General features: G+C 63.2%; 54 protein-coding genes and 2 tRNA genes (1 of these 56 running past the window's edge). 34 read left to right on the forward strand and 22 right to left on the reverse strand.

Annotation, left to right across the window (positions count from 1 at the left end; translation table 11 throughout):
- Window positions 1–346: 346 nt before the first annotated feature.
- Together ACVKN3_RS09485 and dinB are read right to left on the reverse strand one after the other, a co-directional pair.
- Window positions 347–676, reverse strand: a complete 330-nt coding sequence (locus ACVKN3_RS09485; protein ID WP_285402041.1) for a PilZ domain-containing protein — start codon at window positions 674–676, stop codon at window positions 347–349.
- A gap of 155 nt (window positions 677–831) precedes the next feature.
- Window positions 832–2019: a DNA polymerase IV gene (gene dinB, locus ACVKN3_RS09490; protein WP_354514942.1), complete on the reverse strand. Its 1188-nt coding sequence runs from the start codon at window positions 2017–2019 to the stop codon at window positions 832–834.
- 392 nt (window positions 2020–2411) lie between these two features.
- Here dinB and ACVKN3_RS09495 point away from each other — a divergent pair, with 392 nt between their 5' ends.
- The 3 genes from ACVKN3_RS09495 to ACVKN3_RS09505 are packed head-to-tail and all read left to right on the forward strand — an operon-like array spanning window position 2412 to window position 5757.
- A complete protein-coding gene (locus ACVKN3_RS09495; RefSeq protein ID WP_285402144.1) occupies window positions 2412–3218 on the forward strand; it encodes a segregation and condensation protein A in 807 nt (268 codons plus the stop codon).
- Window positions 3219–3241: 23 nt separating this feature from the next.
- The gene (gene scpB / locus ACVKN3_RS09500; protein WP_285402038.1) at window positions 3242–4093 is read left to right on the forward strand and encodes an SMC-Scp complex subunit ScpB; all 852 of its coding nucleotides are present in this window, start codon (window positions 3242–3244) and stop codon (window positions 4091–4093) included.
- A complete protein-coding gene (locus ACVKN3_RS09505) occupies window positions 4090–5757 on the forward strand; it encodes a pseudouridine synthase (RefSeq protein WP_354514944.1) in 1668 nt (555 codons plus the stop codon). Before scpB ends, ACVKN3_RS09505 begins: the two co-directional genes overlap by 4 nt.
- 144 nt (window positions 5758–5901) lie before the next feature.
- Here the strand turns inward: ACVKN3_RS09505 and hisIE are convergent, their stop codons facing one another.
- The 9 genes from hisIE to ACVKN3_RS09550 are packed head-to-tail and all read right to left on the reverse strand — an operon-like array spanning window position 5902 to window position 13273.
- Complete coding sequence (hisIE, locus tag ACVKN3_RS09510) at window positions 5902–6507, reverse strand: bifunctional phosphoribosyl-AMP cyclohydrolase/phosphoribosyl-ATP diphosphatase HisIE (RefSeq protein ID WP_456991637.1); 606 nt, start codon at window positions 6505–6507, stop codon at window positions 5902–5904.
- 35 nt (window positions 6508–6542) lie between these two features.
- The gene (gene hisF / locus ACVKN3_RS09515) at window positions 6543–7313 is read right to left on the reverse strand and encodes an imidazole glycerol phosphate synthase subunit HisF (protein ID WP_354514948.1); all 771 of its coding nucleotides are present in this window, start codon (window positions 7311–7313) and stop codon (window positions 6543–6545) included.
- The gene (gene hisA / locus ACVKN3_RS09520) at window positions 7307–8059 is read right to left on the reverse strand and encodes a 1-(5-phosphoribosyl)-5-[(5-phosphoribosylamino)methylideneamino]imidazole-4-carboxamide isomerase (protein ID WP_354514950.1); all 753 of its coding nucleotides are present in this window, start codon (window positions 8057–8059) and stop codon (window positions 7307–7309) included. The genes hisF and hisA overlap by 7 nt, the downstream gene beginning before the upstream one ends.
- A complete protein-coding gene (hisH, locus tag ACVKN3_RS09525; protein ID WP_354514952.1) occupies window positions 8056–8646 on the reverse strand; it encodes an imidazole glycerol phosphate synthase subunit HisH in 591 nt (196 codons plus the stop codon). The genes hisA and hisH overlap by 4 nt, the downstream gene beginning before the upstream one ends.
- Window positions 8646–9710: a bifunctional histidinol-phosphatase/imidazoleglycerol-phosphate dehydratase HisB gene (gene hisB, locus ACVKN3_RS09530; RefSeq protein ID WP_285402029.1), complete on the reverse strand. Its 1065-nt coding sequence runs from the start codon at window positions 9708–9710 to the stop codon at window positions 8646–8648. The genes hisH and hisB overlap by 1 nt, the downstream gene beginning before the upstream one ends.
- Window positions 9707–10765 (reverse strand): histidinol-phosphate transaminase, encoded by a 1059-nt coding sequence (hisC, locus tag ACVKN3_RS09535; RefSeq protein WP_354514954.1) that lies wholly within the window; start codon window positions 10763–10765, stop codon window positions 9707–9709. The genes hisB and hisC overlap by 4 nt, the downstream gene beginning before the upstream one ends.
- On the reverse strand, window positions 10762–12069 hold the full coding sequence (gene hisD, locus ACVKN3_RS09540) for a histidinol dehydrogenase (protein WP_354514956.1): 1308 nt from the start codon (window positions 12067–12069) through the stop codon (window positions 10762–10764). Before hisD ends, hisC begins: the two co-directional genes overlap by 4 nt.
- Window positions 12066–12959 (reverse strand): ATP phosphoribosyltransferase, encoded by an 894-nt coding sequence (gene hisG / locus ACVKN3_RS09545; RefSeq protein WP_285402023.1) that lies wholly within the window; start codon window positions 12957–12959, stop codon window positions 12066–12068. The genes hisD and hisG overlap by 4 nt, the downstream gene beginning before the upstream one ends.
- The gene (locus ACVKN3_RS09550; RefSeq protein WP_036140576.1) at window positions 12956–13273 is read right to left on the reverse strand and encodes a YerC/YecD family TrpR-related protein; all 318 of its coding nucleotides are present in this window, start codon (window positions 13271–13273) and stop codon (window positions 12956–12958) included. Before ACVKN3_RS09550 ends, hisG begins: the two co-directional genes overlap by 4 nt.
- Before the next feature lie 146 nt (window positions 13274–13419).
- On the opposite strand from ACVKN3_RS09550, the gene ACVKN3_RS09555 reads away from it, so the two are divergent.
- Entirely contained in the window at window positions 13420–14118 is a 699-nt protein-coding gene (locus tag ACVKN3_RS09555; RefSeq protein ID WP_051938681.1) for a response regulator, read from the forward strand.
- Here ACVKN3_RS09555 and ACVKN3_RS09560 read toward each other — a convergent pair whose 3' ends face one another.
- Together ACVKN3_RS09560 and hisS are read right to left on the reverse strand one after the other, a co-directional pair.
- A complete protein-coding gene (locus ACVKN3_RS09560) occupies window positions 14119–16014 on the reverse strand; it encodes an HAL/PAL/TAL family ammonia-lyase (RefSeq protein ID WP_354514959.1) in 1896 nt (631 codons plus the stop codon).
- Window positions 16015–16044: 30 nt separating this feature from the next.
- Window positions 16045–17436: a histidine--tRNA ligase gene (gene hisS, locus ACVKN3_RS09565; RefSeq protein ID WP_285402021.1), complete on the reverse strand. Its 1392-nt coding sequence runs from the start codon at window positions 17434–17436 to the stop codon at window positions 16045–16047.
- Window positions 17437–17593: 157 nt separating this feature from the next.
- Between hisS and ACVKN3_RS09570 the strand changes: the two genes are divergently transcribed.
- Window positions 17594–17670: transfer RNA gene (locus ACVKN3_RS09570), tRNA-Pro, on the forward strand.
- Between the two features lie 61 nt (window positions 17671–17731).
- On the opposite strand, the gene ACVKN3_RS09575 is transcribed toward ACVKN3_RS09570, so the two are convergent.
- Both ACVKN3_RS09575 and ACVKN3_RS09580 read right to left on the reverse strand, forming a co-directional pair.
- Window positions 17732–19171, reverse strand: a complete 1440-nt coding sequence (locus ACVKN3_RS09575; protein ID WP_354514962.1) for a sensor histidine kinase — start codon at window positions 19169–19171, stop codon at window positions 17732–17734.
- A gap of 274 nt (window positions 19172–19445) precedes the next feature.
- Window positions 19446–20597 (reverse strand): hypothetical protein, encoded by a 1152-nt coding sequence (locus ACVKN3_RS09580; RefSeq protein ID WP_354514964.1) that lies wholly within the window; start codon window positions 20595–20597, stop codon window positions 19446–19448.
- Window positions 20598–20916: 319 nt separating this feature from the next.
- Here ACVKN3_RS09580 and ACVKN3_RS09585 point away from each other — a divergent pair, with 319 nt between their 5' ends.
- Window positions 20917–22044 carry a serine hydrolase domain-containing protein gene (locus ACVKN3_RS09585; RefSeq protein ID WP_354514966.1) on the forward strand — a complete coding sequence of 376 codons (1128 nt, stop codon included), beginning with the start codon at window positions 20917–20919 and terminating at the stop codon, window positions 22042–22044.
- Window positions 22045–22125: 81 nt separating this feature from the next.
- On the opposite strand, the gene ACVKN3_RS09590 is transcribed toward ACVKN3_RS09585, so the two are convergent.
- From ACVKN3_RS09590 to ACVKN3_RS09615, 6 genes are all read right to left on the reverse strand, one after another.
- Window positions 22126–22218 (reverse strand) — tRNA-Ser (locus ACVKN3_RS09590).
- A 76-nt stretch (window positions 22219–22294) separates the two neighbouring features.
- On the reverse strand, window positions 22295–22504 hold the full coding sequence (gene csrA / locus ACVKN3_RS09595) for a carbon storage regulator CsrA (protein WP_354514968.1): 210 nt from the start codon (window positions 22502–22504) through the stop codon (window positions 22295–22297).
- 303 nt (window positions 22505–22807) lie between these two features.
- The gene (alaS, locus tag ACVKN3_RS09600; RefSeq protein ID WP_354514969.1) at window positions 22808–25441 is read right to left on the reverse strand and encodes an alanine--tRNA ligase; all 2634 of its coding nucleotides are present in this window, start codon (window positions 25439–25441) and stop codon (window positions 22808–22810) included.
- 70 nt (window positions 25442–25511) lie between these two features.
- A complete protein-coding gene (locus ACVKN3_RS09605) occupies window positions 25512–26018 on the reverse strand; it encodes a regulatory protein RecX (protein WP_354514971.1) in 507 nt (168 codons plus the stop codon).
- Window positions 26005–27045 carry a recombinase RecA gene (gene recA, locus ACVKN3_RS09610; protein WP_036140566.1) on the reverse strand — a complete coding sequence of 347 codons (1041 nt, stop codon included), beginning with the start codon at window positions 27043–27045 and terminating at the stop codon, window positions 26005–26007. The genes ACVKN3_RS09605 and recA overlap by 14 nt, the downstream gene beginning before the upstream one ends.
- Window positions 27046–27142: 97 nt before the next feature.
- The gene (locus ACVKN3_RS09615) at window positions 27143–27652 is read right to left on the reverse strand and encodes a CinA family protein (RefSeq protein ID WP_285402006.1); all 510 of its coding nucleotides are present in this window, start codon (window positions 27650–27652) and stop codon (window positions 27143–27145) included.
- Window positions 27653–27944: 292 nt separating this feature from the next.
- Here ACVKN3_RS09615 and ACVKN3_RS09620 point away from each other — a divergent pair, with 292 nt between their 5' ends.
- The 28 genes from ACVKN3_RS09620 to ACVKN3_RS09755 all read left to right on the forward strand — a co-directional run bounded on the left by ACVKN3_RS09620 (window position 27945) and on the right by ACVKN3_RS09755 (window position 56254).
- Window positions 27945–28661, forward strand: coding sequence for a hypothetical protein (locus ACVKN3_RS09620; RefSeq protein WP_354514973.1), 717 nt, complete (start codon window positions 27945–27947; stop codon window positions 28659–28661).
- Window positions 28662–28668: 7 nt separating this feature from the next.
- Window positions 28669–29868: a peptidoglycan-binding protein gene (locus tag ACVKN3_RS09625; RefSeq protein ID WP_354514975.1), complete on the forward strand. Its 1200-nt coding sequence runs from the start codon at window positions 28669–28671 to the stop codon at window positions 29866–29868.
- A gap of 20 nt (window positions 29869–29888) precedes the next feature.
- The gene (locus ACVKN3_RS09630) at window positions 29889–30431 is read left to right on the forward strand and encodes a hypothetical protein (protein WP_354514977.1); all 543 of its coding nucleotides are present in this window, start codon (window positions 29889–29891) and stop codon (window positions 30429–30431) included.
- A 779-nt stretch (window positions 30432–31210) separates the two neighbouring features.
- Window positions 31211–31669: a hypothetical protein gene (locus ACVKN3_RS09635; protein WP_354514979.1), complete on the forward strand. Its 459-nt coding sequence runs from the start codon at window positions 31211–31213 to the stop codon at window positions 31667–31669.
- A gap of 27 nt (window positions 31670–31696) precedes the next feature.
- A complete protein-coding gene (locus ACVKN3_RS09640; RefSeq protein WP_354514981.1) occupies window positions 31697–32662 on the forward strand; it encodes a virB8 family protein in 966 nt (321 codons plus the stop codon).
- Window positions 32662–33432, forward strand: coding sequence for a TrbG/VirB9 family P-type conjugative transfer protein (locus ACVKN3_RS09645; RefSeq protein WP_354514983.1), 771 nt, complete (start codon window positions 32662–32664; stop codon window positions 33430–33432). Before ACVKN3_RS09640 ends, ACVKN3_RS09645 begins: the two co-directional genes overlap by 1 nt.
- Window positions 33429–34694 (forward strand): TrbI/VirB10 family protein, encoded by a 1266-nt coding sequence (locus ACVKN3_RS09650; RefSeq protein WP_354514985.1) that lies wholly within the window; start codon window positions 33429–33431, stop codon window positions 34692–34694. The genes ACVKN3_RS09645 and ACVKN3_RS09650 overlap by 4 nt, the downstream gene beginning before the upstream one ends.
- Window positions 34695–34711: 17 nt before the next feature.
- Window positions 34712–35752, forward strand: coding sequence for a P-type DNA transfer ATPase VirB11 (virB11, locus tag ACVKN3_RS09655; RefSeq protein WP_354514987.1), 1041 nt, complete (start codon window positions 34712–34714; stop codon window positions 35750–35752).
- Window positions 35753–35848: 96 nt separating this feature from the next.
- On the forward strand, window positions 35849–36919 hold the full coding sequence (locus ACVKN3_RS09660; RefSeq protein ID WP_456991648.1) for a lytic transglycosylase domain-containing protein: 1071 nt from the start codon (window positions 35849–35851) through the stop codon (window positions 36917–36919).
- 121 nt (window positions 36920–37040) lie between these two features.
- Window positions 37041–37469: a TrbC/VirB2 family protein gene (locus tag ACVKN3_RS09665; RefSeq protein ID WP_354514988.1), complete on the forward strand. Its 429-nt coding sequence runs from the start codon at window positions 37041–37043 to the stop codon at window positions 37467–37469.
- Entirely contained in the window at window positions 37462–37770 is a 309-nt protein-coding gene (locus tag ACVKN3_RS09670) for a type IV secretion system protein VirB3 (RefSeq protein WP_354514989.1), read from the forward strand. The genes ACVKN3_RS09665 and ACVKN3_RS09670 overlap by 8 nt, the downstream gene beginning before the upstream one ends.
- Window positions 37771–37834: 64 nt before the next feature.
- A complete protein-coding gene (locus ACVKN3_RS09675) occupies window positions 37835–40303 on the forward strand; it encodes a VirB4 family type IV secretion/conjugal transfer ATPase (protein ID WP_354514991.1) in 2469 nt (822 codons plus the stop codon).
- A 32-nt stretch (window positions 40304–40335) separates the two neighbouring features.
- Window positions 40336–41229: a hypothetical protein gene (locus tag ACVKN3_RS09680; protein WP_354514993.1), complete on the forward strand. Its 894-nt coding sequence runs from the start codon at window positions 40336–40338 to the stop codon at window positions 41227–41229.
- A gap of 105 nt (window positions 41230–41334) precedes the next feature.
- Window positions 41335–42459: a type IV secretion system protein gene (locus ACVKN3_RS09685; RefSeq protein WP_354514995.1), complete on the forward strand. Its 1125-nt coding sequence runs from the start codon at window positions 41335–41337 to the stop codon at window positions 42457–42459.
- Between the two features lie 136 nt (window positions 42460–42595).
- On the forward strand, window positions 42596–42967 hold the full coding sequence (locus ACVKN3_RS09690) for a DUF4189 domain-containing protein (protein ID WP_354515243.1): 372 nt from the start codon (window positions 42596–42598) through the stop codon (window positions 42965–42967).
- Between the two features lie 993 nt (window positions 42968–43960).
- Complete coding sequence (locus ACVKN3_RS09695; protein ID WP_354514997.1) at window positions 43961–44470, forward strand: hypothetical protein; 510 nt, start codon at window positions 43961–43963, stop codon at window positions 44468–44470.
- 324 nt (window positions 44471–44794) lie between these two features.
- A complete protein-coding gene (locus ACVKN3_RS09700) occupies window positions 44795–46102 on the forward strand; it encodes an XVIPCD domain-containing protein (protein WP_354514999.1) in 1308 nt (435 codons plus the stop codon).
- Window positions 46103–46106: 4 nt separating this feature from the next.
- Entirely contained in the window at window positions 46107–47381 is a 1275-nt protein-coding gene (locus ACVKN3_RS09705) for an XVIPCD domain-containing protein (protein WP_285401971.1), read from the forward strand.
- Entirely contained in the window at window positions 47378–47965 is a 588-nt protein-coding gene (locus ACVKN3_RS09710) for a hypothetical protein (RefSeq protein ID WP_354515001.1), read from the forward strand. The genes ACVKN3_RS09705 and ACVKN3_RS09710 overlap by 4 nt, the downstream gene beginning before the upstream one ends.
- Window positions 47966–48063: 98 nt before the next feature.
- Window positions 48064–48636, forward strand: a complete 573-nt coding sequence (locus tag ACVKN3_RS09715) for a hypothetical protein (RefSeq protein ID WP_354515003.1) — start codon at window positions 48064–48066, stop codon at window positions 48634–48636.
- Window positions 48633–48815, forward strand: coding sequence for a hypothetical protein (locus ACVKN3_RS09720; protein WP_285401964.1), 183 nt, complete (start codon window positions 48633–48635; stop codon window positions 48813–48815). Before ACVKN3_RS09715 ends, ACVKN3_RS09720 begins: the two co-directional genes overlap by 4 nt.
- A gap of 98 nt (window positions 48816–48913) precedes the next feature.
- Window positions 48914–49486, forward strand: coding sequence for a hypothetical protein (locus ACVKN3_RS09725; RefSeq protein ID WP_285401962.1), 573 nt, complete (start codon window positions 48914–48916; stop codon window positions 49484–49486).
- Window positions 49483–50973: an XVIPCD domain-containing protein gene (locus ACVKN3_RS09730; RefSeq protein ID WP_354515006.1), complete on the forward strand. Its 1491-nt coding sequence runs from the start codon at window positions 49483–49485 to the stop codon at window positions 50971–50973. The genes ACVKN3_RS09725 and ACVKN3_RS09730 overlap by 4 nt, the downstream gene beginning before the upstream one ends.
- A 15-nt stretch (window positions 50974–50988) precedes the next feature.
- On the forward strand, window positions 50989–51579 hold the full coding sequence (locus ACVKN3_RS09735) for a hypothetical protein (protein ID WP_285401958.1): 591 nt from the start codon (window positions 50989–50991) through the stop codon (window positions 51577–51579).
- Window positions 51576–53054 carry an XVIPCD domain-containing protein gene (locus ACVKN3_RS09740; protein ID WP_285401957.1) on the forward strand — a complete coding sequence of 493 codons (1479 nt, stop codon included), beginning with the start codon at window positions 51576–51578 and terminating at the stop codon, window positions 53052–53054. The genes ACVKN3_RS09735 and ACVKN3_RS09740 overlap by 4 nt, the downstream gene beginning before the upstream one ends.
- A 164-nt stretch (window positions 53055–53218) precedes the next feature.
- Window positions 53219–53791 carry a hypothetical protein gene (locus tag ACVKN3_RS09745; RefSeq protein ID WP_285401955.1) on the forward strand — a complete coding sequence of 191 codons (573 nt, stop codon included), beginning with the start codon at window positions 53219–53221 and terminating at the stop codon, window positions 53789–53791.
- A gap of 185 nt (window positions 53792–53976) precedes the next feature.
- Entirely contained in the window at window positions 53977–55659 is a 1683-nt protein-coding gene (locus ACVKN3_RS09750; protein WP_354515008.1) for a type IV secretory system conjugative DNA transfer family protein, read from the forward strand.
- Between the two features lie 52 nt (window positions 55660–55711).
- Window positions 55712–56254, forward strand: coding sequence for a hypothetical protein (locus ACVKN3_RS09755; RefSeq protein WP_354515010.1), 543 nt, complete (start codon window positions 55712–55714; stop codon window positions 56252–56254).
- A gap of 175 nt (window positions 56255–56429) precedes the next feature.
- Here the strand turns inward: ACVKN3_RS09755 and ACVKN3_RS09760 are convergent, their stop codons facing one another.
- On the reverse strand, window positions 56430–57671 hold the 3' portion of the coding sequence (locus tag ACVKN3_RS09760; protein ID WP_354515012.1) for a peptidoglycan-binding domain-containing protein. Its footprint extends 639 nt past the window's final position; 1242 of the gene's 1881 nt are visible here — the last part of the coding sequence; its start codon lies beyond the right edge, outside the window; its stop codon occupies window positions 56430–56432.

Genomic DNA, 57671 nt, shown 5'->3' on the forward strand with positions numbered 1-57671 from the left:
GGCTCCTACACGTGCTCAAGGCACCGCGCACAATCGGCCTGCCACACTCCGCTCTCGACTTCGAATCTACCCCATCGAAAAGACACAAGCGCACGCACGTGCGCGAACCCTAAACATCGCTATGGCCAATGAGGCGGTGCACGGCATCCGTGCGAGCGTTTCCGGGCGTCGGAAGAAATGATGGTGCGCCAGAAGAGCGAAGGCCGGGTTCACGGAAGCGCTCGCCTGTTTGGGGCGGAGGGCTTCATTCGCGTCGGTGGAGGCTGAGGGGTCGCGCACATCGTGCGCTCCTACACCTCTGTTTTGGCGGGCGCGTGCGTTTCGAGGGGGGGGGGCTTGTGACGTATTACGAGTCCTGCCAGGCCTCGAGGGTATCGGCATAGCCACCCAGCAGTTCCCATAGCGCGGCTTGCTTGTCTTCGGGAATCAGGGTGTATTCCAGGCCGATCTGGCGGGCGGACACGCGCGCGACGCTGGCTTCCATGTGGATGTGCAGGTCGTGGCCGAAGATCATGTCCAGGACCCAGGTCTGGCCGGGCTCGCCGCGCCAGCCGAGCGGGCGGCGCAGCAAGGCGCCCGTGGCGGAGATATCCACGAGGTCGGTGGGGTGCGCTTCGCCGCCACGGCTCATCAGCACGGCACTGTGCACTTTCATGCGCGCGTGGCGGTAACGCATTCCTTCCTTGTCAGACGACATCTGCCTTTGGGTCCATACCGGTTCAACGTTCGTGCTTGTGGCGATTTGCATGGTCACACCTCGACCGACTTACCTTTCGTGTCACAAACGGACACATTAGCGCAGTCGGAGGTTCCGCTCCTTAACGTAAGCGTTCATTCGCTGCCACGCGTTTTAAGCACACCCGCACGTACCAGCGCCCCGGCGCCGAAGCGCCCGTTGATCAGATCCTGCACGCCATCGGACGGTTTTTTCGTTGCGGGCGCCGCGAACATGTCCTGCTGCTCGTCGCCGCGCCGCGCGTCAAAACCCGAAAGCGTCACCCCCAGCAGCCGCAATCGCGGTCGCGGATGCTGGTTCCACCAGACATGAAGCAAGCGACGTGCCACTTCGAAGATATCGGGCGTAGCGTTGCCGGGAACGGGCAACTGGGCCTGGCGGCTATGGGTCAGGAAGGGTGGTTCGCGGAGCTTGACCGATACCGTACGCGCCTCCACGGCACGGCTGCGTGCACGCGCGCCGACCCGCTCGCACTGGCGCAGCAGCCAGGCCTCGGCGATGCCCAGGTCCTCCACGTCGTACTCGAAGGTCCACTCCGCGCCGATCGACACCTCAGGCGCGTCGGTAACCACCGGGCGGCGATCCTCGCCCCGGCAAAGCTGGCGCAGCTGGGCGGCATGGCGCTCCCCCACGGCCTTGTTCAGGCGCCAGGCATCCGCGTGCACCAGGTCGCCGATGGTGCGGATGCCGACCCGCTGCAAGGCCTCCTCGGCCACCTTGCCGACCGTCCACATGCGCCCGATGGGGAGCGGATCGAGATAACCACGCACCTGGTCCGGCGGGATAACCAGGAACCCGTCGGGCTTGGACAGCTCGCTGGCCAGCTTGGCCAGCAGCTTGTTGTGGGCCATGCCCACCGAAGCATTGAGGCCGGTGCGGGCCCGGATCGCCTCCTTGACCCGGCGCCCGATCGCCTCGATGGAGGCGAAAAGCCTCAGGCTGGCGGTCACGTCGAGGAAGGCCTCGTCCAGCGACAGGCCCTCGATCATCGGGGTGACCTCGGCGAACACCCCGAACACGATCCGGGATATCTCCGTGTAGCGCGCATGGCGCGGGTAGATGTAGATCCCATGCGGGCAGCGGCGGCGCGCCTCGGCCGTGGCCATGGCCGAGCGCACGCCGTAGGTACGCGCCTGGTAGTTGGCCGTGGATACCACGCCGCGCCGCCCGAGACCGGCCACGATGACCGGCTTGCCCACGAGGCTGGGGTCGTCCAGCTCCTCGACGGACGCGTAGAAGGCGTCCATGTCGACGTGGATGATCGCGCGGTCGGCGGGTTGCATTCGCCCATTGTGCCAAAACCGCGGAGTGCCCGGCGCATGGCCCCGCTGGACTTGCGCGGACACAGGCGATACCCTGTGTCCATTCGGGTGAACTTATTCGGGCGTCATGCCCTCCCCGGTCCGTCTTCTGGACCGGCAGCAGACAGCTTCCGACGATTCTTCACAGGCGGTGACCCTCCTGGGGTGTCCAGCGGCAAGGCCTTTCGCTCGTCGGCGACGATGCGTGGCATGCCGGACGAGGCGGCGGTATGGCCGCCGGACGGCATCGATTGTTGCGTTCCCGGTCGCACTCGCGACCCTTCTGACGTGTGCCGATGACTAACGAGACAATCGACGTCCAGGTGGTCGAAAACATGCCGGGTGCCTTCGCGGGCATTCCGCAGCAACAGGAAATGCCCCTTGCGCTGGTGCGCGGGCAACCCGTGCTGCACATGCCCCAGGACCTGTACATCCCACCGGACGCGCTCGAGGTCATCCTCGAATCGTTCGAAGGTCCGCTGGACCTGCTGCTTTACCTGATCCGCCGGCAGAACCTGGACATCCTCGACATCCCCGTCGCCGAAATCACCCGGCAGTACATGGATTACATCGAGATGATGCGCGAGGTGATGCGCCTGGAGCTGGCGGCGGAATACCTGCTGATGGCCGCCATCCTCGCGGAGATCAAATCCCGGCTGCTGCTGCCGAGACCTCCGGCGGAAGAAGGCCTGGAAGACGATCCCCGTGCCGAACTGGTACGGCGGTTGCAGGAGTACGAACGCTTCAAGAGGGCCGCGGCGGATATCGACGAGCTGCCCCGGCTGGAACGCGACACGGCGGTGGTCCACGCCTTCGTCGGCGAGCACACCGTGGTCCGGGTGCCGCCGCCGCTGGACCTGAAGGAGATGCTGCTGGCGCTCAAGGACGTGCTGGGACGCGCCGACCTGTTCACGCACCATGCGATCCAGCGCGAGCCGCTCAGCGTCCGCCAGCGCATGGGCGACCTGCTCGGCACGCTGAGCGAAGGTGGCGGTTTCCGCCGGTTCGAAACGCTGTTCGACGTCAGCGAAGGCCGGCTCGGCGTGGTGGTCACCTTCCTGGCCATGCTCGAGCTCGCCAAGGAAATGCTCATCGAGATCGTTCAGGAGGAGGCCCTCGGGCCGATCTACCTGAAGACGAAGGTACAGACGGAGGCCGCGCGCGAAGAAGCGCTCGCCTGACCCAAGCAAGCACCCGAAGGCCTATGCAACCCGAACAACTCAAACCCATCGTGGAAGCGGCGCTACTCGCGTCGACCCAGCCGATGACGGTCGCGCAGTTGAAGGCGATCTTCGCCGAAGAGGATGAAGTCACCGACGACGACCTGGTCGTCGCCCTGGCCTCCCTGACGCACGATACCGACGGTCGCGGTGTGGAACTGAAGGAAGTCGCCACCGGCTGGCGCTACCAGGTCCGCCGTGATGTGCATCCCTGGGTCTCGCGGATGTGGGCCGAAAAGCCCAGCCGCTACTCGCGCGCCCTGCTCGAGACCCTGGCGCTGATCGCCTACCGCCAGCCCATCACCCGTCCGGAGATCGAACAGATCCGTGGCGTGGTGGTGTCCTCGAATATCATCAAGACCCTGGAAGAACGCGAGTGGATCCGTGTCGTCGGCCACCGCGACGTACCCGGCAAGCCCGCCCTGTTCGGCACCACCCGGCTGTTCCTCGATTACTTCAACCTGAAATCGCTGGACGCCCTGCCCCCGCTTTCCGAGATCCGCGACCTGGAGGAGCTCAACCCGCAGCTTCGCCTGGGCGACGCGGACGGCGTTCCCGCCAAGGCGTCCCTGCCGACCGATCTTCCGGTCGACGTGGACGACGAAGACCCGACGCCCGCCCCACCTGCCGATGATGTCGAGGCCGAGGCCCCGACGATCGAAGACACCGCCACGGAGACCGCGCCCGACGAGGGCGACGACATCGACGTGGCGAACCACCTGCCTGCCGGCGACGATGACGTCGCCGCGGCTTCCCCCACTGCCGACGAGGCAGAGAACCCCGAAGGCGACGTCGTCGACGACGCCCGCAAAGATACCGAGGAGTCACGCGCATGAATGCGCCGCAACGTTCCGTACTCAGTTTGAAGCGCGGTGAGAACCGCACCGAAGAAGGCCCGCAGCTCGAAGAGCGCCTGCACAAGGTCCTGGCCAACGCCGGCCTCGGCTCCCGCCGCATGCTCGAGCAGCGCATCCAGGCCGGTGAGGTCGAGGTCAACGGCACCGTCGCCACCATCGGCGCCAGCGTGCATGCCGGCGATCGCGTGACGATCGACGGCAAGCAGTTCGTCGTCGCCACCGACAACCGCAACGACGCCGAAGTGCTGGTCTACCACAAGCCGGAAGGCGTGGTGACCACGCGCGACGACACCGAAGGTCGCCCCACCGTGTTCGAACAGCTGCCGCGCCTGAAGGGTGCGCGCTGGGTGGCCGTGGGTCGCCTGGACATCAACACGACCGGCCTGCTGCTGCTCACCACGGATGGCGAACTGGCCAACGCGCTGATGCATCCCAAGAGCGGGCTCGAGCGCGAATACCTCTGCCGCGTGCATGGCGAAGTGCCCGACGAGACCATCGAGCGCCTGAAGGCCGGCGTCGAACTCGAAGACGGCCCCGCCCGCTTCGACGAGATCGCCACGATCAGCCGCGGTGGCAGCCATAGCTGGTTCCGCGTGACCATCCGCGAAGGCCGCAATCGCGAAGTCCGCCGCCTGTGGGATTTCGCCGGCTTCCTCGTCAGCCGCTTGAAGCGCATCCGCTATGGCACCGTCGAGCTGCCGCGCGCGCTGCGCCGCGGCGACTGCGAATCGCTGGACGAAACCGCCATCAAGGAACTGCGCGAGCGGTCCGGCCTGGGCGCTCCCGCGCCGGTGCTGACGCTGAGCGCCGTGGTGCACCAGCGCCGCGCGCCGCGCCATGTCACCGAATACAAGCCGAACGCCGGTGGCGCCAGCGCCTGGAGCTCGGGCCGTCACGACGAAGCCCGTGAGCTGACCGCGTTCGATCGCCTGCGCGACGACAACCCGCGCGGCGGCCGTGGTGGTCGTGCGGGCGGCGGCGGCGCTGGCGGCCGTGGCGGTCAGGGCGGCGCCCCGCGTCGCGAGGTCAACGGCAACGTGGCGCGTCCGGAACGCGGTGGCAATGCCGCCGGCGGCGCGCAGCGCAAGCGTCGTGTCGCACCGGGCCAGGAACTGCCGGGCGTGCGCACCTGGTTCGCGGGCGACTCGCGTACCGGCGGCGGCAATGCAGGCAATGCAACGGGCAACGGCGCGGGCAACCGTGGTCCGCGTCCGGCCGGCCGCAGCGGTGGCAACACCGGTAACGCGGGCGCTGGTGGCGGCTACGGCAATACCGGCAGCGGTGGCGGGTATGGCAACCGCGCTGCAGGCAGCGGTGGCAACCGCGCCGCCGGTCCGGGCGGCAATCGTGCTGCGGGCCCGGGTGGCAATCGTGCCGCCGGTCCGGCACGCGACGGCAACCGTGCCGCCCCGGGTGGCGGCGGTGGCGCGCGCTTCGAAGGCGGCGGCAATCGCGGCGGTCGTCCCGGTGGCGGTGGCAACGCCGGTAACCGTGCAGGCGGCGGTGGCGGTGGCAATCGCGCCGGTGGCGGTCCGCGTGCGGGCGGCGGTGGCGGCGGCAACCGTGGCCCGCGTCCGGGCGGCGGCGGCGGTGGCAATCGCGGCGGCGGTGCCGGTGGCGGCAACCGCAGCGGTAACCGGTAACCAACGAAACCGGCGTCTACGAACGAACCTGTGTAGGAGCGCACGATGTGCGCGAAAAGCCAACGAAGCGGCGATGAGGCACCCTCCATAACGGAGGCACCCCCATCGCGCACATCGTGCGCTCCTACACGGTCGTGGTGACGGTCAGCGGTGGCGGGCGGCCAGCCTGGCGGCTACCGCATCGAAGCCGATGCCCCGGGCACGCAGCACCACCATCAGGTGGAAGACCAGATCGGCGGCTTCGCCGATCAATGCGTCGTCATCTTCGGCGACCGCCGCGAGGGCCGTCTCGACGCCCTCCTCGCCCACTTTCTGCGCCATCCGGCGGATGCCGCCTTCGAACAGCGTCGTCGTGTAGCTGCCTTCCGGCCGCTCCGCGTGGCGTGAGGCGACCAGGGCATCCAGTTCGCCGAGAAACCCCAGCGACGGCGCCACATCGTTACCGAAGCAGCTGGTCGTGCCGGTGTGACAGGTCGGACCGGCCGGGATCGCCTGCACCAACAAGGTGTCGGCGTCGCAATCGATCCGGAGATCGACCAGCGTCAACGTGTCGCCGGAGGTTTCGCCCTTGGTCCACAGGCGCTGCTTGCTGCGGCTGAAGAACGTGACCAGGCCGAGCTCGCGTGTCTTCGCCAGCGCGGCTTCGTCCATGTAGCCCAGCATCAATACCTCGCCCGTGCGCGCATGCTGCACGATGGCCGGCAGCAAACCGTTGCCCTTGGCGAAATCGGGTGTCGTCATCTCGCTCATCGTCCCACCTCGACACTTATCGTCTGACGCGACGCTCATAGTCTTACCTCGATGCCCTGCGCACGCAGTTCGCGTTTCAGGGCGGGAATGCCGATGTCGCCACTGTGGAACACGCTGGCGGCCAGCGCCGCGTCCACGTCCGCCACACGGAACACCTCGGTGAAATGTGCTGGCGTACCGGCACCGCCGGACGCGACCAGCGGCACGCGGCTGAGGGCACGCGCGGCGCTGAGCTGTTCGATGTCGTAACCACGGCGCACGCCATCGGTGCCCATACAGTTGAGCACGATCTCACCCGCACCCAGCGCCTGCACTTCATCGATCCACTCCAGCGTGCGCTTGCGCAGCGCCTTCGTGCGCGACGGATCGCCGGTGTACTGGCGCACGCGCCATTCGCCATCGTCGTCGCGCAGGCTATCGACGCCTACCACCACGCACTGCACGCCGAACGCATCGGCAATCTCGGCGACGAGAGCCGGGCGCTCCAGCGCAGGCGAGTTGATCGAGATCTTGTCGGCACCTGCGTGCAATACCTCGCGCGCATCGTCGACGCTGCGGATGCCACCGGCGACGCAGAACGGGATGTCGATCTCGCGCGCCACGCGCTCGACCCAGTCGCGATCGACACGGCGACCCTCGGGACTGGCCGTGATGTCGTAGAACACCAGTTCGTCGGCGCCTTCGTCGCGGTAGCGCAAGGCCAGCTCGACGATCTCGCCGACCACCACGTGGTCGCGAAAGCGCACGCCCTTCACCACCTGGCCGTCGCGCACGTCCAGGCATGGAACGATGCGGCGGCTCAGCATGACGCGCTCGCCTTGTCGGCCACGGCGAAGGCGTCGGGAAGCGCGAAGGCGCCCTCGAGCAACGCGCGACCGAGGATCACCCCGGCTACGCCCTGCAACGCCAGCGTGGCGATATCGTCCAGCGAGCGCACGCCGCCGGACGCCTGCACGTCGAGGCCCGGCGCCAGCGTGGCCAGGTGACGATAGAGGGCGAGGTTCGGACCGGTCATGGTGCCGTCGCGGTCGATGTCGGTGCAGAGCAGATGACGCGCGCCTGCCGTCTGGTACCACGGCACCAGGTCGTCCAGGGTGCGCTCTTCGTCGGCGGTCCAGCCCGCGCTGGGCAGTTTCCAGAGACCGTCACGGAAACGCGTGTCGAGGGCGAGCACGATGCGATCGGCACCGTAGCGACCGATCCACGCGGCCACGGTCTCCGGGTCGCGCATCGCCACGCTGCCGACCACCACGCGCTGCACGCCGGCGTCCAGCAGGCGACGCACACCGTCCTCATCGCGCACGCCGCCGCCGGCCTGCACTTTCAATCGTCCGCTGGAAGCAATGCCCGCGAGTGTGGGAAGGTTTTCGAAGCGACCGGTACGCGCACCGTCGAGGTCGACGACGTGCAGCCAACCGGCCCCCTCGTCGGCATACCGTGCAGCCAGCGCCTCGGGTTCGAACGCGAAGGTGGTCTGCTGCGCGTAATCGCCTTTGTACAGGCGCACGACCTTGCCTTCGCGCAGGTCGATCGCGGGAATGGGTAACGTCATAGCGAGAGAAAATTCCGCAGGAGTTGAGCGCCGACACCCGCCGAACGCTCGGGGTGGAACTGCATGCCCATGAAGTTGCCGGACGCGACGACGGCGGAGAACGGCAGGCCGTGCTCGCTGGACGCCAGCGTGTAGTCACCCGTGGGGACAGCGTAGCTGTGGACGAAATAAGCGGCGTCGCCTTCGCGCAGGCCATCGGTGAGGCGGTGGCCGCGGGTCGCGCGCAGGGTGTTCCACCCCATGTGCGGCACGCGCAGGCCCGGCTGCTCGTCGAAGCGCCGCACCGTGGCCGGGATTACGCCCAGGCATTCGGTATCGCCCTCTTCCGAACGCGCGCACAGCAACTGCATGCCGAGGCAGACGCCGAGCACCGGCTGGGTCAGGCCGCGCATCACCTCGACCAGACCGGCCTCGCGCAACCTGCGCATGCCGGGCGCGGCGGCACCCACACCGGGCAGGATCACATGCGTGGCGGCGCGAATGCGGTCGGCGTCCGAGGTCAGCGTCGCGTCCGTGCCCAGGCGCTGCAGCGCGTAACGCACCGAGCCGATATTCGTGCCGCCCGCATCGACCAGGACCACGCGCATCACAGGCTTCCTTTCGTGCTGGGCAGTTCCGACCCCTCGCGGCGGATGGCCTGGCGCAGTGTACGGGCGACGACCTTGAAGCAGCCTTCGACCATGTGGTGCGCATTGTCGCCGTGCACCGTGAGGTGCAGGTTGGCGCCCAGCGTCTCGCACAGCGAACGGAAGAAATGCGGCACCAGTTCGGTCGGTATGTCGCCGACACGCTCACGCGGGAACTGGCCGTCGAAGACGAAATACGGACGACCCGAAAGATCCAGTTCCGCACGCGCCGCGCTCTCGTCCATCGGCAACGCGAAACCGTAGCGGCCGATGCCACGCTTGTCGCCGAGCGCCTGTTTCAGGGCCTGGCCCAGCGCCAGCGCGGAGTCCTCGATGGTGTGGTGCTCGTCGATGTGCGTATCGCCGTCGCAGCGCAGTTGCAGGGCGAAGCCGCCATGCTTGCCGATCTGCTCGAGCATGTGGTCGAAGAAGCCCAGGCCGGTGTGCACGACGGGATCGGCGACGCGGTCGAGATCGACGGCGACGGTGATGGACGTCTCCTTCGTCTTGCGTACCACCTCGGCGGTGCGCGGGGCATCGAGCAAGGCATGGACCAGTTCGGCCCAGGTGATGCCTTCCGGCCCGACGCGGAAGCCACGCACCCCCATGTTTGCGGCAAAGGCCAGGTCGGTCTCGCGGTCGCCGACCATGGCCGACTGCGCCCGGCTCCAGCCGTCGTCGGCGAGCCAGTGGCGCGCGAGGCCGACGCCCGGCTTGCGCGTGTCGCAGTGCTCGTGCGGAAAGCTGCGGTCGATCAGCTGTTCGCGGAAGGTGATGCCCTGCGAGGCGAGGATACGCAGCAGCAAGGCATGCGGGCCGTCGAAGGTTTCCTGCGGGAACGACGGCGTGCCCAGGCCATCCTGGTTGGTGACCATGACCAGCTCGTAGCCGGCGGCCACGCAACGCTGCAACGCGGCGATCACGCCCGGCAGCAATGCCAGCTTCTCGTAGCTGTCGATCTGCTGGTCGGCCGGCTCCTCGATCAGGCAGCCGTCGCGGTCGACGAAAAGGATCTTGCGGCTCATGCCCCTGCCCTCAGCACCGCGAGCACGCGGTCGTTCTCGTTGCCCGTGCCTACCGTGATACGCAAGGCATCGCCCAGGCCGGGATACTTCGTGATGTCACGCACCACCACGCCGGCGGCGAGCAGGCGGCGATAGGTGCCGGCCGCATCGTCGAAACGGACGGCCAGGAAATTGGCGTGCGAAGGCAGCACCGCGCGAACGCCCGGCTGCTTCGCCAGCTCGACCACCATGCGCGCGCGCTCGTTGAGCACCTCGTGCACGTGATGCCGCTGCAGGCGGCGGCCTTCGTAGGACACCGCACCCAGCGCGGCGTCCACGCACGGCGACGGCAGCGGGTACGGCGGGATGATCCGGCGCAGCAGCGCGATCACCTCTTCCCGCGCGACCAGCGTACCGATGCGTGCACCAGCCAGCGACCAGGCCTTGGACAGCGTACGCAGGACGGCGACATGGTCGTACGCGTCGATCAGGCCCACCGCGCTTCGCGTGCCGCTGAATTCGAGATACGCCTCGTCGACCACGAGCACCGCCCTGCCCTGCAACGCGCGCGCGATGCGCTCGATGGTGGGCAGATCCACCAGGTTGCCGGTGGGGTTGTTCGGTGAGCACACGTAGACGAGCTTCGTGGCGTCGGTGACGGCGGCGAGCAGCGTGTCGGCATCCAGCGCGCCATCGACCGGCAAGGGCGATTCGATGACGGTCGCCCCCTGGATACGCGCGCACACGGCATACATGCCGAACGTGGGCGGCGACACCAGGACGGCGTCCTGCCCGGCGCGGCAGAACGCGCGGGTGAGCAGGTCGATGGCTTCGTCGCTGCCGCGGGTCACCAGCACGCGCTCGCTCACGCTGCCATACAACTCGGCCAGCGTGTCGACGAGGCCGCGCGGCTGCGGATCGGGATAGCGGTTGAGGCCTTCGCCGCCGGGGATGTTCGGCGAACGCGAGGATTCGTTGGCGTTGAGCAGCACCGTACCGCCCTGCGCTTCCATGCGTGCGCTGGAGTAAGGCGCGAGGGCGCGGATATCCGCGCGGGCAAGATCGAGCACGCTCATGCGGCGGCCTCCATGGCGGCGAGGCGCAGGGTGACCGCACGGCGGTGTGCTTCCAGTTGCTCGGCTTCCGCCAGCGTCGCCGCGCACGGACCGATGGCACGCAGGCCCTCGGCGGTGGCTTCCTGCACGGTCACCTGCTTCTGGAAGCTGGCCACCGACACGCCGCTGTAGCTGCGCGCGTAGCCATAGGTCGGCAGGACATGGTTGCTGCCGCTGCAATAGTCGCCCAGGGATTCGGGCGTCCATTCGCCGAGGAATACCGAGCCGGCCGATTCCACATCGGCGAGCAACGCGCGCGGGTCGGCCGTCTGGATGATGAGATGCTCCGGCGCGTAGCGGTTGCTGACCTCGATCGCCTCGGCCAGGTCGGCAACGAGGACGAGTCGGCTCTCCGACAACGCCACGGCGGCGACCTCGGCACGCGGCAGTTCGCGGCGCTGGCGCTCCACTTCCACTTCGACCCGATCGAGCAGGTCGGCCGACGGGCTGACCAGCAGCACCTGGGAATCCGGCCCGTGCTCGGCCTGCGAGAGCAGGTCGGCGGCGATGAAAGACGGATTGGCCTCGGCGTCGGCGACCACCAGCACTTCCGACGGACCGGCCGGCATGTCGATGGCGGCGCCGGCGGGATCGCCGGCCACCTGCAGCTTGGCTTCGGTAACCCAGGCGTTGCCTGGCCCGAACAGCTTGTCGCAACGCGGCACCGAGGCGGTGCCGTAGGCCATCGCGGCGATCGCCTGCGCGCCGCCCAGCTTGAACACACGATGCACGCCCGTCGCACGCGCCGCGAACAGCACCGCATCGTCGCAGCGTCCGTTCGCCTGCACCGGAGTACACAGCACCACCTCGCGGCAACCGGCGATGGCCGCGGGCACGCCCAGCATGATCGCCGTGGAGGGCAGCGGTGCACCACCGGCCGGCACGTACAGACCCACGCGACGGATGGGCCGGAGCACGCGCTCCACGCGGACACCCGGTGCGGTATCGACCGCGACCTCGGTAGGCGCGGCGGCGCGATGGAAGCGCTCGACACGGCCGGCCGCCTCGCGCACGGCGGCTTTCAGCGCCGGTGCAAGGCGCGCCTCGGCGGCGTCGAATTCCGCGTCGGTGACCGCGAGGTCGTCGAGGGAGGTGCCGTCGTAGCGCGCGGTGAGTTCGCGCAGGGCCACGTCGCCCCGTACACGGACGTCGGCCACGATGGCTTCCACGCCCTGGCGCAGGTCGGCGGCGCGCGATTGCATGGGACGCGCCAGCGCGGCGTTGCGCGCGGTGTCGTCGAGGGAGGTCCAGTCGATCCGTTTCATGCCAGCATCTTCTCCACCGGCAGCACCAGCATGTCGCGGGCACCGGCGCGTTTCATGTCTTCCAGCTGGCGCCAGCTCACCGAGCCGGCGCACAGCGCCTGCAACACCACCTGGTCGGGTGCGCCGTCCACCGGGGTCAAGGTCGGCACCGGCGTACCGGGCAGCAGCCGGGTGATCTCCGCCAGCGCCGCGCGCGGCGCCTGCATCAGGATCAGGCGCGAGTCGCGCACCTGGATCACACCGTCCAGGCGGCGCAGCAGCAGTTCGGCGATCTCGCCGCGTTCGTCCAGCGGCAGTTCCGCATGGCCGGCCAGCACGGCTTCGCTCTCGATCACCACGGCCACTTCGCGCAGCTGGTTGGCGACCAGCGTGGCGCCGCTGGAGACCAGGTCGCAGATGGCGTCGGCGGTACCCAGGCGCGGCGCGATTTCCACCGAGCCGTTGAGCATGAACACGGTGGCGTCGATGCCATGCGTGCGCAGCCATTCGCCGGTGAGACCGGGGTACGACGTGGCGATGCGCTGCCCGGCGAGCTGCGCGGGACTCTCGTAGGTATCGTCCTGGGGCACGGCGATGGACAGCCGGCAGTGGCCGAAGCCCAGCGAGCGCAGTTCGTCGATGCCGGTGCCGGCCGCCGGGTTGGACAGCTGGAACTCGCGCAGCACGTTGCGACCGACGATGCCCAGGTCGCACACGCCCTCGGCGATGAGGCCGGGGATGTCATCGTCACGGACCAGCAGCAAGTCCACCGGCTCGCCCTCGCCGAAGCAGAACAACTTGTCGCGGCTCTGGCGGAACTTGAGCCCGCAGCGGGCTAGCAGGTCCTGGGCGGGCTCCGTGAGCCGCCCCGATTTCTGCATGGCGATGCGCAGTCGATCACGCGGCTTCATGCGGCACTCCCGGCGTTGCGGCGGGCGGCGGCGGCCATGTAGCCGCCATTGCCCTGGTTGAGGTAACGGGCGACGCGCCCGATGGTGGTGATGCTGACCGCCGTGCGCTCGTGGATCTCGCGGTACGACCGCCCTTCCAGCAGGAACGGCACCACGCGCCAGCGATCGACCATCACCTCGATCTCGGCCGGGGTGCAGAGGTCGTGCAGGAAGGCCCGCATCTCCTCGACCGTGGCCAGGCCGGCCAGGGCCTCGCACAAGCTGGCCTCGGCGGAGTCCGCGGGTGTCTCGGGATCGAGGTGGCGTCGCTTCATAATGTACTAATGCGTTAATACGATAACGCATACTAACTTGGGCAACCGAATCGTGGCAAGCGGCGACCCCGAATTGCGCTTTTGTTCCATATACCGCGCCGCGGCTCCCCGCCACCATGACGCCATCTTTTCCATGAGCCCTACCCATGCCGAGCACCGTGATCATCGCGGACGATCACCCGGTCGTGGTTGCAGGGGTCGAGACCATCCTGAGGTCGCACCGCTACGACATCGTGGCGCGTGCGCACGACACCGATGCCCTCTTCGACGCCCTGACCGATCACCCGTGCGATGTCGTCGTCACCGACTTCTCCATGCCCGAGGGCAGCCGTCCGGACGGCATGCCGATGATCCGCCGCATACGCGCCCTGCGGCCGGACACCGGCATCGTCGTCCTCACCATGCTGTCCAACGTGGCCATCCTGCGCAGCCTGCTCGACATGGGCGTGGCGGCGCTGTTCGACAAACGCACCAGCCTGCGCGATATCCCGGTGGCCGTGCATGCGGCGGATGTCGGCCGCTGCTACCTCAGCCCGGCCATCCGCCGGCTGTTCCACGAGACGGACTGCGCACCCACCGACAAGGAACTGGTCACGCGGTTGTCCCCACGCGAGGTGGAGGTCCTGCGGGCCTATGCCCAGGGCTACCAGCTGGCGGAGATCGCCAGGGCGATGGGGCGCAGCTTCAAGACGATCAGCCGGCAGAAGCGCTCGGCCATGCTCAAGCTGGGCCTGGCCAACGACGCCCAGCTGTACCAGTACCTGGCCGGCGTGCGCGCAGGCATGCTGGACGACTGGTCGCCGGCGGACGAAGCCGCCGCCAGCCTCAACTTCTGCGCGCCCTGATCAGGCGTCGGCCACCAGCCGGCCGGAGGCCACCAGTTCGCACATCAGGCGCACTTCGCCGTCCATCGCGCGGTCGCGCTGCATGAAGGCGATGTACTCGCGCACGGTGGCAAGGGCGTTGCGCACCGCCACGCCGCCATGGAAGTCCTCGGCACCGGCCAGGGCATCCATCAAGGCACGCACTTCCGTCTCGAAACGGGCGTAGTGCGGCGAATCGGCGCGTGGCGCACCGGCGACCTTCGCGGCCAGCGCCTGCCAGTCGCCGCGCATGGCCAGCGTGCGGGCGGCGTTGAGCATGTCCTGGCGGTACTCCAGCGCCTGCGCGGCCGTATACAGCTCCATGGCCAGTACATGGCCGAGGTCTTCGGTCATCTCCAGCACGTGACGCGCCTCGTTGGCACCCATCGACACGTGGTCTTCCGCGTTGGCGCTGGTCGGGATCGAATACACGGAAGCCGGGTGCGCACGCGTGGCCAGGTCGTTGACCAGGGCCGCGGCGGTGTATTGCACGATCATGAAACCGGAATCCGTGGCGTCCTCGTTGCCGATCAGGAAGGCCGGCAGGCCGTCGTTGTTGGCCGGGTCCACCAGCTTGGCCGTGCGCCGCTCGGAGATGGAGGCCAGCACCGGGATCGATGCCTTGACGTAGCTCATCACCAGGGCCAGCGGCATGCCGTGGAAATGACCGGCGGAGATCACCTGGTCCTCGATGACCTGGGCATCCTCGGCATCGGGGAACACCAGCGGGTTGTCGGTCACCGCGTTGAGCTCGACGTCGAACACGCGGCAGGCCTGCTCCCACGCGTCGCGCACGGCGCCATGCACCTGCGGCGCGCAGCGCAGGCAGTACGCATCCTGCGGCTGGTGCTTCTTGCCGCCCTTGAAGGGCAGGAAACGCGAGTAGAACGCCTCCTTGCCATGCCGCTGCGTGGCCGGCACCCAGTCCCAGCCGATGTCGAAACGGTGACCCTGGTCCGCCGGATCGGCCCACGAGTCGGACAACCAGGGACGGAACCGCGGCACCATGTGATAGGCGATGTCGGCCAGTGTCGAGCCATCGAGCAAACCGCGGATGTTCCGCGCCGCGGCCACCTGGCCCGGATGCGGACGCAATGCGTGCACCTGCTCGGCGTAGGCGCCGGTGCGACCGGCGAAGGCATCCAGTGTCATCGCCGCGGCCAGGTCGGCCGTGCGGATCAGCATGTCCATCGTGTCCAGCGCGAGCACGCCGGTGGCCAGCATCTGCGTGGTGCCGTTGTTGAGCGCCAGGCCTTCCTTGAACGACAGGCGCACCGGGGCCAGGCCCGCACGCTTCAGCGCTTCCGCACCGGGCAGCCGCTCGCCCTGGTAGAAGGCTTCGCCACCGCCCAGCAGCACGATGGCCAAATGCGAAAGCGGCGCGAGGTCGCCACTGGCACCCACCGAGCCCTTCTCCGGGATCACCGGGATCACGTTGCGGTTGAGCAACTCGGCCAGCGCGCGCAGGGTTTCCACGCGGATGCCGGAGTGCCCTTTCATCAGCGTGTTGACGCGAATGGCCAGCATCGCGCGCACCACGTCCTCGGCGAACGGCTTACCCACGCACACCGCATGGGTGATGATCAGGTTGTGCTGCAGTTCCTCCAGCAGCGTACCCTCGCGCGGCTCGGGGTTGCCACCGGCCAGTTCGTCGCGCACGCGGTGGGCGCCCAGCAGCTTGTCGGCATTGCTGCCGAAACCCGTGGTCACGCCGTAGATCGGCTCGCCGCCACCCACCTTCTCTGCCAGGAAGTCGGCCGCGCGCTTCACCTTGACCAGTTGCGCGTCGTCCAGGCGAATCGAGACGCCACGACGGGCGATGGCCGCCACCTGGGCACGCGTGAGGCTGCGGCCATCGAGAAGGATAGAAGAGGTCATGGGCGATGCCGTGCGAAGTAAAAGGGAGGATCAGCGACCGATGTCGGCCTGGGCCAGTTCGACGCGCAAGGTCTTGATCAGGTCGGCGCGTGCCACCTCGAACTGGTCTTCGCGGCGCAGGTCCTTCACGGTAACGACGCCCTTGGCGATCTCGTCCTCGCCCAGCACCACGACGAAACGGATGCCGGCGCGGTCGGCGTACTTGAACTGCTTGCCCAGCTTGCCGCCTTCCAGCACCACTTCCGTGGCGATGCCGGCGTTGCGCAACTCGGTGGCCACGGCCAGGTAGGTGGGCAACTGGGCCGCGTCCATCTGCGTCACCAGCACGTCCACGGTGCTGCGCGCGGTGGATACGAGGCCGGCGTCGCGCAGCTGCCAGTAGAGACGCGTGAGGCCGATGGAGATACCGACGCCCGGCAGGTGCGACTTGGTGTACTGCCCGGCGAGGTTCTCGTAGCGTCCGCCCGAACAAATGGAACCGATGCCGGGGTGGTCGTTGAGCGTGGTCTCGTAGACCGTACCCGTGTAGTAATCGAGCCCGCGCGCGATCGACAGGTTGAGCGCGAAATGCGTCTCCGGCACGCCGAAGTCGCGGATCATCGTCAGCACGTCCTTCAGTTCGGCCCTGCCCTGCTCGAAGGTTTCCGAGCCGGAACCCAGCGCATCCAGGTGGGCGAAGGCATCGGCCACGGACGTGGAACGCACCTGCACGAAGGCGAGGATCTTCGCCGCCACCTCGGCCGAAAGGCCGAACGCGTCACCGGTGAGCGTGTCGCGCACATAGTCGGCGCCGCGCTTGTCCAGCTTGTCCACCTCGCGCAGCACCAGCATCTGCTGCTCCGCGTCGGCGATACCCAGGTTCTCGAAATAACCGCGCATCAGCTTGCGGTTGTTCATCTGGATGGTGAACGCACCGATGTTCAGTTCCTTGAACACGTTGTAGATGACGGCCGGAATCTCGGCGTCATAGCGCACCGAGAGCGAATCCTTGCCGATCACGTCGATGTCGCACTGGTAGAACTCGCGGAAACGTCCGCGCTGCGCACGCTCGCCCCGGTAGACGCGCTGCATCTGGTAGCGACGGAACGGGAAGCTGAGGTCGTGCTCGTGCTCGGCGACGTAACGGGCCAGGGGCACCGTGAGGTCGAAACGCAGCGCCAGGTCGGGCACGCCGCCGGCGTCCTTCTCCGCCGCCGCGCCCAGCGCGCCCGTGGACTGCACGAAATAGACCTGGCGCTCGGTCTCGCCGCCGGTCTTGGTCAGCAGGACGTCGCTGTGCTCGATGACGGGTGTCTCGATCGGCAGGAAGCCGAACTTTTCGTAGTTGCGACGGATCGTGTCCAGCATGCGCTGGAAGGCGATCTGGTCGAGCGGCAGGAGCTCGAGGACACCGGGCATGGTGCGGGCCGGGGTGAGTGCCATGCAATTCCTCTTGGGGACAGGCTATACGGGCGCCGCCACGCGGCAGCCGCCTAGGTTAGCAGATGGCCAGGGCCGGCCCCCGTGGCGGGATGGTAAAAAAAGTCGGAGCGCCCTGTTGCCATCCGGCGGGTGCATGGCTAATATACGCGGCTCCCGTCGGGGTGTAGCTCAGCCTGGTAGAGCGCTACGTTCGGGACGTAGAAGTCGCAGGTTCGAATCCTGTCTCCCCGACCAACGAATACGTTCGTTATGAAAACGCCGGCCTAGTGCCGGCGTTTTTATTTGTATCGCCGGCCTAGGCCTGTTGCAGGTGCGACACCGGTGAGGACAGCTGCAGCAGCAGGCCCTCGGCGAGGTATTCGGTCTTCACGCTGCCCGAACCCAGGCCCATGGCGATCAGCTTCGAGCCGAAGCCCTTGCGGGACGGCAGCATGACGGCCGGGCCATCCACCTCGCGCCAGGTCATCAGGAAATCGCCACCCTCCTGCGTCCAGCCGAGCTCGACACGGCCCTGGTCATTCGACAGCGCGCCATACTTCAGGGCGTTGGTCGCCAGTTCGTGCAGAAGCAGCGATAGAGACAAGGTGGCCTTGGGGCCGATCTCGACCGGCGGTCCGCGGAAGTCGATGCGGCTGTCGATACACAGGCGCCCGAGGGCCGCCCGGGAGATCGCCTCCACCGAGGCGCCTTCCCAGTTCTTGTCGAACAGGATGTCGTGGGCCGAGCTCAGTGCCGTGATGCGTTCTTCCAGCGCCTCCACCGGCGCGCGCTCGGGCACCGCGCGCAGCGTCTGCGTCGCCAGCGCCTGCACCATCATCAGGGTATTTTTCAGCCGGTGGCTCATCTCGTGCTTGAGCACCTCCTGCAGCTCCTCCCGCGTGCGCCGCTCCGTCACATCGCTGACAAAGCCGATCAGGCGGTCCGACCCCAGGGGCGTCATGCGCGTTTCGAACCAGCGCCCCGCCTGCAGGGTGGAGCGGGCGACATGGACGCCGGGTACCTGCTTGTCCACGATGTTCGCGAACACCGGCAGGAGTTCAGCGCATGCGCCGGGTGCCATGTGGCTGAGCAAGGCGCCGTTGACCTCCACGGGGCCCAGCCCCGTGAGGTGGTTGAAGGACGGGTTGGCCTCGTCGAAAAGGAAGTCGACCACCGTGCCGTTGCCATCGCGGACCACGTCACCGACATAAAAGCCCTCGCGCATCTGTGCGAACAGCGTGCGGTAGCGCCGCTCCGACGCACCGACGCGGATCTCCTTGTCGACGATGACCGCCACCGACTCGAGAAAACGCTGGTCGTGCACCGTCCAGGCGTGCGGCCGGGTGTTGATGGCGGCCAGTGCCCCGATCAGTTCACCGTCGGGCAGCCGAATGGGCACGCCCAGATAGGCCACCACCCCCAGGTCGGGAATGGCGAGGTTGTCCCGCACAAGCGGCTCCGCAAAGGCGTCGTTCACCGAGAGCACCGCGCCCCGGTCCACCACGTGCTGGCAGAAGGAGTGGGTAATGGGCGTCTCCCCTCGGGACGACCACGGCTCGGGCAAGCCGCTGTGGCCGGCGAACACCTGGCGGTGCTCGTCGACGATGGAAACGATGGCCACCGGCACGCCCAGCATCATCCGCACCAGTTCGACCAGATGTGCGTACTGCACGCCGCCGGGCTCGTCGAGGATGCCACTGCGGCGAAGTGCGGCGATCCGGCCCGGATTGAGTCGGTGAGGCAACGGGACAGGCATGGGGGTGCGCAGCTGTGGGGGAACCAGTGCGGAGGATAATGGGGATGCCCGGGGGAAAGGGGCTTGCCGCCTTGCGCGCTGACGGGGCCGTTCAGCGGGCACAAAAAACCCTGTTTAAACAGGGCCTTTTGCAAAATGGCGGGGAGTGCGACGAGCCGGATGCAGGAGAGTGGCCGAACATTGCCCCGTCGGTTCGATGTCCGGATGGTCAATCAGGGCAGAGAGTGACCTGGTCACCATCCCAGTCGGCATCCTGGAGGGCTTTCTGGAACCGTCAGCCGTTGTGATGCCACTTACACACGCTGCTGAGTACAGGTAAAAATCGACCATTGCCCATAGGCTTCACCACCACACCATCAACCACCTGGCCATCCTGTTTCACCGTGACATCAGCCTGAAGGACATCCGTCGCCGACGAGGTGGATTCCTCCTGCTCAGTCCACTCGTATATGGTATTTCGCGACGGATCGTAGGACGAGCGGAGGTTGTTATGAACCGAGGTGGCGGTGCCGCTGAATACCGTCATCACCAGGTAGCGACCGGGCTTTACCCGGGTGAAGCGGAAGTCGCCATTGCTGTTGGTCTTGCCATCGAGGTGGGTGTCGAAAACACGCTTATCGATATCCACCCTGACCTTATTACCCTTATAACGATTCGAATCGATCAGATCGATCGCTTCTTTGAGATACGGGCTATACGGGAACAGCGTAATGGCCTGATCAGCCGCCGGTCGATTCTGGCCGCCGACAACACCGCATGTGATGCCGCTGATGGTCGCATTACCGTCCGCAAGCGCGCTGGCATCGACAGCCTTCGGATCGAAGACCGACTTGGGCGTGATCACCTTCCGCTTGTCGACGATGGCCGGTGCCGCGCCACGTGCGTTGGCGGCATCCGCAGCAACCTGACCGCTGGCGGCTTCGCTCGCCGCCATCGTGGCCTTGGCCGCCTGTACGTCGATCATCGTGCCGTTGAGGCTGCCGAGCAGCGGCAGGGCAAGCTGGGCGTTGGCTACGCTCTTCTTGCCGCTGGCATTCGTGGTATTACCTTTCAGGCCGGCCGAGTCGAAGAATGAGCAGATATTGCCCATCGCTGTCGCGGCGCCCACGCCCTTGGCCAGCTGAAACGCGATGATGGCCGAGTCGGTCTGGGGCGAGACTGCCATGACGATCGGAAAGCCGCGTGCCTTGACAGTAGCTTTCTGCGCGACAGCCAGCGTGATGAGGCCATCGGCGGCAACGTGGGGTTCACCGAGGGGCTGGAATCCGATCTTTCGCGCACTGGATTCGAGGCTAGTCATGGCCTGGGCGGTGTCGACACCGTAAAGGCCGACGAAGCTCTGATGGATGGTGCCACCGTCGGCGCTGGGCTTGGACGAATAGTTCTGCTCACACTCGGTTGCGGCGTGGGCGCTCAAGGCAATCATGGAAACGCTGGCGACAAGAGCCCTTAGCCACATAACAGATCGCAGAGCCATCTGCCCCTTCCTCTTAGTTATATCTCCGTGAGGCGGGATGTTAGCGTAAGGACTAAGGGCGAGGCCACAGGAGGTGAACTGCCCCCCGGAAGTTGGACACCCGTCCAATCTCCGAGGGTTTTTTCATGGCGAAGTACGAGGAAAGGTCCGCCTGACCGATACCTGGCCGGCTCGCGGTAGGCCACAAGTACGGAGGCCGACCGGCACGTACGTTGGGGCTTGGCCCTCTCTAGGATGCATCCAGTCATTCACCGGAGCAGGCGCCGCCATGGCAAAGCATCTCGCGGGTCTATTGATGGCCATCGTCCTGTCGCAGGCGCCGCTGGCGCATGCGGAAACCTCCATGGCGACCCAGGTGGACGCCATCGTCGCCAAGGACATGGCGGCTCGCCATACGCCCGGCGCATCCGTCGCCGTGATCAAGGACGGCAAGGTGGTGTTCGAGAAGAGCTACGGGCTCGCCAGCGTCGAACTGAACGTGCCGGCGACGAACGCGACGCTGTATCCGCTCGCTTCCACGACCAAGGAATTCACCGCCGTAGCGATCATGACACTGGTGGAGCAAGGCAAGATCGCACTCGACGATCCGGTCAGGAAGTATCTTCTGGAACTCCCTGCCTCATGGTTGCCCGTCACCATCCGCCACTGCCTTTCACACACATCCGGCCTTCCCGACAATGTGGTGGACGATACCGTCAACGTGCTGCCATTGGCGGGTACGCGTGCGGACCTGATGGCCTTGCTTGCCGGCAAACCGGTCAAAGCGCCGGGCGCGTCGATGGCTTACAACCAGACCGGCTACATGTTGCTCGGCGACATCATCGCGCGTGTCAGTGGCATGCCTTACGAGAAATATATCGACGACCGCTTGCTGAAACCGCTGGGCATCACCGGCTTACGGTGGGGGGATACGTGGACGCTCGTGCCGGGTCGTGCCTCGCTGTATACCGCCCTGCAGCCCACGGCCGATCACTCGAAGCTCCAGCTCGATGCGAAGGGCGCACCGGTATTTTCCACCGACGGCATCCACCCCTTTGGCTCGAAGATCGCGACGGAATGGTTGCTGCCCGCGGCGGGACTGAGCGGCAATATCGAGGCGATGTCCACGTGGGAGAACGCGCTGTGGAACGGCAAGATCATCAAGCCGGAAAGCCTCGCCCTGATGGCAAAACCCTACGTGATGACCGACGGTAAAACCGGCGACTTCGGCCTGGCGCTCATGCACGACAGCCAGCAGGGACATGTAACGATACACACCGGGGGCGGCGCGGCCGTCTGGATCACCACGATCCCCGATCGACACCTGACGGTGATCGTCCTGACGAACCTTCAGGCATCGCAGCCTTACAAGCTGGTCGCAGGCATTCTCGATGTGTACCTGGGCAGCCAGCACTGAGAGTGTCCCGGTCAAACTCACCACGCCAGCACATTTCTCGCGAGCACAAAAAAGCCCCGGAAAACCGAGGCTTAGATGTTTTGGCGGAGAGTGAGGGATTCGAACCCTCGATAAGGCTTTTGACCCTATACTCCCTTAGCAGGGGAGCCCCTTCGGCCACTCGGGCAACTCTCCGGGATTGTCGTGAAGAACCTGCCCTCACGAGCCGGCAAGGATACTTAACCTTGCACGCCTCGTAAAGCCTCGGGCCTTACTGGTCTTGGTCGTGGTCGTCCCCGGTATGCGTGCCGGCGTCGCCTTCGTTCTTGATGCGCTGGTAGATCTCTTCGCGGTGGACCGCGACATTTTTCGGTGCATTGATGCCGATGCGCACCTGGTTACCCTTGACACCCAGAACGGTGACGGTCACCTCGTCGCCGATCATCAGGGTTTCACCGACCCGGCGGGTCAGAATCAGCATGATTGATACTCCATAAAATCAGGTATTGGCTTCCCCACCAACGACAACCTCACCCCGAGTGCTTGCCGTCGATGGATTGACGTTTCGACCATCGAAGGCCGAACTGCCTTCCCCGGCTCTAGTTGTGTGTGTCGCTGACCAGCTGTCCTGCCATTTCCGATCCGAAGGATCGATACCGAAAAACGCTTTCGGCATTCGGATCATACTAGCTGAGCCAATCCCGGGTAAGCAACGCGCAAGCACGTGAAGACGTTTACACAAACGGCCTTACAGCCGTCCATGCTCGCGTAGCCCACTCGCCGTTCAGCCCAGACGGGATTGCACCCATCCCGGAATGGCGGCAAGGATGCCAGGCAATGCCGGACTATCTACACCGCCACCCTGGGCCATGTCGGGACGACCGCCGCCTTTGCCGTCGATCTTCGAGGCGACTTCGCCCACCAGGTCGCCCGCCTTGACCCGGCCGAGCGCGGAGCCGCCGACACCGGCCACGAGCGCGACGCGCCCGTCGACCGCACCGGCCAGCACGATGGCGCAGTCGCCCAGCTGCTGCTTGAGTACGTCCACGCTGTCGCGCAGGGACTTGGCGTCCAGGCCCTCGACGCGGGCCGCGACCACCTTGATGCCCGCGATGTCGACCGCCGACTCGGCCAGGCCTGCCGAGGCCGAACTGGCCGCCTTGGACTTGTAGGACTCCACCTCGCGCTCGAGCTTCTTCTGCCGATCGAACAGCTGTCGAAGCTTCTCGATCACGTCGTCACCCGTGGCGGCGAGTAGGCCGGACACTTCGCCCAGCACGCGCTCCTCATCGGCCACGCGCGCCATGGCACCCGCACCGGTCACCGCTTCGATGCGGCGGACACCGGCGGCGACGCCGGATTCGGAGACGATCTTGAACAGGCCGATATCGCCCGTGCGCGACACGTGGGTGCCACCACACAGTTCGGTGGAAAAATCGCCCATCTTCAACACGCGCACTTCGGCGCCGTACTTTTCACCGAACAGAGCCATGGCCCCGAACTCGATCGCTTCGTCGTAGCCCATGTTGTGGATTTCGGCAGCGTCGTTGTGACGGATCTCGTCGTTGACCATGCGCTCGATCAGCGCCAGTTCGTCGGCCGTCAGCGGCTTGAAATGCGAGAAGTCAAAGCGCAGGCGCTCCGGTGCCACCAGCGAACCCTTCTGGGCTACATGGTCGCCGAGCACGGTGCGCAGCGCCGCGTGCAAAAGATGGGTGGCGGAATGGTTGAGCACGGTAGCCTGGCGCTGGGCGGCATCCACCGACGCACCCACCACATCGCCCTTGTTCAGCGGTGCGGAGCCCTGCCACGTGCCGAAGTGCGCGAAGAACGCGCCGCCGACCTTCTGCGTGTCCTCCACCGCCAATGCGCCCGCCGGATTGCGCAGTATGCCGGTATCGCCGACCTGGCCGCCGGATTCGGCATAGAAGGGCGTGCAGTCAAGCAGCAGGAAGGCCTGCTCGCCGTCCGACAGACGATCCACCGACTTGCCGTCGCGCACGATGGCAACCACGGTCGCATCGGTCAGTTCGAGGCTGTCGTAACCGGTGAAGACGGTGGGCGCGACGGCGCTGGCCACCTCGGCCGGCAGCTGGGCCTTGGTGGCGAAGTTGCTGGCCGCGCGAGCGCGGGCACGCTGCTCGCCCATGGCGCGCTCGAAGCCGTCCATGTCGACGCTCATGCCGCGCTCGCGCGCGATATCTGCGGTGAGGTCCACGGGAAAGCCGTAGGTGTCGTAGAGGCGGAACGCATGCTCGCCCGGGATCACCTTCTCCGACTTGGAGGCCACGTCGTCGAACAGGCGCATGCCGTGTTCCAGCGTTTCACCGAAACGATCTTCCTCGGTGCGCAGCGCCTGCTCCACGAAGGCCTGCTTGCGGGCGATGTCCGGGTAGGCCTCGCCCATCTCGGCCACCAGCGGGGCCACCATCTTCCAGAAGAAGTCGCCACGCACGCCCAGCATCCAGCCGTGGCGAAGGGCGCGACGGATGATGCGGCGAAGCACGTAGCCGCGCCCCTCGTTCGAGGGCAGCACGCCATCGACGATAAGGAAGGAGCAGGCACGGATGTGATCGGCGATGACGCGCAGCGACTTGTTCGACAGGTCGGCGGTGCCGGTCAGCCGACCCGCCTCGGCGATGAGGTGCGCGAACAGGTCGATCTCGTAGTTGGAGTGCACGTGCTGCAGCACGGCGGCCAGGCGCTCCAGGCCCATGCCGGTATCGACGCAAGGCGCCGGCAGCGGCGTCAGCGTACCGTCCGGTGCCCGGTCGAACTGCATGAAGACCAGGTTCCAGATCTCGATGTAGCGATCGCCGTCTTCGTCGGGCGAGCCTGGGGGGCCACCGGCCACATCGGCGCCGTGGTCGTAGAAGATCTCGGTACACGGTCCGCACGGGCCCGTATCGGCCATCTGCCAGAAGTTGTCGGAAGCGAACGGCGCGCCCTTGTTGTCGCCGATGCGCACGATCCGCTCGGCCGGCACGCCCACTTCCTTGTTCCAGATATCGAAGGCCTCGTCGTCCGTGTGGTACACGGTGACCCACAGGCGCTCCGCCGGCAGCTTGTAGACCCCCGTCAGAAGTTCCCAGGCGTAACTGATGGCATCGCGCTTGAAGTAATCGCCGAACGACCAGTTGCCCAGCATCTCGAAGAAGGTGTGGTGGCGGGCGGTGTAGCCCACGGCATCCAGGTCGTTGTGCTTGCCGCCAGCGCGCAGGCAGCGCTGAACGTCGGCCGCACGGACATACCCGGGCTTTTCGCTGCCCAGGAACACGTTCTTGAAGGGGACCATGCCGGAGTTGGTGAACAGCAGCGTGGGGTCGTTCGACGGCACCAGCGATGCCGAGGGCACGATGGTGTGGTCCTTGGACCGGAAGAACTCGAGGAAGGTCGAACGGATTTCGGCGGTTTTCATGAGCGATCGTGGCTTGGGAGCTGCGAGACGCGTTGCGTCGACGCTCCGTCCCAATCAAGGCTGGTGGCCTTCAATCGTCGTCGGCGTCTTCCGCATCGGCGTGAGTTAGACCCCGTACTGTGGCGGCGGCGAAGCCGCGACGCAAGAGGAATTGCGCCCGCCGGGCCCGTTCAGCCGGGTCGGCCGAGGGTCCGCCATAGCGCCGACGGAGCTGACCGGCGGCCAGATCGTGCCAATCGATATCGGTGTTTTCCATCAACTCGCGGATGGTGGCGTCGCTGACGCCCTGGCTGCGCAGTTCCGCACGGATGCGGGCCGGCCCGTAGCCCTGCCCTGCCCGGCTGCGAAACAGCGAGGCCGCGAAACGGTCGTCGTCCTGGTAGCCCTGGTCGCCCAGCCGCTCCAGGGCGACAGCGGACTCGTCACGCGCAAAACCGCCGCGCTCGAGCTTCTGCTTGAGTTCGCGGCGGGAATGCTCGCGCCGGGCCAGCAGGCCCAGCGCCTTGTCGTACGCGGTACGGGTGGGGCGAGCGGCCTTGCCGTCGCCCTGCCCGGTGCCCTTATCAGACTTCCTCAAGCTCGTCGGCCTCGGTGGAGGCTTCGGACTTGGGACCCGCCTTGACCAGCAGGCGGGCGCGCAGCTCGGTATCGACCTCGTTGGCGATGCCCGGGTTGTCACGCAGGAACTGACGGACGTTTTCCTTGCCCTGGCCGATGCGGTCGCCCTTGTAGCTGTACCAGGCGCCGGATTTGTCGATCAGGTTCTCGCGCACGCCCAGTTCGATGATCTCGCCTTCGCGCGAGGTGCCCTCGCCGTAGAGGATCTCGAACTCGGCCTGGCGGAACGGCGGCGCGACCTTGTTCTTTACGACCTTGACGCGGGTCTCCGAACCGATGACCTCGTCGCCCTTCTTCACCGCACCGATGCGGCGGATATCCAGGCGGACCGAGGCGTAGAACTTCAGCGCGTTACCGCCGGTGGTGGTTTCCGGGCTGCCGAACATGACGCCGATCTTCATGCGGATCTGGTTGATGAAGATGACCAGGCAGTTGGTCTTCTTGATGTTGGCCGTGAGCTTGCGCAGGGCCTGGCTCATCAGGCGGGCGTGCAGGCCGACGTGGGAGTCGCCCATCTCGCCTTCGATTTCCGCCTTGGGGGTCAGCGCGGCCACCGAGTCGATCACCACCATGTCCACGGCGCCCGAGCGCACCAGCATGTCGGCGATCTCGAGGGCCTGCTCGCCGGTGTCCGGCTGGCTGACCAGGAGGTCGGCGACGTTGACGCCCAGTTTCTCGGCGTAGCTCGGGTCGAGCGCGTGCTCGGCGTCGACGAAGGCCGCTGTGCCGCCCGCGCGCTGGCACGACGCGATGGCCTGCAGGGTCAGGGTGGTCTTGCCCGAGGATTCCGGGCCGTAGATCTCGACCACGCGGCCGCGCGGCAGGCCGCCGATGCCCAGGGCGATATCCAGGCCCAGCGAGCCCGTGGACACCGTGTCGATGTTGTCGTCGACGCGGTCGCCAAGACGCATGACCGCACCCTTGCCGAACTGCTTTTCGATCTGGCCGAGGGCACTCGCCAGCGCCTTGCGCTTATTGTCGTCCATCGTCATATCCGGTCTCTTGTGTAGGTAGGTATCTTGACGGACCGTCGTCTCAGGGACTGCGATCCGCAATCCCCAAGTTTGCCATAGCCCGGGGGGTTCAGCCCTTCAGTTCGGCAGCCATTCCAACAAGTGCGGCCGCCACCGTCTGTCGCCGGACGGCCTCGCGGTCGCCGTCGAAATGGTGAAGACTGGCGTGGGCGTAGCCCCCGCGGCGCTTCCAGCCGATCCATACGGTGCCGACGGGCTTGTCCGGGGTGCCGCCGGACGGGCCCGCGATGCCGGTAACCGCCACGGCGACGCCCGCGCCGTAGCGCGCCAGGGCACCCGAGACCATTTCCAGCACCGTCTCCTCGCTGACCGCACCCGTGCGCTCCAGGGTGCGCGGGTTGACCCCGAGCAGGGACTCCTTGGCGCTATAGCTATAAGTGACCACACCCGCCTCGAACCAGGCCGAACTCCCGGCCAGGTCCGTCAGGGTCTTGGCGATCCACCCACCCGTGCACGATTCGGCCGTGGCCACCATGACGCGCCGCTCCTGGGCGGCAGCGGCGACGGCCTGGGCGAGCACCATGAGGTCATCGTCGGTGGGCATGTTCTGTGTGGCCATACCTGGGCTACCTGTCGATAAAGGCCAAGGTTCTAACCCGGATCGTGTCGGCGTGTCGATGCAACGCCCACCACATGCTGACGATTTTTCAGAAAAGTTCTATGCCGAACGCATTGTCGCGGCCACGACGCACGGCTACGATGGCAACCCATTAGTGACGTAGAACGTCACACCTACATTGCCATTCAAAAACGAGGCGTCGTGCCAGCGGTTGCGGCACAGCGTCCCTGCACTCCCCTTCGATGTTGATCCGATGGTGCGCTCCGGCGCGCCCTGGAAAGGAGCACGCCCCATGGAAAGGACCGGTCAGCCATCCCGCATCTCCCGCGGTGTGACGGCAACCGTTTATTGCCGTTCGATCGTACTCGGTGCGATGGCGGCATTATTCTTCGCGCCACCTTTGCCTGCCATGGCTGCGGTGGATGCCATGCCTGCGGTGCCAGACGAGGTCCGCGCAGTCCTCGCACCAGACGACCTTGTCCTCGCTTATGAAAAGGCGGATGCCACGGGCGATGGCGCCATGGACCTCGTGATCGCCGTGTACCGCGGCGCCCGGTTCAAGGAACAGCCCGACATCTCAGCCGGTAACGCGTGCGAACTGCTCGTCTTCACGGGTTCGGGCCCCGGCACCGGCGCGCAAAGCACATGGAAGGAGGCCGAGCGGAGCCGCGAGGCAATCGACTGCGTGGACAACCCGGTCATGGATCGCCCGAGGGAAATGGCCTATCGCGACAACCTGCTGGTCAAACCGGGAGCGATCACCTGGAGCAACCAGGGCGTACGGCGCCACACGACCTTTGCCTTTGTCTATCACCGTGCCGACGGCCACTGGTACGTCAGCTCCATGAGCCAGGGCTATGTACTGACTAACGCCGGGTCCAACAGTGATGTCGTCATGGCATACGGCGAAATCGCTTCCCCGCGCGACTTTCCGCTTACCCCCATGAGCGGGTTGAAGGTGGCGCCGCTGCAGCGCCTGCTGGACACGCGCACCTCGACGGACGACTGACCCGGCTATGCGCACGCCTCGATTCAATCCGCATTCCGCGCAGCTGCTGAAGCGCGCCATCGACAGCGGCATTACCTCGCCCGCGGAGCTGTCCAACCTCATGGGCCAGACCGCCGTGGAATCCGCCGGGTTCACCCGCACCCACGAGGATTTCCGTTATCGCAGCGCCGACCGGGCGATGAGCGTGGTCGGACAGCTTCGCCAACGACACACCCGTGACGAAGTGGCCGCCGTGCTCGCCGCGCGCGACCCGGAAGCGACTGCCAACCTCTTCTACGACGGGCGTACCGACCTGGGTAACACGACGCCGGGCGATGGCTGGCGTTTCCATGGACGCGGCGTCATCCAGCTGACCGGTCGCGCCAACTACGAAACCTACGGGCGCCTGGTCGGGATCGACCTGATCGAGCACCCCGAGCGCGCCGCCGACCCCGAGGTCTCGGCCGATGTCGCCGTCGCCTACTGGCACCAGCGGCTAAAGCACGTCGACCGGACCGATGTCGAAGCGGTAACGCGACGGATCAACGGCGGTACCAATGGCTACGACGAGCGGGTGGAGGCCGTAGCAGGCTGGGCGACGGTCATCACCCCGGAACTGGTCGAGGGACTTCGCCAGGAGACCCTCACCCCCGATGACCTGCTCGGACGTGAGCCGTTACAGGCCTCGCAACCCGCAGGCGCGCTCACGGCCGCGACGCTCCGGGCCGGAGCGCACGGCGCCGATGTTCGCCACCTGCAGGAACAACTGCACGAACTCGGCTACGACGTGCGTATCGATGGCGATTTCGGCCATGCCACGCGCCGTGCGGTGATGGACTTCCAACGCAACCACGATCTGTCCGTCGATGGCGTGGCCGGTCCGCGGACCCTGGACACCGTAGAGGTCGCGCATCGGCATCTGAAGGACAGCCGGGGGCCCTACGCCGATGACATGGTCGCCGGTCGGACGGAAGCCGCTTCGAAGGAGCCTTCGATTCACGACATGTTCGAGGCGCTGTGCCAGGCGGGACACTATCGCGATGTCGACGCCCTTTGCCGGGTCGGCCAGATCTATGCGAACACACCGGGCGGACGCGAGTTCCTGATGGATGGCGAGCAAGCCAGGCAGCAGACGGCCGAGGACGCACTGGCGGCGCAACAGGCACAGCTACAGCAACAGGAAGTCATGGCCGCGCCGCAACGAAGCGGCCCGGGGATGTCGCTCTGAGACGAGGAATGGAAGGACACATGGATAGAACGGACGTCGAAGAACTGGCGGTGAAACTGGGCATGCTGGCCGCGGGACTGAAAGACCTTGGCGAGCGGCTGACGCGCCAGACCGAACGGGCGCAGACGGAGTTGGCGCGCACGGCAAACGCCCTGGCCAGCACCGCGGAAGCCAGCGCACGACAGGCCACGACCGATCTGATGTCCCACGCGGGCAAGGCGATCCTGTCGAGCACGCAAGCCGCGACGGCCGACCTCGAGCATGTGCTTGTGGGCGCGTCGTCGACGGTCACACGACTAAGTACGGGTCTGGAGGAGAAGATCCATGCGCTCAAGCGGCTGCACGCCCTCAGTGTCTGGAAAGCCCTGTTCGCCACAGGAGGCGCCCTGTTGGCCATCGCTGCTGCCACATGCACCATCGGCTGGAGCACTTATATCTACAGAGAAGACACCGCCTGGGCAGGTGAACTGCATGAGGCGCGGATACGTGGGAGTTTGCGCCCCTGTCCCGAGGGAGGCGTGTGCGTGTATGTCAACAAACGCTGGCATCGCCTGGCTCGTTGAGCGCACGGGCACGCCCGGAGAACTTACGCGGGCGCAACTGACCCAAAAGCATGGGCGTGGACGACTGCTCCCTCACCGATGCCTCGGTCAGTATGTCGTCTCTCGGGCCGGCCCAGTTCCACAGCGCCGCTAATGGCATGTAGCAAACCTGACATATACCCGTGACACCGTTACGAGCAAGGGATCCAGATATGCGCAAAAAGACCACTTCACGGAATGTATACATTTCGCCATGTCTCTTACACCAGCCTTACGAACGTGATCCACGTCACCTTCGGGCTGCGTAATTCACGTTACAGCCGGAATTTGTGTGATATCGGCCGCAGAAACGCGTATACAGACCCCTAGTCAGCGCGTGGATATTGCTTTATCTTAACAACGTGGACTAGCTCCATTCAGGGTGGGGGAAACCTCAAGGCTCCAACGCGGCAACCGCAAGTGGCGATTGATCACATCGCTCCGGGAACCCGTTCGGCCGGTCTTTAGCGGTTACGTAGTGCAACGGCGCCCAGGCGCTTGATACAGGATGTTTTATGGACGATTTGCATCACGCTCGTGGCCGTTGGGCCCTAGGTTTCAGCTGTTCAAGGGGAGTGTTTGCCATGAACGCGCTTCGCGTCGTGGCGAATCGACCGAACCAGACCCGGCCAGGCGCCGGACATCTGGCTGGGTCGTCAGTTTCGTAGCGATGTAAACGATTTCTCGACCCCGCGTCCCGGCCAGGCCGACGACGAGGGCCGCTGATGTTTTCTTTGCCTTACATGACTTACGAGCCACGCGTGAAAAAAATCCTCAACCCCGCTTGCACCCTTCTCCTCGCCTCGGGCCTCGCCCTGGTGCTGACCGCGTGCGGCACGCCTTCCGCCAAGGACTTCGGCGGCCGCTGGAAGCCGGTCAACAAATACGACGACAAGGTGGTCGAGATCCCGCTCGCCGTACCGTACACCTACTATGCGGCGCCGATGGATGGCACGTTGAAGGTCATGTTGACTCGGTGGACGACTGATACGGGAGCCAAGCTCAACTACAAGCTTCGCTCCGACTTCACACTTCCCAAGTCGGCTTCCGCCATCCATACCAGTGAACTGCGGGACGCTGCGTCCCAGTTGAGTGCGATCTACGCACCCCAGGGCGTCGCTGTCCTCGTGGACGGGCCTCAGCTGGTCGTCGAGGAAGTGAGCGCGATCGCGCCTCCTGCCCCGGCGGGTCAGGCTGCTGCGCCCTCAACGACCAAGTAACCGAAGAACCTCAGGCCGTCGCCACTCATGTTCAATAAGAAAAGCTCCCCGAAGATCGATGCGGCCGTCGCGCAAAGCGTCAACTTCGAAATCACCGTGGCCGATCTCGCCAGGAAGAGCGAGCGTCGTGCATGGATGGTGGCGTTCATCGCCACGAGCATGTCACTGGTTCTTGCAGGTGGCATGTTCTACATGCTCCCGTTGAAAGAAAAGGTGCCGTACATCGTCATGGCGGATGCCTATACCGGCACGAGCTCTGTTGCCCGAATCACGGACGATGTCATCAATCGCCGGATCACAGCAAGCGAGGCCATCAATCGCAGCAACATCGCGCACTTCATTCTCGCCCGCGAATCGTTCGACGTGACGATGATCAGCTTGCGTGACTGGGCTACGGTGCTGACGATGGCTGCGCCCAACGTGGCCAAGGCGTACACGGACATGCACGCGCAGGGCAATCCGAATGCGCCGTTCAAAATCTATGGTCGGGATCGCGCCATCCGCGTGAAGATCCTCAGCATAGTCCTGATCGGCGGTGATGACGGCGGCACACCGAAGGGCGCGACGGTCCGCTTCCAGCGGGTCGTCTACAACAAGACCTCCGGGCAGACCGTACCGCTTGATAGCAAGATCGCAACGATGGCGTTCTCCTACAAGCCCAATCTGAAGATGGACGACCAGTACCGGGTTGAAAATCCACTGGGTTTCCAGGTCACCGACTATCGGGTCGACAACGATTACGGCGATGCCCCGCCGCCGGAAACGCCGGCGACCGACGCCGATACGCCCGCAGCAGCAGCGTCCGTCGCTGGCAGCGCTCCCGCCGCGCAGCAGGTTAACGCAGCACCGGCGCCGGTCCCCGTTGAAAGCGCTATCCCGGCCCAAGCACCTAACTTCGCGCCTGCCGCGCAGCCTCAGCAAGCACCATCTGCTGGGTCTCCGCAGGTTCAGGCTCCCGCCACTCGAAACGCCGCCAATGGAGGGCGCCGTTAATGACGCGCGTCAAAACACACTATCTTCTCATCGCCGCTTTGATAGCCGCGGGCAGCCTGTCCTCTGTCGCAATTGCCCAGACGACGGTGACGCCGTATGAGTACCAGCCTGACCACATCTACACGGTGCGAACCGGCCTTGGCATTACGACGCAAATCGAGCTGAGCCCGAACGAGAAAATTCTCGACTTCAGCACCGGTTTCAGCAGCGGCTGGGAGTTGACCCGCCGCGACAACGTCTTCTACGTCAAGCCGAAGAATGTGGATGTCGACACGAACATGATGGTTCGTACAGCCACCCACTCCTATATCTTCGAATTGAAGGTGGTAGCAACCGACTGGAAGACACTGGAACAGGCGCGACGCGCAGGTGTTCAATACAAGGTGACTTTCACCTACCCCGCGGACACCAGCTTCCTTGCTGAAACCAAGAAGGTTGAGGCCACACCGGAGCTGGACACCGCGCTGGTCAAGGGTCGCGACTACAACTTCAACTACGACTATGCCAAGAAGCGTAAGACGGCTCCGTGGCTGGTACCGATCAACGTCTACGACGATGGCCGGTTTACCTATATCAAGATGCCTGACCTCAAGCAGTTCCCAACGGGGAATTTCCCAACGGTCTACATGCGTGAAAAGGAACACGGTGAGGACTCGGTGGTGAACACGACAGTCGAGGGCAACACTATCGTTGTCCATGGCACGTACAACTACCTGGTTATCCGGCACGACAACAACGTCGTGGGTCTGCGAAGGAACACCAAGAAGTGAGCCCCAATAATCCCTACCATCCGGACGAAGAGAATCGCGAGAGCCAGGTTCCGCCACAGGACCGGCCGCGCGAGCAGGCAGACCCGCTTGCGGGCAACCCGTATTCCGCAAATCAGAGGCATGCGCCTCCGCCGGATCTTGACGCGGCTGCTCCGCAGTTAGCGGCGTCGGATGTTCGACGGATGAATCGGCGCGCGCTGGTGTTCCTGGGCGGCATCATTGCCCTGCTTCTGTTCGCCGCGTATTTCCTCTTGAGCGGTGGCTCGAATAAAGCCGCACCGCCGAAGAAAGTTCGCGACGAGACGGTCAGCGTGCCCACCGCGCCCAAGGTCGCTCCGATTCCCGAACCGGAAGCCCCTGCCCTTCCGCAGCCGATCGCGCTCGCGCCGCCTCCGCCGCTACCGACGCCCGCCCAGATGCAGCCCGCGGAAATGCCGCGCCAGCGCACTGGCCCGAGTCTCGTGGAGCGCCGCATGATGGACACCGAGGCGGCACAAGCCGTGGGTGGCAGTGGCGGCTACCAAGGTGGGCAGCAGCCGCAGCAGCCGGGTTTCGGTGGCATGGGCATGCCGGGATTCCCTGGCTCCAACCCCAATGCCATCAACGGCGTGCCGATCAACGGCGCTTACGGTGGCAAGAGCCTGCCGGACGTTTCAAACGCACAGCCGCTCACGCATCCGGACACACTGATGCTCCGCGGTACCTTTATTCGTTGCGTACTGGAAACCCGAATCATTACGGATATCCCGGGCTTCACCTCCTGCGTGGTTACGGAGCCGGTCTATTCGTTCACGGGTAAGCGTCTGCTCCTGCCCAAGGGCTCTAAAGTTCTCGGCAAGTACGAAATGGAACCGAACGGGCCTCGCGTCGCCGTCATTTGGGACCGTATCGTCACCCCGACGGGCATCGACGTCTCGATGGCCAGTCCGGGCGTCGACGCCTTGGGCGGCGCGGGTCACCCCGGCTATTACAACGCGCATTGGGGCAGCCGTATCGGCGCCGCCTTGTTGATTTCGATGCTCAGTGACGCCTTCAAGTACGAAGCCGCCGAGCACGGCCCTCGGCAAACCACGATCAGCAACGGCGTGGTGACGCAGAGCCCCTTTGAAAGCAATACGGCATCGACTATGCAGAGCATCGCCAATACAGCCGTTCAGCGCGCCGCCAACCGCCCCGCTACGGTCACCATCAATCAGGGTACCGTTCTGGCTATCTATGTCGCCAAGGATGTCGATTTCAGCGGCGTGGTCGCCCGGTACTGATGCGGACCCGTTAAGCAATGACTGAGACCGCTATCGCCGCCGTCGGCAACGATTTCCTGGACTACCAGTACGAAGTGCTGGGCGTCCGGGACTATCTCGCCTCGTCGGACGTGACCGAAATCTGCATCAATCGCCCGGGTGAGCTTTACCTAGAGCGAGCGGGCCTGTGGGAACGCGTGGATGTGCCGTCGCTGACATTCGAACGGGCACGCCAGTTCTGCACTGCGGTCGTCAATGAGAGCAATACGGGGCAGCGCATTACCGATATCGATCCGGTGGTGTCCCTGACCTTCCCCACAGGCCAACGTGCGCAGTTCGTCATTCCGCCTGCCGTCGAGGCCGGTCGTGTATCGATCACGATCCGGCTGCCATCCAAACATAACAAGTCACTCGCTCAGTACCAGGACGATGGCTTCTTTGACGAGATCCTCGAGGGTGCAAACACGATCAGCCAAGCCGATCGTGAATTGCTGGAACTTCGCGCGGAGCGGCGTTACGCGGACTTCTTTCGCCACGCGGTGAAGAGCAAGAAAAATATCGTCGTTTCAGGTGCGACCGGCAGCGGCAAGACCACCTTCATGAAGTCCCTGGTTGGCCACATTCCAAGCGACGAGCGGCTTGTCACCATCGAAGATGCACGCGAGCTTTTCATCGATCAGCCTAATGTGGTGCATCTGATCTATTCGAAGGGTGGCCAGAGCACAACAAACGTCACCGCAAAAAGCTGTATGGAAGCCTGTCTGCGCATGAAGCCGGACCGGATCATCCTGGCAGAGCTCCGTGGCGATGAGTCGTTTTACTTCATCCGAAATTGCGCATCGGGACACCCAGGGTCGATCACAAGCTGCCATGCGGGCAGTGTCGAGCAAACCTGGGATCAGCTGGCGCTGATGGTGAAGGCCTCAACCGAGGGTGCTGGACTGGAATTCTCGACGATCAAGCGATTGCTGATGATGACCATCGATATCGTCGTTCATATCAAAGCTCACGCCGGGCGACGACATATAACCGGCATCGATTTCAACCCCGCTCGCCTGCTCGGCGACGACGGGGGGTAACGCTCACACCAACCCGGACATTATTCAGGAGTTGTAACGGTGGTACCAGGACTGGAAATGATGGCTTGCCCTAACCTTGCCGTATCGGCTGAGGTGATGCAGCACGTCGTCAACGTTGAATCGTCGCGCAATCCGTTTGCGATCGGCGTCGTTGGCGCGCAGCTCGTCCGTCAACCACAGAACCTGGGTGAAGCCGTCGCAACGGTGCGCATGCTCGAGGACAAAGGCTACAACTTCTCCCTGGGAGTGGCGCAGGTCAATCGCGCCAATCTGGGCAAGTTCGGACTGGACACCTACGAGAAAGCCTTCGACGTATGCCCGAACCTGGTGGCCGGCTCGCGGATACTGGCCCAGTGTTACGCCAGCGCCGGTAATGATTGGGGCAAGGCCTTCAGTTGTTACTACTCGGGCAACTTCACGACCGGGTACCAGGACGGTTACGTCCAGAAGATATTCGACTCCATGGCCCGCTCGGCAGCGGCAAACGCGACGGCGATTCCCATTCAACTGGTAAGTTCGCCCAAGCCGGTAACGATCAAGGGTAGTCAGGTCTATAGCCCCGATAGTTCCGCTTACCGCGTAGCCATGCGAAGTGTAGCCGATGCCGCTGTCTCGGCAGCCATTGCTCCTGCCGTGGCGTCGGCGGCGGGCGTAAGTACACCTAGCCGAACGGTGCCGGTCGAAGCCGTCGCCTTTACGCAGCCGCTGCCCGACGAAGCATCCATAGCGCAGGCTGTCGACTCGGCTACTGCGGGTAGCCTCCAGGCGCTCCAGGGCATCAACGGTATGCAGATGCCGTTAACGGGGCAAACGCTTCCTACACCTACACGTGGGCCTGCGCCCGGACGGATCCCGACGGATCCAGCTACGGCCGCATTGATGTCTCAGGTGGGAGCAGCCGCTGCCTCCAACAATGTATCGACAGGCCAGGGCCGAATTCAGACCGACGCGGGTACCGCTGCAGCCATGGCGCAGATCGGTATTTCAGCGAATCCCGATGGTATGGCGCCTGCACAAGACAGTCAGATCTTTGTCCCAGAGGTCCATGGACCCAACGATCCACCCGCGATGGCCCCAACAGCTGCCGCACCGGCAACCCCATCTGTTCCCGCCGGCGATCCGGCCGATACCCGACAAGGGAGGGGCGATGGTGCCTTTGTTTTTTGACCTATCCCCGCCCTGTCAGGGATAGGTCGTCACCACCCGGCTACAACTTGCGTAGCCGTTCCAAGTTGTCGTGATACCCGCGGCATTTCCAAAAGACCTGAAACCCAAAAGGAACGTAGAGATGGCCCTGCCTAAGCTTCCCACCGTGAATGTCGACAAGACGACCAAGATGGTGCTCTTCCTCATGATCGCCGCCGTACTGCTTATGCCGACCGTTGGTCTGGCTCAGGACGTCACTGAGACATCCAAGAAGGTTTGCGGCTTCTTCCAGAACATCAACAGCCTGCTGAACGCGGCATCGATCGTCGTCGTGACTATTGCAGTGATCTTCTCGGGCTACCAGATTGCGTTTGCCCACAAGCGCATCGCCGATGTAGCGCCGGCTCTGATCGGTGGCGTACTGATCGGTGCTGCGGCCCAGGTAGCAAAGATGGTGGTCGGTGGCGACGGCGGCGCGTCGGGCGCTTGCACCTCGAGCAGCGGTGCGGCCAGCTCCTTCCTGATCGACGCCGTGCAGATGGGCATGAGCTTCCTCCACTTCCATGCATAAAAACGCCCTCTTCCGCGGCTGCACACGTCCCGCCATGTTCATGGGCGTGCCGTATCTGCCCTTTTTCATGGGGGCAGGTAGCGGCCTGCTGATGGCGATGTATTTCAACCTGTGGTTCCTGATCTGGATCCCGATCGTGACGTTCATCATGCGTCAGATGGCAAGACGCGATGAAATGATCTTTCGGTTGCTGGCTTTACGCCTGCAATTCCGTACGAAGGTCAGGAACCAGCAGGATCATGACGGCATGTGGGTGTTCTCACCCAATATCTACCGCGAGCCAGGCAAGGCCAAGCGATAGAGCGTTCCCTCGCCCTGGCAGGTAACTGCCAGGGCCTTTCCGCGCTTCCAACGGTACTCAGGCCATGTTTACACCAGACGCTTCGATCGGCGACTTCATACCCTTCTCCACCCACGTTTCTCCGACAGTCGTCAAAACGACAGGCGGCGATTTCCTGTTGGTGTGGCGCCTGGCAGGCCTGCCCTTCGTTGGACGCGAAGAGTGGGAAATCGAACATCGCCACAACACGTTCAACCGTATGCTGCAGACGTTGCGCGCGCCTGATTTCGTCAATGTCGCCTTCTGGGTACACGACATCCGTCGCCGACGCGGCATCAAGAACAAGTCCCAGTTCGAACATGCGTTCAATCAGGACTTGTCTGACGGTTATTACGAAGCACTGTCGAACCAGAAGCTCATGCAGAACGAGCTTTATCTTACGATGCTGTATCGACCTGTCGTTTCCGGCAAACGCTTCGCTGAAAAATCCGCCGACGTTTCACGTCTTCAGACTGAACAAACGCAAGCGATTGCCACGATCCTGGAGCTAGCCACCAACGTAGAGGCCGTGCTGAAGGACTACGCGCCATCGCGCCTGAGCATGTACGAGACGCCCAACGGCATCGTCTTCTCAGAAGTGTTCGAACTCTACGGCTATATCCTGAATCGCATCGATGAACCCGTGCCGGTGCTCAATGCTTCCGTGCCGGATTACCTTCCAGTAAGTCGGCAGCGTTTCTCGGCCAAAACGGGTGACTTCGTCTTGACGACGCCGAACGGCGTTAATCATTTCGGTGCGATCCTGAACGTCAAGGAATATGTCGAGGCTACCTATCCAGGCATCCTCAACGGGCTCAAGTACCTCGACTTCGAATATGTCATCACCCACTCGTTCAGTCCCATGGGGCGTACCGACGCGCTGAAGGCGCTCGAACGAACCAAGGGCATGATGATCTCGTCCGGCGACAAGGCGGTAAGTCAGATCATCGAAATGGACCACGCCATGGACCAACTTGCGTCCGGCAATTTCGTCCTCGGTGAGTATCACTTCACCATGGCCGTGTATGCCACGAGCCAAGATGCCTTGTCGCAGCAGATCGCCGCTACGCGCGCGGAGTTGTCGAACGCCGGATTCGTTACCGTCAAGGAAGACCTTGCCGTTACCTCTGCGTTTTACGCGCAGTTCCCTGGGAACTGGAAATACCGCACGCGCCTGGCCAACGTCAGCTCGTTGAACTTCCTAGGCCTCTCGCCCCTGCATAACTTCGCCACGGGCAAGAAAGACAATAACCCGTGGGGTGACTGCGTAACGACGCTGCAGACCACCAACGGTCAGCCGTACTATTTCAACTTCCATGCCACGCATCCTGCCGAGAATTCCTTTGGCGAGAAGGCCATCGCCAACACCATGGTGATCGGTAAGTCCGGTACCGGTAAGACGGCGCTTATTAATTTTCTCCTCAGCCAGGTCCAGAAGCTCGACCCCGCACCGACCATCTTCTTCTTCGACAAGGATCGAGGTGCGGAGATCTTCGTGCGTGCATGCGGCGGTAACTACTTGGCCCTGGAAAACGGCAAGCCGACCGGCTTCAATCCGTTCCAGTGCGAGCGCACGGAAGAGAACGTGCAATTCCTTGGCGAACTGATCAAGGTACTCGCAGCCAAAGTGATTTACAGCTCACGCGAAGAAGAAGACATCTTCCGCGCCGTCGAGAACATCCTCGATACGCCGATGCACCTTCGTACTATGACGAACTTCCAGAAGAGTCTGCCCAACCTGGGTGACGACGGCTTGTTCATCCGCATGCGGAAATGGACCGCCGGTAACTCACTTGGCTGGGTTTTCGACAATCCGCGCGACACCGTCGATCTGACGAACGCCAATATTATCGGCTTCGACTACACGGACATCATTGATAATCCGGAAGTGCGCGCACCGGTCATCAACTACCTGCTGCATCGACTCGAAGCACTGATCGATGGCCGTCGCCTGATTTACGTCATGGACGAGTTTTGGAAGATCCTCGATGGCAAGGGCGGCTTGAAGGAGTTTGCGAAGAACAAGCAGAAGACCATTCGTAAACAGAACGGCATGGGCATTTTCGCGACGCAGAGCCCGGAAGACGCTCTGGCCAGTGATATTTCTGCGGCGCTGATCGAGCAGACTGCGACCATGATCCTTCTACCGAACCCGAACGCCAGCCGCGAGGACTACGTAAACGGTTTGAAGCTGACGGAGGCCGAGTATCAAGTGGTCGTCGGCCTTGACGAGCGGTCACGTCGATTCCTGGTCAAGCAGGGACATGCATCCGCCGTTTGCCAGCTCAACCTGCGCGGCATGGACGATGCCCTGTCCGTCATCTCTGCATCGACGGATAACATCGAGATCATGCACGAGGTTATCGCGCAGTGTGCGGATCGCGAAGGCGTTACGCAGGATCAATTGCATCCGGACCAGTGGCTGACCACTTTTTACGAAAATCGCAAGGGCAGTGGTAAGAAGCCCAACCCCTCCCCCCAATCGACGCGTACCGCCCGCACGGCGACGCGTTGAAGACGTATCTAGAATTGACGATGGAGTCGACCATGATCCAGCACCTTCCTCAAGCCATTCATGCCAAGCAGCTGCTGCGTCGCATGGCCAGCAGCGCTGCTATGCTGTTCGCTTTATGTCTTGCTGCGCCGACCGCCAATGCCCAGTGGTCGGTGAATGATGCGGATGCGAACCGCCATCTAAGCAATATTGAGGGCAAGTCAAACAGCATCGAAAGCCATACCGATAACACCAATAGAACAATCGGTAATGCCGGCGACGACTACCAGAGCAACACGGTTAATGGCCGACTGGATGCCATCAATCGGAAGCTGGTGATCGGTACGTATGATGAAGCCAAGCCCGGTCCTCGCTTGAAAGATCCGGACAAAGCGCTTCCTGCGTCCAGCAGCGCCGCACTGGACGATGGTGCCAGCTGCAATACGGTCGCGCCCCAGCAGAAAACCACCTGTCAAGACATCGTGGCCCTGCAGAATGCGCAATACAAGTACATGCTTACTATGTACGAAAATACCAATACGCGTGATGCCATGCTTCGGTCATTGCTGGCAGAGCGCAAAGACATAAAAGATACAGATCCCAACCAGTACGGAAAGCTGGAAGACAACACCAACAAGCTCACGGCGCTTTACAACCTGATCCAGCTGGACTACCAGCAGATGCAGACAGTGAATTACGCGTACGAGGCAAACATACGTTATCTGCAAGCAAAGCAGACTTTGGCTGCTAACGCGGCGTCGACAGGCAAAAATCCGTCCTCGTCCACTGGCGGCATCTCCATTCCTGGCATAGGCAGTATCTCGCTTGACTCCGTCATCCAAGGACTAGCTACGGGTGCTGCCTTGGAGCTCGCGCTCAAGGGAGCACAGTCAGACAAGCCAGCGGGCATGAAGACATTGGGCGTTGGTGAATCGAATGGCTTTTGATGACCTGCGCTCCATTATTAGTGCCGAGGGTGCAACCTCTATGAAAAGGAATATCGTGCCATGGTCGACTCAATGAGTAGTCTATTTGGTCACTCGGGAGTAGCCATGTTCGCCGGACCGCTCGACTCCGCCACCCAGTTCGTCTTTTTCAAGACGATCAATGACTTCTTGCGCACTGAAATCGACATCATGCAGTGGAAGCTGTTGTCGAGTTCGGCCGCAATCATTGGTGTGGTTGCCACTGTCGTGCTGACCGTGTGGATCATGTTCCAGGGCTTCCGTATCGTGACCGGGCAGTCGCGGCAGCCGATGATGGTGCTGGTAGGCGACGCACTGAAGGCGACACTGGTGGTTTTCATCGCAACCACCGCAGCCTATACATCGTCGTCAGTGTATTGGAGCCTTAGCGACGGCATGTCGACGACCATCGCCGAATATGTCACCGGCGAGGATGGCAGCCCGTTCCAGCATATCGACAACAACCTTGCTGGCATGGAGCTGGCAATGGGAACGATCGATGCCATCGATACTGGTGGCAACCAGGCCGCACAAGCAGACAAAGATCGCGATCGATGGTTTACCGGCATCGGCATCGCTGGACCCAGTGTTATCGCTGGATCGATGCTGCTCTTGAATAAGATTGCCTTGGCGCTATTCGTTGGTTTTGGCCCCATCTTCATCATGTGCCTGCTTTTCGAGCCCACAAAGCAACTGTTCAACAAGTGGCTGCTATACGGGATCGGTACGGTGTTTTCTCTGGCGGTCTTGAGCGTCATGGTGACGATTGCCATGAAGATGATGGCAGCCATTACCGCCGCCTTTGCGGTCAAGTATCTGGCATCAATGCCCCCCTTGGGCGATGGCACCGCTACGGATGGCATCAACAGTATGGCTCTGCAACAGGGTGGACTCGGTATTTTGCTAACTACGATGATCATCAGCGCTCCGCCTATGGCAGCCGCCTTCTTCCAAGGCACGCTTGGTCAGTTCAATGCCTACTCGCCGTTTGGTCATATCAAGCCTGAGCCGCAGGGCGGCGGTGGCGGTGGCGGCTATGGACCGCCTGGAACTCCTAGTTACATTCCGCCGTCCACCGATGCAGGTTCAGGAGGGCGAGGACACAAGGAGGCCGCTCCGTTATCAAATTTCAGCAATGGAAATCAAATGTTGACATCAGGCTCGAGCTACTCGTCTCAACCTGAAGTCATTAAACAAAGAGAGGGCCGATAATATGCAAAGGCTTCACAAGCTTATTTTTCATTTTATTCCGGCATTAATGTTGGTTGCGAGCTCTAGTGTTTGGGCTCAATGCGCAACAGGGGTCGACACTGGCGGGGGAAACTGTGTTCCCCCCGATGCTTCAGGAATGCCCGGCTATAATGCGGGACAAAATGCGTCTGTCCCTGCACCAAGAGCAGTATGGGAAAAAACGTGGGGCGCGATCGCAGTTGATAGCACAACCGGCAAGGCGGGCACTGTAACTGATCGATCAAGCCAGTCTCAGGCCAGTAGAGATGCGCTTCAAGAATGCCGCAGTAATGGCGGGTCTAGCTGCAAGCTAGAGATGGTCTACACCAATCAATGCGCGGCAATCGGTTGGGGTACCCAAGGTTGGGGATCAGGAAGAGGTCCGGACAAAGCGTCTGCTGAAGGCATTGCTATGGAAAAATGTAACGATTCAACGAACGGATGCAAAGTAGTGTATAGCGCTTGTAGTTTAGCTCGGCGAGTTCGCTAAAACTTTTTACCTATACAGAAATTCATTTGGTGAGTCAGGCTCAAGCTACAATTGGATGTTCGAAGGCATAAGACAAAAAAACGAAAGGCGAAGTGATTTGATATTAGACTTTTTAATTGCCTCGTAGTATTGGTTTTATTTTTTCTTCAATACATTCGCCAAATATGACACCCGCTTAGAGGCAGGAAGTGGAAACCTCGAGTGCCCATGTGGCAATGGCTGTTAAAGTTACGAGCTGATTTCACACATTATAACAAATGAGCTGCAATTCAAAAAAAGAGAGGTCGCGGTGGGCCTGATAATTAACTACTGCTACGAGAAGTGACAAAGCGGAGTTCAATACTCTGTCACGTTACCGATCAACGACCGGTTTCCAGATGGTTTACAGCAAGCATAGTTGTCCGGAACAGATTAAGTGGAATGCAGGGGCAACTATCCACCACGCCATGGCGCGCACGTAAGGGAAGAAGAAATCCTCATGAAATTCTGGCTTTTTCTCACATTCAGTATTGTTTGCACAACCGCAACTGCCCAAACCCTCACTTACCGAGGCAGCGATCCATTCTTGTTCTGCACTCGTGGACAACTGGACCCTGCGCGGTGTTGGTGGCCATTGGCTCCGTACACAGGAGGCACAGCTTTTATGATTTCTCCTTTGTGCGAACCTTATCCTTACGGTAGAGCTTGGTCTGCAGACGACACTTTATCCATGGAGCAATATCAGACTGTATGCCCCATAGGACGACAACCGGGTGGTTGGGATTCAGCCGGGGGGTCTCCCGAGTTTGTCCCAGGCTATCATTGACATTTGTAAATGCATTGCATAGATGAAAAGACAGAAGATGCCATCAAATGACAAAAGATCCCGGATCGCTTCGAGTGCCGCTCCTCGTCTGCCTCTGCATCGCTCTCAATGCTAACGCCCAAACCCCCAACCCCTACGCCCGCCCTGCCCCCGCCCCGACTGCCGCAAAAACGGCCAAAGGACACGCCATGGACGACTTCACCGCGTTCGCCACCGATGGCGCCAAGGTGCTCGAGTCGGTCAGGGGCGACCTGACGGGCGCCGGCCACGCCGACGTGCTACTGGTGCTCGATCCCCCTGCAAAAGGTGATGAGAAACTGGGGCAAGGCCCGAACCGCAACGTCGTACTGTTGGTACGTGACGACGCGGGACAACTACGCAAGGCAGCCGCAAACGCCCACATCATCCCCTGCGCCCTGTGCGGCGGCGTTTCCGGTGACCCTTATGCCTATTCAAAGATCGGCAAAGGCCAGTTCACCATCGTAGTCGGCGGCGGCAGCCGCGAACGCTGGACAGATGAGTACACCTTCACCTACGTCAGTGATAAAAAGAACTGGATCACCTCAGGAGTGGCCCGGAAGGTAACCGACACGGAGACCGGCAAAGAGAAACACCTCGACCTGACAAGTCAAGAGCTGGGCACGGTGCTTTTCAGTGATTTCGACCCCAGTCACCTGCCGGAACCGACACTACCCTGAAGTCAGATGACGCAACGCCCCACCAGGAAGGCGGGTAAGGCCAGCAAGAGGCAAAGCCAACCGGACATCAACCAGGAGTTACACATGACGATTGATCGTTTCCCGCCGGCACGCTCCGGCCGCTGTTCCTTGTGCGCACCCGTCCAAGCCGGCGCCTCTGTCCCAGGCAGACTGGCCTTGCCGCGCTTCGCGTCCGCGCCCCCGACTCACGCATGCGCTGAGTCCAGCCCCCTATAACGCATTCGATAACGGCCTCCGCCAAGGACAGCGGATCAGACAGGCTTGAGGACGCATCAAGGCACGCGAGTCAACCAGGAGCTCCACATGGCGATTGATCGTGAAACCCAGGTGCTGAACGACGCGACTGCGGCGGGCATCACGCGACCGAGGGAGCTGGCCAACTTCATGGCCCAGGTCACTCATGAATCCAACGGGCTGAACCGGCTCGAAGAAAGCTTTCGCTACACGCGCAATATCTCGCAGATCCCGGTGCAGTCGGCCTGGCGCGAAGGTCCGGAAGCCCTGGACGCCGCACGCAAGCAGGCGTTAATGGGCAAGCCCGAGAAGTTGGCCGAGCTGATGTACGGCGGCCGCAATGGCAACGACGAGCCGGGCGACGGCTGGAAGTACCACGGGCGCGGCTACATCCAGCTCACCGGCAAGGCGAATTACCGCGCAGCGGGCGAGGCACTCGACCTGGATCTGGTCAAGCATCCCGAACTCGCCGCCGATCCCCAGAACGCGTCGAAGATCGCCGTGTGGTACTGGGAGAACCGCGTTCCCGACAACGCGAAGGAAGACGTGCGCGCGGCGACCAAAGCCGTCAACGGTAAATACAACGGACTGGAAGATCGCGAGAACCGCTTCGAAGACTGGCAGCGCCGCCTGAATCCTGAGGTGATGCATCGTCTTGCCGAAGGTAACGTCGGACGCCCGCAACCGTCGCATCCGGCGGACGCCCCTGCCCCGTTGACCACGCTCACCCAGGGCGCAAAAGGCGAGGATGTCCGTCTCCTGCAAGGCAGCTTGGCGCGTCTGGGCTATACAGCTGGACCGCACGGCGAACTGCATACGGATGGCGTCTTCGGCCCCGGTACACGCGCCGCATTGGAAGCCTTCCAACGCGATCACCACCTCGCGGCCGATGGCGTTGCCGGACCGAAGACCATGGAAGCCATCGCGCAGGCCAAGCATCAAGACGCGGTTCAGCGTACCGCTGCGGCCAGCCGCCTCGATAATCCAGCGCATCCTGACTATGTCCTCTTCGAACAATCCCGCACGGCCGTCCATGCACTGGATGCCCAATACAAACGCACGTCCGATGTGCAGAGCGACCAGCTTGCTGGTGCGGCAGCCGTCGAAGCGAAGCGCCAGGGCTTGACGAAGATCGATCATGTTGTGCTCAGCGACGATGGCAGCCGTGCTTATGCCGTACAGGGCGAGCTGGATTCACCGCTCAAACGCATGGCGGAAGTCGACACCGCAAAGGCCGTCAACACCCCGATCGAACAAAGCAGCGCGGACATCGCGAAGCTGGCCCAGCAACCCGCCGCAGCTACCGAACACACCCGGCAGCCGGTCCAGGAGGCCGAAACGCCTTCACGCGCCCCCGCGATGACGCCCAGGGAATAACGCCATGAGCAAAGACATCCTCGATGCCGCCGACGAGCACTTCTTCCATTCCGGGATGAAGTTCGAATACGGCCGCCCCGACTCGCAAAACAAGACCAACTCGGCTCATGGCGTGACTGACCGGAGTCGTACAGAGAAGGATCTGGACGGCGACGGCTACCGTGGCGTCGACTGTTCGTCCTTCGTCTGGCGCGGCATGAAGAACGCGGGCTACGACGTAGGCGACCAGCCGTTCAGCACGCATGCGCTCTATAACGGCAATAAGACGACCGATTATGCGCAGAAGCACTTCGATGTCATTTCGAAGGCGGATGCATCAAAGCATCCCGGTGATCTCCAACCGGGCGACATCCTCATGCTGAAGAGCAAGACGGGGTCGAACCAGCATGTCGCCATCTTCAAGGGCTACGACGCGCACGGAAATATCGAGTTCATAGGCTCGCAGACGTCCACAGGCCCGGCAGCGGTCACGATGGACGCCCGGTCGTATTTCACCAAGAACATGGAAATCGTGGGCGCCCTGCGCGCGAAGCCCGAGTTCCGCACGCACGAGCCGGTCCATGGTCACGCCACGACGCAGACCGGGCAACACGCGGATACCACCGCGCATACGAAGGCCGAGCCGAAGCACGTCGAAGCAAAACCGACGGCGGCACATCCCGATACCCTTCGCAAGGGTGACGAAGGCGCGAAGGTCACCGCGCTCCAGGAATCGTTGATCCGCCTCGGCTACAAGGACGACAACGGCCATGCCCTGAACCCCGATGGCCGCTTCGGTGACCACACCAAGGCCGCCGTTGAGCGCTTCCAGCGCGATCATCGGCTGGACCCGGATGGCGTCGTTGGCACGAAGACGATGGAAGCGCTCGACAAGCAGGCGCACACCGGCCCTCGCCTGGATTCACCGGCCAACCCGTACCACGCGATGTTCCGCCAAGCCCAAGACGGCGTGTTCCGCATCGATGCCGAGCACGGTCGCACGCCGGACATCCAGAGTCACCAGCTGGCCGGATCGGTGACGGCCGACGCCGTCAAGGGCGGCTTCAAGAGCATCGACCACGTCATGCTCAGCCCGGACGCCACCCGCACCTACGCCGTCCAGGGCGACCTCAACTCACCTTTCAAACAGATTGCCGAGGTCAACACGATGCAAGGCATGGCCACACCGCTGGAAAAGAGCAGCGAGGCCGTGCAGCAGCATGTCGCCGAGCAGGCCCGGAGCCAGCCGACGCAACAGCAGGCGCAGCAGCAACAACCCACATCGCCGGCGGGGCTGTGATCATGAAGACCTCTGGATGGATGCTGGCAGCGACCTTTCTCCTGACTACAGCAACAGCGTCTGCCGCGCCCGGCGATGCCCGCGCCTTGCAGGCGCTGCTTCAGGCATCGTCACCCGGGTCCGCCGTGACCTGCACCGGCGACAAGCATGGCAATACCGCCTGCACCATCGACAGCGTAGCGGTCGATGCCGGCGACGACTGCACATCGAATATGTCGTTCGGTGTCATCGGGGCGGACAAGGGCGCAACGCTCGGGGACAACTTCAAGGCGGCTGCCGCCAAACCCGTCGCCCACGTGGGGGCAAACCAGCTGATCTGTATCCAGGCCACGCAACGCAAGGACGGCGTGCTGCTCCGCGCCCTCGTCAAGGCGATCCCAACCCGCACCGTGAAGCTCTGCAAGGGCAACGAAATGTGCAAGGGTGCCGATGCGAAGGTCGAATGGAGTCGCCCAGCCAGCGGCACCGCGTGCACGCTCAAGCCGGACGGTCACTACACAGGCGATTGCGCCACGGGGTGGGTCGACGGCAAGGAGATCGATGAATACTCCATGGGCCTGCAGCCCGAAGATAACGGAGGCTAAAGCGCCCTCTGATGATCGGTCATCGCTTCATTCGTTTCGCGCGATTCGTCCCTAGCGCACATCTCCAGGCAACTCGTATAACAGTTGCCCGAAGAATCGTGCAGGTCGCCGTCCCCGGCCTGTTTCTCTTACTGACGGCATGTGGTGGAAACATGGAAGACCCAAGGATCGAACTGAATCCGCATCCGACGATGCGCTACACGATTACGGCGAGCATCGCCGATGCGCCAGGAGCGTTCGACACGATCGAAGCCGACGCGCAGTACCAGGTCACTAATAACGACTGCGCCCCCGAACAACCGATATCGGGCGCAAGAATCGTTCCTCGAAAGCGAGTAAGAATAGAGCTTCAACAAGCGGGAGACGGCGAATACCAAGGCGAGGTATACGTCGACCGAATGAAGGACCAGGACTATTACGCGCACGGCATTTGCCGGTGGTCACTCGTGGCGGTAAGCATTCGGGCACGCCATGGCAAGATGGAGTTCGACACGCCGCTCTTCGTGCCGAGATTCTTTGAAAAAGGTGGGATTACTCGCTACTTCTCCTATGACGCCTACAACGAAAGTGGGACGCGTCTTGCCATAACCGGCAACGAGAATCGCAATGCCTACGCCGCCCCATCGAAGACGTTCTCAGTGACGCTGTCGGCACGGGAGGCTATCCAATGAAATACAAGATAGAAGTTTACTCTTACATTGCGCTCGACAATTACACGACCGCGAACGATGAGAACAGAGTACGACTGACCGGACGCGGCTACCAGAGCGACCAAATCACCATGGACAAACCAACCGAACGTCATGCCGGCGCCCACCAGAACGTCGCCCTAGACGACAACAGCGACTGACGCACACTCAGATGGTCATTTATCGCTCCATTCGTTTCGCGCGATTCGTCCCTAGCGCACCTCTCCGGGTAGCTCATTTAGCGATTTCCCTGAGAATCGTGCAGGTCGCCGTCCCCGGCCTGTTTTTCTTACTGACTGCATGTGGTGGAAACATGGAAGACCCAAGGATCGAACTGAATCCGCATCCGACGATGCGTTACAAGATCACCGTGACTATCGCAGGCGCGCCCGGCCCCTTCGACAACATCGAAGCCTCGGTGGACTACGGCGTGTCGAATTTCGATTGCGTCCCCGAGCAGCCTATATCCGGTGCTCGTCTGCTTCCCCAAAAGCATGTACCACTGAAGCTTTCTAAGCTGAGCGAGACGACGTACGTGGCAGACATGTACGCGGACCTTATCAAGGACGAAGACTACTATTCTCTAGGAACATGTCATTGGTCGTTAGCAGCAGTCATGGTCAATGTGACGAAAAACCGAATGAGGTTCACCACCCCACTAACCTCTAAAAACTTTTCTTCGAAAAAAGACGAAACGCGATACTACTCTTTTGATTCTTATCGCGACAGCAATGTCGATACACATAACATAGGCAACACAGACCGAAATGCATATCGGAATGCAGCGGATACGTTCTCTATCAGAGTTACGGCAAGGGCGACGCAGCAATGACGAATCGTACAGAGGACTATGCATTTCTCGCCACCAAGGTTTACGCCGCAAACCCTCTTGACAGAAGCATTAAGAATGGAGATCGCACCTTCTCCGTCGAATCCACTGCCATGGATGGCCTAACGGGCTTCTTCGCAGCAGCTTATCGCGATGTCGATACAGGACAAGTTGTCATTGCGTTCCGCGGAACAGACGATCCTTTGGATGCGTTGGTGGACACCACAATGGCGGCGTCAAAGATCAACCTTCAGCAGTTCGAATCTGAGCTATTCACGCGTGAAGTGATTGCTCGTGCTACGAGAGAAGCCCGCGCAGCAGGCAGAGAGCCCGACATCACCGTCACCGGCCACTCCCTCGGCGGCGGCCTCGCCGAAGTCAACGCCGCGAAGTTCGGCCTCAAAGGCGAAACCTTCAATGCCTATGGTGCGGCCGGCCTGATACGTGGCACGCCAGAGGGCGGCGACCAGGTCATCAACCACGTGCGGGCCGGCGACCCGGTCAGTGCCGCCAATCGACACTTCGGCGAAGTAAAAATCTACGCCACCGCCGACGACATCACGACGCTGAAGCACGCCGGCTACGACAGGCCGCACACCGGTCTAGGTTCGACGTTATCTGCCGTCAGCCCAAGCTCCCACTCGATGTCCAACTTCATCCCCAAAGGCGACGAGACACCGCTGCTCGGGCCCGAAGGTGAAGCCCGTTACAGGGCAAACAGCACCTTGGTTGATCGTTATCGATCCGACGTGCTCACGTCTCGCGAGATCGTCACGCAGGTCGCGACCACACCGGCTGTCGTCGCACCGGCCTTGGCTATCCGTGCCGGCCAGCTCTACATCGACCGGCTAGAACACGACTGGAACGAACTGGTTGAGCGCAGCAAGCCCGTCGTGGAGGCCGCAGAACGCGGCGCCGTGGCGGCGGGGCATGCGATGGAAGTCGGCGCAGACCACGCACGCACCACCGCCATCACCGGTGCCCGCACCCTCGGCCTCGTCCACGAGTCCGTCGCCAGCGGCGTCTGGGGGTCACCCACGCACTCCGCCGAACTGGAGCGCCTGCTCCACCCGCCCCGGCTGGACGACCCCACGCACCCCGACAACCCGTTGTACAGACAGGCGCTACGCGGCGTCCACGCCATCGACGCCGATACCGGCCGCAAGCCCGACCACATGAGCGAGAACCTCGCCGCGGCTCTGACCGTCGAGGCCCGCCGGCAAGGCCTTAGCCGTATCGATCAGGTCACGATGAGCGACGACTTCAGCCGGGCCTATGCCGTGGACGGCGACATGTATTCGTCATTCCGTAAGACCGCCCAGGTGCCCACGGAAATCGGCATCGCTACGTCCATCGAACGCAGCAGCAGCGCGTGGCGCGAGCTCGAAGCGACCCAGGCCACCTCGTCCGTCGTTGCCAGCCAGACAGCACAGCACGCGGTTTCTAACGAAACCCCGCCCACCCATTCCGGCCCGTCGATGAGCCGATAGGAGCACGAGCCAGCCATGAAGCGAAGACTCGCTCTAACCGTCGCCACCCTGTTCGTCATCCACTCTTCTGCCTACGGTGCCTCCATGACCCAGCCCGACATCAAGCTCAATCCCCATCCCCGGATGCGTTACGAGATCACCGTCAAGGTCGAGGGTGCGCCGGGTCCGTTTGATCGTATCGAGGGCGTGGTGGACTATCGCGTGGCCAACGAAGCGTGCGTACCGCTGACGCCGGTCACCGGCGCCACGGTGCCGCCGGAGAAGCGAGTGCCGGTCAAGCTCACGCCGGCTGGTGACAACGTCTACAAAGGCGAGATCTTCGCCGACCTCCTGCAAGACGAGGATTATTTCGGCAAGGGCGTCTGCCATTGGTCGGTAGTCGCCACGAGTGCCAACCTCTGGGTGAAGCAGGTCGACTTCAGCGCGCCGCTGTTCCATGACGACCTGCTCAAGGGCAAGGCCGCCACGCGGTATTACTCCCACCGTTCCTATGCCACGACACAGATGGATCGTGTCGACGTGGGCGAGGCGGATCGCGCGCAGTACCAGGATGAAGCCAACGCCACGTTCTCCGTGACGCTGCATGCCGAGGAGAAGCATCCGTGAGCCTCTCATCGACGGACTACGCGCTGCTTTCGCAGGATGCCTATGAGGATCCCGTACTCAACAAACCCAAGCAACTGGGTGGCGTCAATTACGAAGCGATCGACGTGGCCAACAATCCCGTCACCGGCTTCCAGGCCACGGCCTACCGCCGCATGGATACGGGCGAGGTCGTCATCGCGTATCGCGGCACCGAGTTCAAACGCGAACCCGTGCAGGACGGCGGCGTGGACGCTGGCATGGTGCTGGCGGGGATCAACCTCCAGCAGGCCGATTCGGAAGCTTTTACGCAGCGCGTGCTCGATCGCGCCAAACTCGATGCCGATTTGCACCATCGCCCCCTGCAGGTGACGGTGACCGGCCACTCCCTGGGCGGTACGCTGGCGGAGCTCAACGCGTCGAAGTTCGGCCTGCACGGCGAGACCTTCAACGCCTATGGCGCCGCCAGCCTGCGGGGTAACGTACCCGAAGGGGGTACGCAGGTCATCGACCACGTACGCGCCGGTGATCTTGTCAGTGCGGCCAGCCCGCATTTCGGCGAAGTGCGCATCTACGCGGCGCAGCAGGACATCGACACGCTATCCCGCGCCGGCTACAAGGACGACGGCGGCATCCTCACTCCGCGCAACCCCATCAAAGCGACGGACTTCAGCGCCCACGCCATCGATAACTTCGTGCCCAACAGCAAGCTGCTGGGTCACTCCATCATCGATCCGGAGAACCAGGCGCGGTACGCGGCGCACGAGCATATGGTGGATCGCTACCGCAACGATGTTCGCGACATCCGCCTGGGCCTGTCCGCCAGTTGGGAGATTCCCAAGGCGATCGGCGAGCTGAGGGACAACATCGAGCACCGCGTGGGTGAGGCGGTGGGTGCCGGGGTACTTGCCGTGGAGCACGGCGTCGAGCGTGTGACGCAGCAGGCCAGGGAAGGCTTCGATCATCTCAAGGAAGGCGTGCAGCACGTAGGTCGCGATATCGCAGACGGCTTCCATGCCGCCGAAGAAAAAGCCCATGCCGCGTGGAATACCGTGACACACCCGGGCGCGTGGTTCAGCCATGACAAGCCGACCGTGCCCCTGGACCACGCCGCTCATCCGGACCACCCCTTGTTCCAGCAAGCACAGCAAGCGGTGCATGCGATGGACAAGGCGCAGGGTCGCCAGCCGGACGGGATCAGTGACAATGTTGCCGGTAGCCTGGTGGTAAAGGCACGCCAGGACGGACTGCAGCGCATCGACAGTGCCGTGTTGAGCGACGATGCGCGGCGCATCTACGGCGTGCAGGGCACTCCCGAATCACCCCTGAAGCGGGTTACCGAGGTGCCCACCGAGCAGGCCGTGAGTACCAGTGTGGCCCAGAGCAGCGAGGCATGGGCGCGTGCGGCGCAACAAGCCTCGCAGGCGCAGGCTCAGGCACAAGCACAGGCTCAGCAGCCGTCCACCCGCGATCACAGCGCACCCGGCCACGGTCCCTGAGCCGGCACGCCTCACATCGTCGTGGTAGGCACTAGCGGGTGGCGGCATGTTTATCGATTCCATCGGAATGACTATTACCGATCGTCAAACAGGAGATGTGCGTGGCGACCCAAAGTCCGATATCCGCCCACTGGAACGCGCGCGTTCTGGGGACTCTGTTAGCCATGCAGATGGCCGCCTTTCCGTGTGCTGTCATCGCAGCAGCCGCCGCTAAGACGCCAACCACGAAGGCCGCGTCCGCAAAGGTGCCGGAGGACTTCAGCTTCTATGGCTCGACGGCCGCCGAAGGCGGTGAATGCGTCGCGGGCGACGTCACGGAGGAAGGCATGAACGGCCGTGCCTTCGTTTATTTCAAGGATACCCGGACGCAGCAGCCACGCTGGGTGACCGCTATCCCTGTTTCCCCCGACTATTACCAGAACCGCGCCACGCACTGTTTGGCCATGGGTGGCTCGCTTTTCGTGCTGGTACAGAGCGACACCGACTCGGCTACCGCGCTCTCTCAGACGCTGTTGGACGTCGTGGAGCTCTCTCCGGCTGACGGGAAGATCGTGGGCGATCAACGCGCTGACGTGCCGGGCGTCGATACCGCCTACTCATCGTGGGTTGGTAAGGGCAAGGACGGCTTCCACGAAGACCACGGCCAGATCAAGGTCACGGGGCATTATTTCCTGATGACCGACCCGGACAAGCGGATGCCGTTTGCCGTCACCCTTCCCGCCCACCCGTCGAAGTAGGCAAAAGAACCGTGATCATGACGATGCCGTACCAGCGACTCATCAGTGGCATCACCACACGTCAGGTCCAAGTCTCTGAATAATCAGCCCGGGGCGCTACAATCCGGGCACACAAAACGCGTACCAGGAAGGGGCGACGAAGGCGTCGCTCCCCTTGTGATTCAAAGGTCTAAGGCGAAAAACGCATGAGCAAAAACAGGGGATATTGGGCGGCCGGGCTTCTGCTCGTCGCATTGGGCATGGGAGAGATGCTTTCGGGCTACCTCACCCTGTCGTTTCTCGGCCTGGGCCAGGTGCCCCTTAGGTTCGCCACCTACTACGAATATATCCGCGCTCTTGACCTCCCGCGGGTCCAGCCGTATGCGTGGAAAATCAAGGCCGCTGGCGGCATCGGGTTCTTCGTGCCCTTGGCCGCATGGTTGGTCAGCCTGTATTTTCTCACACGCAAGAAGAAGCAGGCGATGCATGGCGACGCCCGCTTCGCCACGGCCGCCGACCTGCGCAAGCAGAAAATGCTTTCCCCCGCGGACAACGGCATCCTCGTCGGCAAGTTCAAGGGCGAGCTGGTCCGCCTGCCCGGGCAGCAGTTCGTGATCCTCGCGGCACCCACACGCTCGGGCAAGGGCGTCGGCGTGGTCATCCCCAACCTGTTGGACTACCAGGAATCCATCGTGGTCCTGGACATCAAGCAGGAGAACTTCGACCTGACCAGCGGCTGGCGCAAGTCGCAGGGACAGGAAATCTACCTGTTCAACCCGTTCGCGGAGGACCGCCGCACCCATCGCTGGAATCCACTGAGCTATGTCTCAACCGATCCGGCGTTCCGCGTGTCGGACCTGATGAGCATCGCCTCGATGCTCTACCCGGACGGCTCGGACGACCAGAAATTCTGGGTCAGTCAGGCACGCAATGCCTTCATGGCGTTCTCGCTGTACCTGTGCGAGAAGTACGAGCACGACGAGAACAAGGGCCTGCCCGCCATCCTGCGCAACAAGCCCACTCTGGGCATGATCTACCGCCTGTCCTCGGGTGACGGCACCGACCTGCGCGAGCTCTACACGCGCCTGTCGAAGGAACCGTTCCTCAGCGCCAACGCGCAGTCGGCGTTCGCCAACATGTTGTCGCAGGCCAACGAGACCTTCGCGTCGATCCTCGGCACCTTCAAGGAACCGCTGAACGCCTGGATCAATCCGGTGCTGGATGCGGCCACCAGCGAAGACGACTTCCTGCTGACCGATGTGCGCAAGAAGAAGATGACCATCTACATCGGCATCCAGCCCAACAAGCTGTCCGAGAGCCGACTGATCGTCAACCTCTTCTTTAGCCAACTCATCAACCTCAATACCAAGGAGCTGCCGCAGAACAACCCGGCGCTCAAGCACCAGTGCCTGTTGCTGATGGACGAGTTCACCTCCATCGGTAAGGTAGAGATCATCGCGTCCGCCGTGTCGTATATGGCCGGCTACAACATCCGCCTGCTGCCGATCATCCAGAGCATGGCCCAGCTGGATGCCACCTACGGCAAGGACGTCTCGCGCACGGTCATCACCAACCATGCGCTGCAGATCGTCTACGCGCCGCGTGAGCAGCAGGATGCCAACGACTATTCCGACATGCTCGGGTACACCACGGTGCGCCGCGAGAACATCACCAAGAGCAAGAAGGGCGATATCTCCAAGAGCCATTCGGAGGAGAAGCGCGCCCTCATGCTGCCGCAGGAGCTCAAGGCGATGGGTACGGAGAAGGAAGTGTTCCTCTACGAGGGCATCCCGCATCCGGTGATGTGCGAGAAGATCCGGTACTACCAGGACAAGTACTTCACCTCGCGCCTGATGGAAAAGGCGAAGGTCGAGCCGCTGACGATCTGATGACTCGCCGCTTGCGTGTAGTTTGGCGAAATGTCACTAACCGGATTGACCTATGAAGTTACTTTCCAGGACCCTGTTACTGATCGCCGCCATGGCGCCGTTCTCAACCAACGCCGGCGTCGCCACGTCCGCACCGACGATGTGCGCCAAAGGCGACCAGCCTGTGTTCTCCTGCCCGCTCGCTGACGGAAGCAAGACAGTCTCCATCTGCGCAGCGGGTGACGTCGCACATGGCGCGGGCCGTTTCTACTACGGTTATGGCCGGGCCGGAGCCAAGGCGGAGCTGACCTACCCTGCCAGCGGTGAAACATCCGCTTTCACGCGTACCCACCTCATGTTCGGCGGTAACAGCGGCGGATATGCGTATGCGTTCACCAACGCGGGTTTCAAATACGTCGTCTACTCGGTATCGGGAGCCAACAACCTTCAGGATGGCGGATTGACGGTCATCAAGGATGGCCAGCCAAAACCACTGAAACAGAGCACCTGCCAGGCCGGCAAGATCACCGACACGGAAGACGACGCGCTCATCGACGCAACGCTCAAGTGGCAGAGCGACCCTGCGATCGAGAAAACCGGGGTACCGGAGCGATAATCGCGCCGCGTGGCCCAGGCGGCACGTTGGCACAGAGCGACGTGGAGGCTCTCGGTCGTGCTGTACACGCCGAGAGTCAACAGCAAAACTTTCAGCAGGGCGGCCCCCCGCGGTGAGCGAACCGCCCTACCCGCCGCTAACCGGCCGCCCCAAAGGCGGCCGGTTTTTTTGTGCCTCAGCGATGCGGCGCCATCGGCTCAGGCGGCGTCGGCGTCGGCGCAGGCGCACTCTGCTGCTGTGCCTGGCTCGGCTGCGGCGCCGGGTTCTGCGGCTGTAACGCCGGCTGCCACTCGCGGCTGCTCTGCTCCAGCGGCTTGGCCACAGACTGGGCCACGTCCACCTCGGCGATCCGCTTGAACGGCGAATTCAACTCGCCTTGTACCGCATAAGCACGCTTGGCGTCGTCGCTGAGCACGACGTGGTCGATCCGGGTCAGGCCCTGCTCGTGGGCCTTGTTCGCCAGCGAGCCGGCAAAGTTGTTGCTCATCTGGTCCGGCGTGCGCCCCTGCTGCGCATCGATCCCGTGCACGGCATCCAGCGCCTGCTTGTACATCGCGTTACCGGCGTGCGACGGATCGGCAAGGCCCGCGCTCTGGGCCACAGGACGCTGGGTAGCAGCGTGCAATGCATCCATCGTCTTCGATCCGGCAATGCCGTCCTCGGTCAGCCGGTGATCGCGCTGGAACGACTGCAACGCGTGCTTCGTGTTGCCGCCGAAATCGCCGTCCGGGTGCAGCGCCTTGCCGTCCGCGCCCTTGTAACCAAGAGCGGCAAGCTGACCCTGCAACACCTGGACCTGTGGAGCGCGATCGTGTTCGCGCAGCGTGCCGGCGCGCTGGATGTGATCCCCGCTGGCTTGGCTGTGCTGCGGTGCGCCCTGCCCATGCGACGCGGCCTGTCCGTGAGCGGCAGGCGCGGCGGCCGGCTGGCTATGCACACGGCCGGGATGGGTGACATGCAGCAGCCGCTCGTCGGCGCCGTTGCGATGCACGTTCACGTCCAGGGTCTTGTCGGCGTTGACGTGGGTGGAAATGTCCCGGCTGTTGAGCGTGCTCCACTGGCCGTTGACCAGCGCCTGCGCGTGGCCCGAACGATCCCAGGTCACCAGGTCGCGACCTTCCGCCACGAACCCGCGCTTGTTCTGCGTATTCGCATAGGAACCGCCCTCACCCAGCGCCTGCACCATGCCACGCGAGTGGGCCGGATCGGTGAACGCATCGCGGATGGCGGCGTACTCATGCGGCAGGTTGGGATGGGTAGGATCGTTGCCAAGCTGCGTCGGATTAACTGTCGGGTTGGTGAGCACGTGGTCCCACGCGGGACGCAGCGGATGGTTCGCACCCGTGGCCTGCATGTCGTTGAACAGCGCCGTGCCGGCCAGCGCGTGGTCACGACCGTCGCGCACGTAATCCGGGTA

The sequence above is a fragment of the Luteibacter sp. PvP120 genome, from assembly GCF_054055715.1.

Bases quoted from the DNA above. Each gene is read 5' to 3' on its own strand.
- ACVKN3_RS09485 (WP_285402041.1), bottom strand. From the start codon at position 676: ATGCGTTACCGCCACGCGCGCATGAAAGTGCACAGTGCCGTGCTGATG.
- dinB (WP_354514942.1), bottom strand. From the start codon at position 2,019: ATGCAACCCGCCGACCGCGCGATCATCCACGTCGACATGGACGCCTTC.
- ACVKN3_RS09495 (WP_285402144.1), top strand. From the start codon at position 2,412: ATGCCCCTTGCGCTGGTGCGCGGGCAACCCGTGCTGCACATGCCCCAG.
- scpB (WP_285402038.1), top strand. From the start codon at position 3,242: ATGCAACCCGAACAACTCAAACCCATCGTGGAAGCGGCGCTACTCGCG.
- ACVKN3_RS09505 (WP_354514944.1), top strand. From the start codon at position 4,090: ATGAATGCGCCGCAACGTTCCGTACTCAGTTTGAAGCGCGGTGAGAAC.
- hisIE (WP_456991637.1), bottom strand. From the start codon at position 6,507: ATGAGCGAGATGACGACACCCGATTTCGCCAAGGGCAACGGTTTGCTG.
- hisF (WP_354514948.1), bottom strand. From the start codon at position 7,313: ATGCTGAGCCGCCGCATCGTTCCATGCCTGGACGTGCGCGACGGCCAG.
- hisA (WP_354514950.1), bottom strand. From the start codon at position 8,059: ATGACGTTACCCATTCCCGCGATCGACCTGCGCGAAGGCAAGGTCGTG.
- hisH (WP_354514952.1), bottom strand. From the start codon at position 8,646: ATGCGCGTGGTCCTGGTCGATGCGGGCGGCACGAATATCGGCTCGGTG.
- hisB (WP_285402029.1), bottom strand. From the start codon at position 9,710: ATGAGCCGCAAGATCCTTTTCGTCGACCGCGACGGCTGCCTGATCGAG.
- hisC (WP_354514954.1), bottom strand. From the start codon at position 10,765: ATGAGCGTGCTCGATCTTGCCCGCGCGGATATCCGCGCCCTCGCGCCT.
- hisD (WP_354514956.1), bottom strand. From the start codon at position 12,069: ATGAAACGGATCGACTGGACCTCCCTCGACGACACCGCGCGCAACGCC.
- hisG (WP_285402023.1), bottom strand. From the start codon at position 12,959: ATGAAGCCGCGTGATCGACTGCGCATCGCCATGCAGAAATCGGGGCGG.
- ACVKN3_RS09550 (WP_036140576.1), bottom strand. From the start codon at position 13,273: ATGAAGCGACGCCACCTCGATCCCGAGACACCCGCGGACTCCGCCGAG.
- ACVKN3_RS09555 (WP_051938681.1), top strand. From the start codon at position 13,420: ATGCCGAGCACCGTGATCATCGCGGACGATCACCCGGTCGTGGTTGCA.
- ACVKN3_RS09560 (WP_354514959.1), bottom strand. From the start codon at position 16,014: ATGACCTCTTCTATCCTTCTCGATGGCCGCAGCCTCACGCGTGCCCAG.
- hisS (WP_285402021.1), bottom strand. From the start codon at position 17,436: ATGGCACTCACCCCGGCCCGCACCATGCCCGGTGTCCTCGAGCTCCTG.
- ACVKN3_RS09575 (WP_354514962.1), bottom strand. From the start codon at position 19,171: ATGCCTGTCCCGTTGCCTCACCGACTCAATCCGGGCCGGATCGCCGCA.
- ACVKN3_RS09580 (WP_354514964.1), bottom strand. From the start codon at position 20,597: ATGATTGCCTTGAGCGCCCACGCCGCAACCGAGTGTGAGCAGAACTAT.
- ACVKN3_RS09585 (WP_354514966.1), top strand. From the start codon at position 20,917: ATGGCAAAGCATCTCGCGGGTCTATTGATGGCCATCGTCCTGTCGCAG.
- csrA (WP_354514968.1), bottom strand. From the start codon at position 22,504: ATGCTGATTCTGACCCGCCGGGTCGGTGAAACCCTGATGATCGGCGAC.
- alaS (WP_354514969.1), bottom strand. From the start codon at position 25,441: ATGAAAACCGCCGAAATCCGTTCGACCTTCCTCGAGTTCTTCCGGTCC.
- recA (WP_036140566.1), bottom strand. From the start codon at position 27,045: ATGGACGACAATAAGCGCAAGGCGCTGGCGAGTGCCCTCGGCCAGATC.
- ACVKN3_RS09615 (WP_285402006.1), bottom strand. From the start codon at position 27,652: ATGGCCACACAGAACATGCCCACCGACGATGACCTCATGGTGCTCGCC.
- ACVKN3_RS09620 (WP_354514973.1), top strand. From the start codon at position 27,945: ATGGAAAGGACCGGTCAGCCATCCCGCATCTCCCGCGGTGTGACGGCA.
- ACVKN3_RS09625 (WP_354514975.1), top strand. From the start codon at position 28,669: ATGCGCACGCCTCGATTCAATCCGCATTCCGCGCAGCTGCTGAAGCGC.
- ACVKN3_RS09630 (WP_354514977.1), top strand. From the start codon at position 29,889: ATGGATAGAACGGACGTCGAAGAACTGGCGGTGAAACTGGGCATGCTG.
- ACVKN3_RS09640 (WP_354514981.1), top strand. From the start codon at position 31,697: ATGTTCAATAAGAAAAGCTCCCCGAAGATCGATGCGGCCGTCGCGCAA.
- ACVKN3_RS09645 (WP_354514983.1), top strand. From the start codon at position 32,662: ATGACGCGCGTCAAAACACACTATCTTCTCATCGCCGCTTTGATAGCC.
- virB11 (WP_354514987.1), top strand. From the start codon at position 34,712: ATGACTGAGACCGCTATCGCCGCCGTCGGCAACGATTTCCTGGACTAC.
- ACVKN3_RS09660 (WP_456991648.1), top strand. From the start codon at position 35,849: ATGCAGCACGTCGTCAACGTTGAATCGTCGCGCAATCCGTTTGCGATC.
- ACVKN3_RS09665 (WP_354514988.1), top strand. From the start codon at position 37,041: ATGGCCCTGCCTAAGCTTCCCACCGTGAATGTCGACAAGACGACCAAG.
- ACVKN3_RS09670 (WP_354514989.1), top strand. From the start codon at position 37,462: ATGCATAAAAACGCCCTCTTCCGCGGCTGCACACGTCCCGCCATGTTC.
- ACVKN3_RS09675 (WP_354514991.1), top strand. From the start codon at position 37,835: ATGTTTACACCAGACGCTTCGATCGGCGACTTCATACCCTTCTCCACC.
- ACVKN3_RS09680 (WP_354514993.1), top strand. From the start codon at position 40,336: ATGATCCAGCACCTTCCTCAAGCCATTCATGCCAAGCAGCTGCTGCGT.
- ACVKN3_RS09685 (WP_354514995.1), top strand. From the start codon at position 41,335: ATGTTCGCCGGACCGCTCGACTCCGCCACCCAGTTCGTCTTTTTCAAG.
- ACVKN3_RS09690 (WP_354515243.1), top strand. From the start codon at position 42,596: ATGCCCGGCTATAATGCGGGACAAAATGCGTCTGTCCCTGCACCAAGA.
- ACVKN3_RS09695 (WP_354514997.1), top strand. From the start codon at position 43,961: ATGGACGACTTCACCGCGTTCGCCACCGATGGCGCCAAGGTGCTCGAG.
- ACVKN3_RS09700 (WP_354514999.1), top strand. From the start codon at position 44,795: ATGGCGATTGATCGTGAAACCCAGGTGCTGAACGACGCGACTGCGGCG.
- ACVKN3_RS09705 (WP_285401971.1), top strand. From the start codon at position 46,107: ATGAGCAAAGACATCCTCGATGCCGCCGACGAGCACTTCTTCCATTCC.
- ACVKN3_RS09720 (WP_285401964.1), top strand. From the start codon at position 48,633: ATGAAATACAAGATAGAAGTTTACTCTTACATTGCGCTCGACAATTAC.
- ACVKN3_RS09730 (WP_354515006.1), top strand. From the start codon at position 49,483: ATGACGAATCGTACAGAGGACTATGCATTTCTCGCCACCAAGGTTTAC.
- ACVKN3_RS09735 (WP_285401958.1), top strand. From the start codon at position 50,989: ATGAAGCGAAGACTCGCTCTAACCGTCGCCACCCTGTTCGTCATCCAC.
- ACVKN3_RS09745 (WP_285401955.1), top strand. From the start codon at position 53,219: ATGCAGATGGCCGCCTTTCCGTGTGCTGTCATCGCAGCAGCCGCCGCT.
- ACVKN3_RS09750 (WP_354515008.1), top strand. From the start codon at position 53,977: ATGAGCAAAAACAGGGGATATTGGGCGGCCGGGCTTCTGCTCGTCGCA.
- ACVKN3_RS09755 (WP_354515010.1), top strand. From the start codon at position 55,712: ATGAAGTTACTTTCCAGGACCCTGTTACTGATCGCCGCCATGGCGCCG.